The organism is Pseudomonas sp. 2 (assembly GCF_056627435.1).
Genome location: NZ_JBWXNG010000013.1, coordinates 1 through 56,661, shown reverse-complemented (window position 1 = coordinate 56,661; position 56,661 = coordinate 1). Strand labels below are relative to the sequence as shown.

Sequence of the window (56,661 nt, the reverse complement as noted above, 5' to 3'; positions counted from 1 at the left end):
AGCGACATACATGATCAAGCTGACAGCACGCCAATCCGAAATCCTGGACTTCATCAAACGCTGTCTCGAAGACAACGGCTATCCGCCCACCCGCGCGGAAATCGCTCAGGAACTGGGCTTCAAGTCCCCCAACGCGGCCGAAGAGCACCTCAAGGCGCTGGCTCGCAAGGGCGCCATCGAGATGACCCCGGGCGCCTCCCGCGGCATCCGCATTCCCGGCTTCGAAGCTAAGACCGAAGACAGCAGCGGCCTGCCAATCATCGGCCGGGTGGCTGCCGGTGCGCCGATCCTGGCCCAGCAGCACGTCGAGGAATCCCTGGCCATCAATCCGGCGTTCTTTCACCCCAGCGCCGACTACCTGCTGCGGGTCCACGGCATGAGCATGAAGGATGTCGGCATCCTCGATGGCGACCTGCTGGCCGTGCACACCACCCGCGAGGCCCGCAACGGCCAGATCGTCGTGGCGCGCATCGGCGACGAAGTCACCGTCAAGCGCTTCAAGCGTGAAGGCAGCAAGGTCTGGCTGATCGCCGAGAACCCTGAATTCGCCCCCATCGAAGTCAACCTGAAAGAACAGGACCTGATCATCGAAGGGCTGAGCGTCGGCGTGATTCGCCGCTAAGGAGAACGTTCATGCAGTTCCCACAGACACCGCAACAACATGCACAACTGCCCTTGTTCGAAGCGTTCATGGCGCCAGGCGGCGCCCTGCTCGACGCTCCGCTGCTTCAGATGCCGGTACTGGACGACGTGGTCCAGAAGCCCTGGAACAACGAAGCGGAAGTCTTCAGTGAATTGTCATTGCGCGGCGCTGCAGGAAACTGCCTGAACCTGCTGGCGCCCATCCTTCGGGATTTGAGCCAGGACTCCAACGATCGCTGGCTGACACTGATCGCCCCGCCTTCGAGCGTCACCCAGGCCTGGCTGCGTGACGCGGGCCTGAACCGGGAACGCATTATCCTGATGCACCCGCGCGGCAACCAGACCGCACTGGAGCTGACCCGCGAGGCCCTGCGCCTGGGTGTCAGCCATACGGTGGTCAGCTGGATCAGTCCATTGTCCGCCAGCGCACGCCAGCAACTGGTCAGCGCCGCCCGAATCGGGGACGCACAGAGCCTGAACATTCGCCTGGGCTAGAACGGATGGAAATGCAGAAAGGAATGCGGCCAGGCTTCCCTGTGGACGGGAAGCCTTGAAACAGGCATGAATCCCGGGCGGGATCAGTGCAGGACCCGAGGCCCCTCTTCTTCTTTGGTCAGCTCGCCTTCAGCCAGGCGACCTGCCATTTGCACGCCGACGCTGAGCATCGCCTTGGCGACTTCGACGTGTTGGCCTTGCAGAAATGCCTTGGCATCCTCGGAGAAGTTCAAGGTCACCAGCGACCCCTCATCCTCGGCGCGGCGCAGTTCGATGCGGCCGTCAGGCAGTTCGACAATTTCCAGAAAAGAGGTTGGCATCAGGGCAGTTCTCCACGAAAGACGACCATTGTAACAGCCTGATGACGCAGGCCCTAGTCCGTCGATCAATCGGACGTTCGGTTCAGCACTCGCTCAAGCCTTCGCGGAAGCGAATGGCCAGCCCTTTGAGCTGCTGGCGCCAGCTTTCCATTTCCTCACGGGTCAGCTCAGGCTCCGGCTCGTCCTCGGCACCCACCGAAATGATCAACGGCTGGGTCACGTCACCCTTGGGCTTGCTTGGCGCCTTGGGCGGCTGAAACAGCGCGTTGTAGGACGCCAGCAACTGCGCCAGCCAGGTTTCGCGCTGTTGCGCCAATTCCACCAGCTCGGCCATTTCCGGAATGGCGATCGATTCCAGCACCTGCGGCGTCAGCAGCGCCTCGGCACGGGGCGAATTGGCCTGGGGCAAGCGATAGAAACCGGCAATCTCGTGGCACAACCCCAGCAGCGCGCCATACAGGTGGAACACCGCCGATTCGCGCTCGGCCTGCTCCAGGCCCTGGGCATTCATCGCACCACTTGTCTTGGCCTTGGCCATCGCTTCCAGCGCCAGCCCGGCGAAGAAGATTTTCTGATTGGTGCGTGTATAGAGTTCGCGAGCCATGAACGTGGCCTCCACCCAAATAAATAGAAACAGGTCGCCCTGGCAAAAAAATCCCCCGAGACGCAAAGCGCACCGGGGGACTGTGTTTTAACGCAAAGCGGGTGCGCTGGCCAGTCGGCTCAAGCGCACGGGATCAGCGCTTGTCTTCGACCTTCCAGGTGCCGCCATCGTAGAACGCGCGCCAGCCGGTCGGCTTGCCGTCCACTTCGGTCTGCACATATTGCTCCTTGGACTTGCGGCTGTAACGGATCACCGCCGGACGGCCATCAGGGTCCTTCTGCGGCGCTTCGCACAGGAAGTGGTACTTCGGATCGATCTCGGCCTTGTGCGGCACGATCTCCAGCACCAGCGGCGCGCGGGTCTCGCGGTTTTTCGGGAACTGGCTGGCAGCCAGGAACAGCCCCGAAGCGCCGTCACGCAAGATGTAGGTGTCGTCGACCTTCTCGCACTTGAGTTCCGGCATCTTCACCGGGTCCATCTTCGGCGGTGCTGCTTCGCCGTTTTTCAGCAGCTTGCGGGTGTTCTTGCAGTTGGTGCAGCCGAAGAACTTGCCGAAACGGCCAGTCTTGAGCTGCATCTCGCCGCCGCACTTGTCGCATTCGACGCTCGGGCCTTCGTAACCCTTGATGCGGTAGCTGCCTTCTTCGATCTCGTAGCCTGCGCAATCCGGGTTGTTACCGCAGATGTGCAGCTTGCGCTTCTCGTCGAGCAGGTAGGCGTCCATCGCCGTGCTGCAGATCGGGCAGCGATGCTTGCCGCGCAGCACGCGGGATTCGGACTCGCCCTCGTCGTCTTCGGCGATTTCGTCGCCCGGCGTCAGGTTGACGGTGGCCTTGCAGCGCTCTTTCGGCGGCAGGCTGTAGCCCGAGCAGCCGAGGAACACGCCGGTGGACGCAGTACGAATCTGCATCGGACGGCCGCAGGTCTTGCACGGGATGTCGGTCATCACCGGCTCGTTGGCGCGCATGCCGTTGTCGCTGGCTTCGGCCACTTCGAGCTTCTTGCGGAAATCGCCGTAGAACTCGTCGAGCACGTTCTTCCAGTCACGTTCGCCCTGAGCCACGTCGTCGAGGTTTTCTTCCATGCCGGCGGTGAAGCCGTAGTCCATCAGGTTGGAGAAGCTCTCGGACAGGCGCTCGGTGACGATGTCGCCCATCTTCTCCGAGTAGAAGCGGCGGTTGTGCAACGCCACATAGCCGCGGTCCTGGATGGTCGAAATGATCGCCGCGTAAGTCGACGGGCGACCGATCCCGCGTTTTTCCATTTCCTTGACCAGGCTCGCTTCGGAGTAACGCGCCGGCGGCTTGGTGAAGTGCTGGCTCGGGTCGAGCTTGATCAGCTTCATACTGTCGCCCTGGGCCATGTCCGGCAGCACGTCGTCGTCGCCCGGCTTGCTCATCTGCGGCAGCACACGGGTGTAACCGTCGAACTTGAGGATGCGGCCCTTGGCGCGCAGCTCGAACTCGCCAGCCGTCACGCTGACGGTGGTCGACAGGTATTGCGCAGGCGGCATCTGGCAGGCCACGAACTGGCGCCAGATCAGGTCGTACAGGCGCTCGGCGTCACGTTCCATGCCCGACAGCTTGCTCGGGTGGGTGTTGACGTCGGACGGACGAATCGCTTCGTGGGCCTCTTGGGCGCCTTCCTTGCTGCTGTAGACGTTCGGCGCGTCCGGCAGGTACTTCTTGCCGAACTCGTTTTCGATGTAGGTGCGGGCCATGGCCACGGCGTCCGCCGACAGGTTGGTCGAGTCGGTACGCATATAGGTGATGTAACCCGCTTCGTACAGACGCTGGGCCATCATCATGGTTTTCTTCACACCGAAGCCCAGACGGTTGCTCGCCGCCTGCTGCAGGGTGGAGGTGATGAACGGGGCCGACGGCTTGCTGCTGGTCGGCTTGTCTTCACGCTTGGCGATGCTGTAGGCGGAGACCTTGAGCTTCTCCAGCGCGGCCATGGCCTGGGCTTCGTTCAGCGGCTTGAAGGCCTCGCCGTTCTCGCGGGCGACTTCGAAGCGCACCTTGGCGCCCTTGGCAGTGCCCAGGTCGGCGTGGACTTCCCAGTACTCTTCAGGGATGAACGCACGAATCTCGCGCTCGCGCTCCACCACCAGCTTGACCGCCACCGACTGCACACGGCCTGCGGACAGGCCACGGGCGATCTTCTGCCACAGCAGCGGCGAGACCATGTAACCCACGACGCGGTCGAGGAACCGACGCGCCTGCTGGGCATTGACGCGGTCGATGTCCAGTTCGCCCGGCTGGGAGAATGCCTCCTGGATGGCTTTCTTGGTGATCTCGTTGAACACCACGCGCTTGTAGCGATTGTCGTCACCGCCGATGGCTTCGCGCAGGTGCCAGGCAATGGCTTCCCCTTCGCGATCCAAGTCCGTTGCCAGATAGATGGTGTCGGCATCCTTGGCCAGGCGGCGCAGCTCGTCGATCACCTTCTCCTTGCCGGGAAGGATTTCGTACTTGGCTTTCCAGCCGTGCTCTGGATCGACACCCATGCGCGCGACCAGCTGGCGCTTGGCCTTTTCCTTGGGCGACAGCGCAGGCGCTTCAGAGGCGGTCTTGCCCTTCTTCGCGGCAGGCTCTTTGGCGGCGCTCGCCGAACCGCTGGTGGGCAGGTCTCGGATATGGCCGATACTCGACTTCACCACGTACTGGCTGCCCAGATACTTGTTGATGGTCTTGGCCTTAGCCGGGGATTCCACAATGACCAGCGATTTGCCCATGGATCGGAAAATTCCTAATGCAAGAAAAAAAGACGTTGGAGCTCAAGAGGCCCCGCTATATATAGTGGCTACAAGGTGAGGTCAAGCAGAGGCTACTGCAAGGTCTCGCCTCAGGACCTTGAAAAAAGGTCAGGTTCGGCCGTGACCAAAGCAAAGCGCGGCACTTGCTCGCCGTCAACCTCGACCGACTCCAGAAACATGCTCAAAGGGCGTACCCACAAGCCGTATTCGCCATACAGGGCCTGATAGAACACGACTTCCTCTTCTGTCTCCGAATGCTTCGCGACACCGAAAACACGGTACTCGGGGCCTTTGTAGTGACGGTAGAGACCTGGCTGTAGCTGCATGTCGCGGACCTCAGGGTTTGACCCGAAAAAAACTTTCAAAAAACGTTTCGCAAGAAATGCAAAAGCCGGGGCACCCGGCCCCGGCTCGCAACCTCGCAGCGCTTAGATGCGCTCGAAAACGGTCGAGATACCCTGACCCAGGCCAATACACATGGTGGCCACACCCAGGGTGCCGCCCTTCTGCTTCATGACGTTGAGCAAGGTGCCGGAAATCCGCGCGCCCGAGCAACCGAAAGGGTGACCCAGGGCGATGGCGCCGCCATGCAGGTTAACCTTCTCGTCCATCTTGTCGAGCACTTTCAGATCCTTCAGTACAGGCAAGGCCTGTGCGGCGAAGGCTTCGTTGAGCTCGAAGTAGTCGATGTCGGCGATGCTCAGACCCGCGCGCTTGAGCGCTTTCTGGGTCGCCGGAACCGGGCCGTAACCCATGATCGCCGGGTCAACACCGGCCACTGCCATGGAGCGAATCACTGCCATCGGCGTGATGCCCAGGTCCATCGCACGCTGGCCCGACATGACGATCATGCACGAAGCGCCGTCAGTGATCTGCGACGACGTACCCGCGGTCACGGTACCACCTTTGGGGTTGAACGCAGGCTTGAGGGCGGCCAGGCTCTCCAGGGTGGTCTCGGGACGAATGGTCTCGTCGAAGTCGTACATCTTCAGGAAGCCGTTCTCGTCATACCCGTGCATCGGGATGATCTCGTCCTTGAACTTGCCTTCCACGGTCGCCTGATGCGCCAGACGATGGGAACGCACGCCAAAGGCGTCCTGCGCCTCACGGGTGATGCCGTGCATCTTGCCGAGCATTTCGGCGGTCAGGCCCATCATGCCCGAGGCCTTGGCCGCGTACAGCGACATGTGCGGGTTCGGGTCGACACCGTGCATCATGCCCACATGGCCCATGTGCTCGACGCCGCCGATGACGAACACGTCGCCGTTGTTGCTCATGATCGCCTGGGCGGCGGTGTGCAACGCGCTCATCGACGAGCCGCACAGGCGGCTGACGGTCTGCGCCGCCGAAGTGTGGGGGATCTGGGTCATTAGCGACGCCATGCGCGCGATGTTCCAGCCCTGCTCCAGGGTCTGGTTGACGCAGCCCCAGATCACGTCCTCGACTTCCGCCGGGTTGACCTTGTCGTTGCGCTCCAGCAGTTTGCTGATCAGGTGCGCCGACATGTCTTCGGCGCGGGTATTGCGGTGCATGCCACCCTTGGAGCGGCCCATCGGGGTGCGACCGAAGTCGACAATCACCACGTCTCTAGGATTCAAGCTCATATTCTCACCTGTTCGTTGGGCACTTAGCCGAAGAAGCGCTGGCCGGTCTTGGCCATTTCACGCAGCTTCGCCGTGGGGTGGTACAAAGCGCCCAGATCAGCGTACTGGTCAGCCAGGGCAACGAATTGGGCCACACCGATCGAGTCGATGTAACGCAGCGCACCGCCACGGAACGGAGGGAAACCGATGCCGTAGATCAGGCCCATGTCGGCCTCGGCTGCGGTGTCGACGATGCCGTCTTCCAGGCAGCGTACGGTTTCCAGGCACAGCGGGATCATCATCCAGTTGATGATGTCCTCGTCGCTGACTTCGCGCTGTTCGTAGACGATCGGCTTGAGCACTTCGAGCACCGAAGCGTCGACCACTTTCTTCGGCTTGCCGTTCTTGTCGGTCTCATAGGCGTAGAAGCCCTTGCCGTTCTTCTGGCCCAGACGATTGGCCTCATACAGCGCATCGACGGCAGAACGACGGTCGTCCTTCATGCGGTCAGGGAAGCCTTCGGCCATGACGTCGCGGCCGTGGTGGCCGGTGTCGATGCCGACCACGTCCATCAGATAGGCCGGGCCCATCGGCCAGCCGAACTTCTCCATCACCTTGTCGATGCGTACGAAGTCGACGCCGGCGCTGACCAGCTTGGCGAAGCCGCCGAAGTACGGGAACAGGATGCGGTTGACCAAAAAGCCCGGGCAGTCGTTGACCACGATCGGGTTCTTGCCCATTTTCTTGGCGTAGGCCACGGTGGTCGCCACCGCGACTTCGCTGGACTTCTCGCCACGGATCACTTCCACCAGCGGCATCATGTGCACCGGGTTGAAGAAGTGCATGCCGACGAAGTTTTCCGGACGCTTGAGCGCCTTGGCCAGCAGGCTGATGGAAATGGTCGAGGTGTTGGACGCCAGGATCGCGTCCTCGCTCACCTGCCCTTCCACTTCAGCCAGTACCGCTTGCTTGACCTTCGGGTTCTCGACAACGGCTTCGACGACGAGGTCGACATGGCCGAAATCGCCGTAGGACAGGGTCGGACGAATCGCATTCAGCGCTTCGGCCATCTTCGCAGGCGTCAGGCGGCCCTTCTCCACGCGCTTGCCCAGCAGCTTGGACGCTTCGCCCAGGCCCAGCTGGATGGCTTCTTCGCGGATGTCCTTCATCAGGATCGGCGTGCCTTTTACCGCCGACTGATAGGCGATGCCGCCGCCCATGATACCGGCGCCCAGTACGGCAGCCTGGTTCACGTCCTTGGCGACTTCGTCGTAGATCTTGGCTTTCTTTTTCAGTTCCTGATCGTTCAGGAACAGGCCGATCAGGCTCTCGGCAGCCGAGGTCTTGGCCATCTTCACGAAACCGGCGGCTTCAACTTCCAGCGCCTTGTCACGACCGAAGTTGGCGGCTTTCTGGATGGTCTTGATCGCTTCGACCGGCGCCGGGTAGTTCGGGCCTGCCTGGCCGGCCACGAAGCCCTTGGCGGTTTCGAAGGCCATCATCTGCTCGATGGCGTTGAGCTTCAGCTTGTCCAGCTTCGGCTGACGCTTGGCCTTGAAGTCGAACTCGCCGGAAATGGCGCGCTTGATCAGGTCCAGCGCGGCGTCACGCAGTTTTTCCGGGGCGACGATGGCGTCGACCGCGCCCACTTTCAGGGCGTCTTCGGCACGGTTGTCCTTGCCGGAGGCGATCCACTCGACGGCGTTATCGACGCCGATCAGGCGTGGCAGGCGCACGGTGCCGCCAAAGCCCGGGTAGATGCCCAGCTTGACTTCCGGCAGGCCGATCTTGGCGCTGGTGGACATGACGCGGAAATCCGCTGCCAGGCACATTTCCAGGCCGCCACCCAGGGCGATGCCGTTGATGGCCGCCAGGGTCGGTACGTTCAGGTCTTCGAAGTCGCTGAAGATCTTGTTCGCTTCAAGGTTGCCGGCAACCAGTTCGGCCTCGGGCAGCTTGAAGTTGTCGACGAATTCGGTGATGTCGGCGCCGACGATGAACACGTCCTTGCCGCTGGTGACGATGACGCCCTTGATCGAGGCGTCGGCCTTGATGGCTTCCACGGCCTGACGCAGGTCGTTGAGCGTGAGGCGGTTGAACTTGTTGACGGACTCGCCCTTGAGGTCGAAATTCAATTCGACGATGCCACTTTCAAGAGCCTTAACCGTGATGGCTTTACCTTCGTAAATCATCAACTGATCTCCACGATATGGAAGCTGAACAATACGCGTCAGACGCTGAAATCCGGCAAAAAACACGACGTTTGCGTCGATGCAACCACCAAAAGCCAGGTACCCCGTCGACACGATTCGGGCGTCTGTAAGAGCGTTCCTACGGCAAACGCTCAATTCATACGGCCGTTTGATTTGGGTGCGCCTACCTTCTGCCATATTCCAGCAATTGTCAATTCGCCAGACAGCGGGCATAACCGGCAAATCACAGGTAAAAGACACATTTGATGAATGAGCATTCAGAAAAATGATTGCGTTCAATGCGCGGTGCAGCGGCTAAACGCTGGAAGCGACGACCGGCACGCATTTCTGGAAAAAACTGCAGGCGCGCAGCAGACAAATGCACCAATAAGGTCTACATTCTGCGCACCGCGCCTCAAGACGGGTCATTTTTCGTCAGGATCGCAAGTCGGTCTTGACCGAACACGCGGCATTGCACCGCTTCGATACCGCCCCTTGAGCACAAAAGCATTATCGGCCTGCCTGGCCAAACCCCAGCCCGATGTTGTTATCGGGCTTTTTAATGCCTGCGATTTGCCCCTCACCGCGTTCAGGCCAGGGTCTTGAGCACCGCAGCAATGCGCTGCAACACTTCTGTATCACCCTTCTCGGCCCAGTAAACAGCGATCAACTGCTTGCCTGCCTCGACCTTGTAGACATCACTGGGCAAGGTGCGCAAGTGGTCCAGCAATTGCGTGTCTGCACAGGGTTCGCGCCACTGATTGACCCACTCACCCGGCGCCATTTGCCAGTAGGCCCAGCTGTCAGGCTCGCGGCTTCGACGGGGACGATGGTATTGCGCACAGGGGCTTGGCGGCTCTGCGGGCAGCCAGTGCGGCCACTCCTGAGGGATCAACTGCATCGCCAGGCCCATGCGCCGCGCCTCCATGCGCATGGCCATGCGGCCGCTCTGGGAACGCGACGGGCGCAGCCACACCAGCGGACTTAAAACGACAGCAACGATTGACAGCACTATCCACAGCGTCATATGTCTATGCCCCTGTCGCGGGGAGCGACTTGAAAAAACGGCGTGCCATGAGGCGCGTGAAAAGAGCCATAATTAAAACCATCGCAGACCTCAGAAGGAACATCCCATGTCCTATGAACATATTCTGGTAGCCGTGGACCTCACTGAAGAGTGCGATCCTGTGATCAAGAAGGCCATCAAGCTGGCCGTGGCCAGCGGCGCCAAGCTGTCGCTGGTGCACATCGTCGAACCCATGGCCATGGCCTTTGGCGGCGATGTGCCGATGGACCTGTCGCAACTGCAACAGCAGCAGTTCGACCAGGCCAAGGAAAAACTCGAAGCCCTGAAACTCAAATACCCCGACGTGCACACCGGCGACAGCCACCTCACCTACGGCCAGCCGCGTCAGGAAATCCATCAATTGGCCAAGCAGCACCATGTCGACCTGATCGTGGTCGGCAGCCATGGCCGCCACGGCCTGTCGCTGCTGCTGGGCTCCACCGCCAATGACGTCCTGCATGGCGCGCCTTGCGACGTATTGGCCGTGCGCCTGGTCAAGCGCGCGGAATAATCCTCGCCCCGACGTTAAAAAGCCCGAACCCTGCAAAGGGCTCGGGCTTTTTTCATGTCGGCACTTCAGCCAGTCACTCGTCCAGCTCGGCCCAACGCTCGACCAGTGCGTCCAGCTCGGCATTCAGTGCTTCCAGAGACGCCAGTACCTTGGCGGTTTCCCCCGCCGGGCGCTGGTAGAAACCGGCCTCGGCGATCTCGGCCTCGACCGCAGCGATCTGCTGCTCCTTGGCGTCGATTACGCCCGGCAACGCTTCCAGCTCGCGCTGCAGCTTGTAGCTGAGTTTTTTCTTCGCCACCGGCGCTTCGGCTGCAACCGGCGCGGGCGCAGGCGCTACCGGCTCGACCACCGCCGAGTTGAGCTCGGCCTTGCCGGACTTGCCTTCAGTCACGCCCAGCAGGCGCGGCGAGCCGCCCTGACGGATCCAGTCCTGATAGCCGCCGACGAACTCGCGGACCTTGCCCTCGCCTTCGAACACCAGGGTACTGGTGACCACATTGTCGAGGAAGGCCCGGTCGTGGCTGACCATCAGCACGGTGCCCTTGAAGTTGGACAGCACTTCTTCCAGCAGCTCGAGGGTCTCGACGTCCAGGTCGTTGGTCGGTTCGTCGAGCACCAGCAGGTTGGCCGGCTTGCTGAACAGCTTGGCCAGCAGCAGGCGCGCGCGCTCGCCACCGGACAGCGCCTTGACTGGCGTGCGGGCACGTTGCGGGCTGAACAGGAAGTCGCCCAGGTAGCTCAGCACGTGACGGTTCTGGCCGTCGATCTCGATGAAATCGCGCCCTTCGGAAATGTTGTCGATGACGGTCTTTTCCAGATCCAGCTGATGACGCAGCTGGTCAAAGTACGCCACTTCCAGGTTCGTCCCGACTTCGACCTTGCCCGCAGTCGGCGTGAGGTTGTCGAGCATCAGCTTGAGCAATGTGGTCTTGCCGGTACCGTTGGCGCCCAACAGACCGATGCGGTCTTCGCGCTGCAGGACCATGGAAAAGTCCTTGATCAGCGTAGGGCCGCCCGGATGTGCGAAGCTGACGTTTTCCAGCACCATCACCTGCTTGCCGGATTTCTCGGCGGTGTCCAGTTGGATATTGGCCTTGCCGGTGCGCTCACGACGCTGGCTGCGCTCCACCCGCAGGGCCTTGAGCGCCCGCACGCGGCCTTCGTTACGGGTACGACGGGCCTTGATGCCCTGACGAATCCACACTTCCTCCTGGGCCAGGCGCTTGTCGAACAGCGCGTTGGCGGTTTCTTCGGCGGCCAGCGCCGCTTCCTTGTGTACCAGGAAGCTGGCGTAGTCGCCGTTCCAGTCGATCAGACCGCCACGGTCCAGTTCGAGGATGCGCGTGGCCAGGTTCTGCAGGAAGGAGCGGTCGTGGGTGATGAACAGCACCGCGCCCTGGAATTCCTTCAAGGCTTCTTCAAGCCAGGCAATGGCACCGATGTCCAGGTGGTTGGTCGGCTCGTCGAGCAGCAGAAGATCCGGCTCGGCCACCAGCGCCTGGGCCAGCAGCACGCGACGACGCCAGCCACCGGACAGCTCGGCCAGGGTCTTGTCCGCCGGCAGTTGCAGGCGGCTCAGGGTGCTGTCGACCAATTGCTGCAGACGCCAGCCGTCACGGGCTTCGAGGTCCGATTGCACGTGCATCAGCTTGTCGAGGTCTTCGGCGGTGACGATGTTCTGGCTCAGGTGGTGGTATTCAGCCAGCAGCGCGCCGACACCGTCCAGGCCTTCGGCCACGACATCGAACACGGTGCGGCCATCGGCCACGGGCAATTCCTGGGGCAGTTCACCGATCTTCAGCCCCGGCGCGCGCCAGACGCTGCCGTCGTCGGGCAGTTGCACGCCCTTGACCAGCTTGAGCATGCTGGATTTGCCGGTGCCGTTGCGACCGATGATGCAGACCCGCTCACCACGGGCGATCTGCCAGGACACCTTGTCCAACAACGGCATGGCGCCGAACGCAAGGGACACATCGCTTAATTTGAGCAGGGTCATGAGCTTCTCCAAAAACCGGGCGCGCATTCTACCTGAGATGGGGTTGGGTGGGGTTTTAAATAGTTATGTTGTTGCTATGTGCATGGCATTGGATCGTTACCCTGATGCCCTTCGGGCCTTTTCGCGAGCAAGCTCGCTCCCACATTTTTTGCAACGTGCCATGGCCTGATGGACCGAGTTGTTGGCCTTGGTGGCCGGCAAGAGATCCCTGGTCCGTCACAGAGGCTGCGCACTCGGTCCATCAGAATGCGGCACGTTGCAAAAAATGTGGGAGCGAGCTTGCTCGCGAATAGGCCCGCAGGGCACCAAAGTAAGAATCCTAAGCCAACCACCTCTACCGTTTGTTTCGATGTATGACCATCAACACACCAACCCTTCAACCCACGCTGGCAAAAGGCTAAGCTAGCGGCACTTTTCACGATTCATCTGCACGGAAGTCTCATGCGCAGTCGTTTGTTCAGCCTTTTGTCCTGCCTGCTTCTGTCGGCCACCGCGGCCCAGTCTGTCCACGCGGTGGATCTTGCGACCCAACGCCAATACTACGATCAAGCCAAGCGTGCGCTGGCCAAGGGCGATGCCGGTCCGTACCGCATGTACGGCGCAGCCCTGGCCGATTATCCGCTGGAGCCGTATCTGGCCTACGACGAACTCACGGCGCGCCTGAACACCGCGAGCAACGAGGAAGTCGAGCGCTTCCTGGCCGAACACGGTGACCTGCCCCAGGCCAACTTCATGAAGCTGCGCTGGCTGCGCCTGCTGGCGTCCCGCGGCGACTGGCAACCGTTCGTCAAGTACTACGACCCCAAGCTCAATTTCGTCGAGCTCGACTGCCTCAACGGCTCCTACCAGCTCAGCCACAATATGCGCTCGGAAGGTTACGCCAACGCCGAGCGCATCTGGATGACCGGCAAGCCCCTGCCGCCCGCCTGCGACGCCTTTTTCACCCAGTGGGCGGTGGAAGGCCAGCTGACCGAGCAGAAGCGCTGGCAACGCGCCAAGCTCGCGGCCCAGGCACGCAACTACGCGCTGGCCAACCAACTGGTCAACAGCATGACCACCCTCGCCCCTCAGGGCCGGCTGCTGATCGCGGTTGCGCAAAAGCCGGAAATGGTCAACAACCAGGGCCAGTTCATGCCGGCCGACGAGGCGATGTCCGACGTGGTCGGCCTGGGCCTGCGGCGCCTGGCCAAGCAGGATCCGCAACGGGCGATGGAGCTGCTCGACAGCTACTCGCCGGTGCTGCGCTTCTCCCATGAGGAACAGGTGCAGATCGCCAAGGAAATCGGCCTGACCCTGGCGCGCAGCTACGATGGCCGCGCCCTGGAGGTGATGACCAAATACGACCCGGACCTGCGCGACAATACCGTGACCGAATGGCGCCTGCGCCTGTTGCTGCGCCTGGGCCGCTGGAACGACGCCTATGAGCTGACCCGCCGCCTGCCGCAGGATCTGGCCACCACCAACCGCTGGCGCTACTGGCAGGCTCGCTCGCTGGAACTGGCGCAGCCCAACAACCCGCAATTGCCGGCGCTATATAAGGCGGTGTCGAAGGAGCGCGATTTCTACGGCTTCCTCGCCGCCGATCGCACCCAGACCCCCTACATGCTCAACAACAAGCCGTTGATGCTCAGCCAGGCCACCATCAACAAGGTGCGCAACACGCCGGGTGTGCGCCGGGCGCTGGAGTTCTACGAGCGTGGCGAAGTGGTCAACGGCCGCCGCGAGTGGTACCACGTGACCCGTCGCTTCAGCCGCGACGAAATGGTCGCCCAGGCCAAGCTGGCCTACGATATGCGCTGGTACTTCCCGGCCATTCGCACCATCAGCCAGGCGCAGTACTGGGACGACCTGGACATCCGCTTCCCCATGGCCCACCGCGACACACTGGTGCGCGAAGCACAGATCCGCGGCCTGCATTCGAGCTGGGTGTTCGCGATCACCCGCCAGGAGAGCGCGTTCATGGACGACGCCCGTTCAGGCGTCGGCGCCACTGGCCTGATGCAACTGATGCCGGCCACCGCCAAGGAAACCGCGCGCAAGTTCAGCATCCCGCTGGCCTCGCCCGCGCAAGTCCTGGACCCGGACAAGAACATCCAGCTGGGCGCGGCCTACCTGAGCCAGGTTCACGCGCAGTTCAACGGCAACCGCGTGCTCGCCTCCGCCGCCTACAACGCCGGACCCGGCCGCGTGCGGCAGTGGCTCAAGGGCGCGAACCATCTGGCGTTCGATGTCTGGGTGGAGAGCATTCCGTTCGACGAAACCCGGCAGTACGTGCAGAACGTGTTGTCGTACGCGGTGATCTACGGCCAGAAACTCAACGTGCCGCAGCCGCTGGTGGACTGGCATGAGCGTTTTTTTGATGATTTGTGAGTGACGCCGCTCCATCCTGTGGGAGCTGGCTTGCTGGCGAATGCGGTGGGTCATCCGACGGATGAAGTGAATGACTCTGCGCATTCGCCAGCAAGCCGGCTCCCACGGCCTTCGGCCAGAAACCCATTAAGTCACCTTACTCCAGCACCTCGACCGGCATCCCGACCTCCAGAATGCCGGGCCCGTCGTTGACCATGTTCTGGCCGAACCAGACCTCCCCTTCCTTTTCCCGATAGGTCTTGAGCGTGCTCAACGGCTCACGGTCGTCGCTGCGCACGCCGGTGGCCGGGTCGATGGTAGTGAGGATGCAGCGCGAGCAGCCCTTGAGCAGGCGGAACTCCATGTCGCCGATACGAATACGCTTCCAGCCGTCCTCGGCGAAGGCTTCGGCGCCCTCCACCACCAGATTCGGGCGGAAACGCAGCATTTCCTGAGGGCGGCCGATCTTGCCTGAAAGATCGTCCAGCGACGCCTGACCGATCAGCAGCAGCGGGAAACCGTCGGCAAAACCCACCTTGTCGTCCACCGTGCCGTAGCCCGAAGGCAACCAGCGCGCACGTTCCTTGGGAATGTGCACCATGCGCGTCGGCTTGCCGATGAATTCGCTGACCCATTGCGCGGCCTCATCGCCCGCATCCGGCACCCGCAAGGTGTCGCGCCAGACGGTAACACCGCGCAGGTTGGCTTCTTCGTTCGCAGGCAAGGCAACGTCGAGCGGCGCGATGCCAGGCGCTGACAGTGTGACGCCGCCCTTCTCGTTCCACAGTACCGAGAGTTGCGACATATGCGGCAAGGCGCGTTGGGTCAAGAACCTGCCACTGGGCTCGTCGACCAGCATCCAGCGTCGATCTCCGCTCAACCCCAGTTCGTCGAAACGGGCCTCCCGCAGCGGCTCGGCCTTGCAGGATTTGAGGGGGTACCGGTACAGCGCGCTGAGGTGCATGGACGCTTCCTTGAGATGGCGTAAGTGGCTGGTCATTTTATACGAGGTGGTGGTTTGACGAGCGGTACAGATCCGGTGTTTTTGGTGACGCTGCTGTTTTTGGTTCTGGACTGCTCAAGATCAAGAGCGCTCTTCCTAACGTCAGATCTGTTTCGACTTCGTCGAGTTACTTGAAAGGACCAAGTAACCAAGTCCTTCTGCTCCTGGTTTGGCCCGACTTCGTCGGGTCCCTTCATTCCGGTCCCGCTCCGTGGGCCCGGCGCGATTGGTGTCGTCTGAGCTATCGCGCACAAAAATCATAAGCAAACCTCGACCGTAGCAGCACGGCTTGCCGGCGGTCTGGCGCGCAGCGGCAGTAAAATCAGGCGACTTGGCCTTATCAGGTACACCGCGTGCGCAGGATTTGCTGCCGCTTCGCGCCAGACCGCCGGCAAGCCGGACTGCTACGGGACAGCGTTAGCCGGACGCTTTTGATTTTGATCTTTGTGCGCAACTGTCCAGACGCCACAAGACGCGACTTGGGTGCAGGCTGAATGGAAGTCTCGTGGAGTGGGCCAAGCGGCAGGATGCCGCGCGAGGCGCGGGGCCATGGATGGCCCATTCGCGCCGGGCCCACGGAACGAGACTGGAATGAAGGAAGTCCGACGCAGTCGGACCCAAACCAGGAGCAGGACACCTTGGTTACTTGGGTGTCTTTTCCAAGTAACTCGACGAAGTCGAAACAGGTCTGACGTTAGGAAGAACGCTCTTGATCTTGATCTTGATCAGGCATCCAGCATCAACCGCTCCCTGACCACATCCACCAGCTTGTCCGGCTGGAACTTGGACAGGAAATTATCGCACCCCACCTTCTTGACCATCGACTCGTTGAAACTCCCCGACAGCGACGTATGCAACACCACATACAGCCCCCGCAGCCGCGGATCATGACGAATCTCGGTGGTCAGGCGATAGCCGTCCATCTCCGGCATCTCCGCGTCGGTGAACACCATCAACAGCTTGTCCGTCACCACCTCACCGGCGTCCGCCCAGGCCTTGAGCATGTTCAGCGCCTTGAGCCCGTCGCTGGCCACGTGCATCTTCACGCCCAACTGCCCCAACGTATCGCGCAATTGCGCCAGCGCCACGTTGGAGTCATCCACCAACAGCACCTCGCGACCGCGAGCGCGCGCCAGCACCGGATCTTCCAGCTTGTCGCGGGAAACCTTGGCGCTGTAGGGCACGATCTCGGCCAGCACCTTCTCGACGTCGATGATCTCTACCAGTTGATCGTCGACCTTGCTGATCGCCGTCAGGTAATGCTGGCGCCCGGCACTGCCCGGCGGCGGCAGGATCGCCTCCCAGTTCATGTTGACGATGCGGTCCACGCCGCCCACCAGAAACGCCTGCACCGAACGGTTGTATTCCGTCACGATGATGGTGCTCGACGGCCCCGGCACCAGCGGACGCATGCCGATCGCCTGGGAGAGGTCGATCACCGGCAGGGTCTGGCCGCGCAGGTTGACCACGCCGCAGACAAACGGGTGGCGCTGCGGCATCAGGGTCAGCTTGGGCAGCTGCAGGACTTCCTGCACCTTGAACACGTTGATCGCGAACAATTGTCGACCTGCCAGGCGGAACATGAGAATTTCCAGGCGGTTCTCACCCACCAGCTGTGTACGTTGGTCTACTGTGTCGAGAATGCCAGCCATCTAATGCTCCTGGAGCAAGGTTCAAGTAAGTCCGCATAGCCAATATCGGCCGCTGGAGCGCAGACCTTAATCGCAATATCTGCCGCGTGCAGGGAGTTTGATATCACATTAACATCATGTTTTACTGACGAATATCCCGCGCGTCGAAATCATGCGCTATAGTGGCTCTTCGCCGCATCACTTCTGCACCTCAGCGCATCCCCTAGGGGAATTCCCCAACGACAATCAGGGCAAACCTGATATTCGCGGTATCTAATAGCCATTATTGTGACGGCATTCTCATTGAATGAATGGAGTCAGGTACGTGGTCGCGCTCGTGGAATCCCTCGATCCCCCCGTAAGAACAGTGATTACGGACTGCAAAGTCCGAGCTGCGACACGAGGTATTGCGCATGATCGCGTCTCGTTGGCGATGAAAACGCAATATTCGGAAATGCCCTACAGACTTTTAATTGCCTTCAACATTAACTTTGGGCCACTCGCCCCCGGCGCCCCTGGATCGCCAGCCATGAAGAGTGGAGATTTCACATGCTGAACGGCAATGAATGGCATCAACTGCACGGTGATTTCCTCAGCGACAGCCAGCATCTGCTGCACCGCGCAGACGAATGCCTGAGTCATCTGGAACTGATCAACGATGACAAGGACGCCATCGAAGCCCTGCTCGCCGCCCTGCAACGCATTGCCGGCCTGGCCGATGCCGCCAGCGTGGGCCCGGTGGCCGGATTCTCCCGTCAGTTGCGCTACCTGCTGTATTTCGCGGGCGCGACCGGGCGCCTGCAGCCCAAGGCACTGGTGCTGCTGCGTCAGTGCCTTTCGCTGTTGTCCTGGCAGGTCGAGCTGATCGATCCGGTCACGGGCCTTTTGCCGCTGGACGATCACGAACAGCACGAGTTGCTGGAACAGTTCGGTTGCTGCTGCGGCATCGGTACTGTCGAGAGTAGCCAGGCGATTCCCGTCGAATGGCCCGCCACCTTGAAGCGTGCTCTGGGTGAGGCTGCACCCGGCGAGCAATGGGATCGCTCCGGCGCCCTCTGATTTCCCCTCTTTTCAACACGCTGTCGTCATGCCGCGCGCCAGGGCGACATGCCTGAAAACGACAAATGCTTTTCATCATGACTCGATCATGACCAAACGCGACATGCGACCGGCGTGCGTGTTGCATCCAGAACCGGCAAGCGGCAGGCTGAAGTTCTGGTGCCGGCAGCGCTCCTACTGTCCTGCCTCGCCGAATCCAATAATTAGCACCATCGTCCCAGAAGTAAATCCTGACTAATCGGACAAACACTATCGATAGTCTTATTTACGTTTCAGGCGTATTAACGCGAGCATTTCAGGTAAGATCGGCGCCCGCGAACGAGCGCAGAAATCATTCATGCGCACTATCGTTGTTGAACGTCGATCCCAGGTTTTTGTACACATGTAACAGGTGGGTAGCCGCGCTCTGTCGCCTGCTAAAGTGGCCTGGCATTTAATGCTCAGGTATCCGCAACAATAATCCGATGGCTTCATCCGCTATGCATGGCAGCAACAACAATTCCAGGTTACGGGCCATCTGCTCGAACAAGGCACTTCGCTGGGCAGCATTTTCATGCCTGGTCGCAAGCGCATGTAATGTCGGCGTTTATCTGTTCGACGGCCTTGCGCTCGGGCTGTTGCTACTTAACCTGCTGGCTTTTCTGAGTATCTGGTACAGCATCAGCCGGCCCAGCCACACCATCGAATTCCAGCCTCAGGAACTGGCGCAACACATGCTCCAGGTGCAGGAAACCGAACGCCATCGCCTGAGCCGCGAATTGCACGATGACATCGGCCAGATGCTGACCGCAGCAAAGATGCAGAGCGACTGGCTGTTGCGCAAATCCCCGCAGGACCTGCATGCGCACTGCACGATGCTCAACAACATTCTCGATGAAACCCTGGCCAAGGTTCGCGATGTGTCGGCCATTCTCAATCCGCGTCAGCTGACCAGCCTGGGCCTTGAGGCCAGCCTGCGCGAGCATCTGCTGCGCACGCTGGCCGACACCTCGATTCTCTGGAGCCTGGAGTGTCATCAGCGCCTGGCAGGGATTCCCGAGGAAATGGCCGTTGCCGCCTTTCGCATCACCCAGGAAGCCGTCACCAACATCCTTCGCCACGCCAAGGCGCAAAACCTGGTGGTGCGCATCGCCCGCCGCCCCGAGGGGCTGGCACTGAGCATCTGCGACGACGGCTCGGGCTTCTCCCCGGCGAGCAACCCGGGCCAGCAAGGCCAACGCGGGATGGCCGGCATGATGGAGCGCGCCGCCCTGCTTGGAGGTCATCTGACCGTGGAAAGCCAGCCTGGCCACGGCACTCTTATCCAGGCCCTGTTCCCCTGGGCGCCCCGCGCCCGCGAACGCGCCGACACAAGTAAGTACTCATGATCTGCAATCTACTTCTGGTCGATGACCACGCCCTGATCCGCGCTGGCGTACGCGCGCTGGTCAGCGACATTCCCGGCTACCAGGTCATTGGCGAAGCCGCCGACGGCAAGCAATTGCTGGAAATGACCCTGGAACTGAAGCCGGACATCATCTTGCTCGACATTTCCATGCGCGACAGCAACGGCCTCGACGCCCTCGAACGCCTGCATCGAGCGCTGCCCGAGAGCAAGGTGCTGATTTTGTCGATGCACACCGATCCGCAGATGATCATGCGCGCGCTGGAAGGCGGCGCCCATGGCTACTTGCTCAAGGACGCCACGGCCACCGAGATCGAGCAGGCGCTCGAAGCGCTGCGCAATGATGAGCGTTACCTGAGCCCGGCCATCGCCCATACGGTGATCAACCAGGCGCTGGTCAGCGCCCAGGGCGCCAAAGCTGAACCGGTGGAGAACCACAACCTCACCGCGCGCCAGCTGGAGATCCTGCGCCTGATCGTGCGCGGCAAATCCACCCGCGAGATCGCAGCCGGGCTGGGCCTGAGCGTGAAGACCGTCGAGACCCATCGCTCGCAGATCATGAAACGCCTGCAGATCTACGACGTGGCCGGGCTGGTGCTGTTCTGCGTCAGGGAGCAGATCATCAGCCTGGACGATTGATCGCGCAAACGTTTGGATCAACAGTGGCTTACGGCCTTTCCCGCCGGCAAGCCGTACTGCTACGGATTCGGGAACACCGAAGATCCCGTAGCAGCCGGGCTTGCCCGCGGGCCGGGCGCAAGATCGCCCCCCCTGAGCGCCTTCAACCAATCCGCCGCCCCTGCCCGAGCAACGGCGAATGCGCCGGCAAATGAATACGCAACGCCCCAGGCCTGGCCTCGAAGCGCAACCGCTCTCCGCGCAATGGCTCGCCGTCGAGGTTGATGTCCAGCCCCTCTGCGGATTTGAGCTCCACCCACGGCAGGCGGGCGCGCACGAACATGTTGTCCAGCCCCAGCCCGCCTTCGAGCAGGCGCTTGAGGGTACCGACCACCTCCTGCGGCGCCGGCAGGATGCTGACGTCGAGCAGCCCGTCGTCGGCCACAGCCTCCGGGCACAACGGATGCCCGCCGCCGGCCTGGCGCCCGTTGCCGATACCTAATGCCAGCAACTCGCCCTTCCAGTGAAAATCCGGCCCGTGCAGCTCGCCGTAGGCCGACTTCAACTCGCTGAAGCGCGACAGCCCGGTAAACAGGTACGCCGCGCCACCGAGCACCTTTTTCAGGTCTTCCGAGGTATTGGCCGTGACCTGGCTGCCGAAGCCGCCGGTGGCCATGTTGAGGAACATGTGGCCGTCCACAGCGCCCATGTCCACCGTCCGCGCCGGGATATCCAGCAAGTCCAGCGCCGGGCCGATCTCCAGCGGCACCCCGGCCGAGCGGGCGAAGTCATTGGCGGTGCCCAGCGGCAGGATGACCAGGCTCGCATCTTCGTCGGCCTGGGCCAGCGCCTCGGCGATGTCCCGCAGCGAGCCATCACCGCCCCCTGCGATGATCTGCCGGTGCCCTGCCGCCAGGGCCTCGCGCACCAGGCGCTGGGCATCGCCGCCTTCCCAGGTCAGGCGCACTTCCAGCTGCCAGCCGTGCTTGCGCTTGCGCTCCACCGCCGCCCGAACCTCTTCGTTGAGCGCCTGTTTGCCATGAAGAATCAGTAAAGCCCTGCGCTCCGTCATCGTCCTTTCCTCTGCGGGTGCTGTTCATTGCGTCAGATGTTGACCTTCGCTCGTCAGGAAAAAGCCATGGCCGCGAGATTTTTTTTTCGCCCATGGCGGCCTCTGTCCCGGCCAGAAATGTCGGGGCCGTCACACTTATTGCAGATGCCGTGACCCGGATGAATTTCGTCGCACAGGCTCGGCAGCGCCATGACACAGCCTGTTTCATGAGCTTTACTGCCATTCACCCTCAATTGAGGGATTTGCCGGTCCGCATTCGAAGTAATTCGCTCGATCCGAGAACAAACAGGATTTTTTCTCATCGACGGGATTGTAAAGCGGGCGCAGAGAGCGCTTAATCGACAAATAATTGGCTAAATCTGCATCACCTGACGAATAAGTCATTAAATTGACTAAGACAGAGGAAACGTCGGGCAGACAGCCAGTCATGGATTCATGGATCGAAGAGGTGAGGACGTTTTATGCGACTGCAGCCGGTCGACAGTCTTTTGCTGACGCGCACGAGCCTGATCGAGTATTTCCTGTTCGCCGTCCGGCTGCTCCATGGAGTGACCGCCGTCCTGCCGGGTTATCTGATCCTCACCTACTGGAAAACCGACGCCCCCGACGCTTCCCAGAGCTACCTGATGATGCAGGTGCTGTTCGGGGTCGTCTGCGTGCTGATGTTCCAGGCCCTGGGCGTCTATTCGGAAAGCATTTTCACCAACCGCTCACGCTTCAAGATGATCATCTTCGTCTGGTCCTCGGCCTTCTGCGTGCTGCTGTTCATGCACAAGGCGATGGAGCTGTTCGAGTACGTCACTCAGGAGCAGCTGATGGTCTGGTTCCTCGCCAGCCTGATGATGTTCTTCGCCGACCGCATCCTGCTGCTGATGATCTACAAGCGCCTGATGGCCCGCGGGTTCTTTTTGCAGAACTCGGTCATCCTCGGCGCCACCGAAAACGGCCAGCGCCTGGCCGAGTACATGTTGCAGAACCAGGACATCCGCTCGGGCGTGCTGGGCTTCATCGACGACCGCATCGGGCGCATGCCCAAGACCATGGTCGGCCTGCCGCTCCTGGGCAATACCCGGGATCTGGAAACCCTGATCCGCGAGGAAAAGGTCACCCAGGTGCTGGTCGCCCTGCCCTGGTCGGCGGAAAACCGCATGGACTACATCATCCGCGAGCTGCGCAGGCTGCCGGTCAACGTGCTGCTGGTGCCCGACATGGTCGCGTTCCGCCACGCCCACAACCGCATCACCGAAGTGGCGAGCCTGCCGATGTTCAACGCCTCCGATGTGCCATTACGCGGCTGGTCGCCGATGTTCAAGCGCATCGAGGACATGCTGCTGTCGAGCCTGGCGATCGTGTTGCTGTCGCCGCTGATGCTGTGCATCGCGGTGGCGATCAAGCTCGACTCACCGGGCCCGGTGCTGTTCTGGCAGAAACGCTATGGCTACAACAACCGACTGATCACGGTGTGCAAGTTCCGCTCGATGCACACCCATCAGGCCGATGCCGACGCGCATCAGCAGACCGTCAGGGGCGACGCGCGCGTCACCCGGGTCGGGCGCTTCATCCGCAAGACCAGCCTGGATGAACTGCCACAACTGTTCAACGTGTTCGCGGGGAGTATGTCGATGGTGGGACCGCGCCCACATGCCACGGCCACCAAGGCCGCAGGCATTTTGTTCGAGCAAGCTGTCAAGGAGTACACCTCGCGTCATCGGGTCAAGCCGGGCATCACCGGCCTTGCCCAGATCAACGGCTTTCGTGGTGAGACAGACACCGTGGAGAAGATCGAGAAACGTGTCGAATTCGATCTTGAATACATCGAAAACTGGTCCGTCTGGTTCGATCTTTACATTCTTCTGCGCACTGTTCCTGCAGTGCTGTTCTCTCGCGAGGCTTACTGATGGGCACTCTTATTCCCTGCATTATCGCCGGCGGTGCCGGCACCCGGCTGTGGCCAGTCTCCCGTGAGGCGATGCCCAAACCCTTCATGCGGCTGCCGGATGGCGAAAGCCTGCTGCAAAAGACCTTCAACCGCGCCAGCAACCTTGAAGGCGTTGAAAGCCTGCTCACGGTCACCAACCGCGAAGTGTATTTCCGCACCGTGGACGACTATCGGCTGCTGAACAAGCGCAAGGTGCATCTGGATTTCATTCTCGAGCCGTTCGGGCGCAACACCGCCCCGGCCATCGCCGCTGCCGCGCTGCATGTGCAGGAACTGCACGGTGACGATGCGCAGTTGCTGATTCTGCCGGCCGACCAACTGATCCACGACGTCGAGGCCTTCGCCATTGCGGTCAAGGATGCGCAGAAGCTGGCTGACGAAGGCTGGCTGGTGACCTTCGGCCTGATCCCCACCCGCGCCGAAACCGGTTTTGGCTACATCGAGAAAGGCCAGGCGCTGAGCGACAAGGCCTATCAGGTGTCGCGCTTCGTCGAGAAGCCGGATGCCGCCACCGCCCACGAATACCTCACCGGCGGGCTGCATCTGTGGAACGCCGGGATGTTCTGCATGCGCGTCGACACCGTGCTGCGCGAGCTGGAAAGCCACGCCCCGGACGTGCTCGCGGCCGTGCGTCACTGCCTGTCGCAGTGCAACAGCAAACAGGGCAACCATGAACTGCAGATGGAGCTGGACGCCACCACCTTCGCCCTCGCCCCGGACATTTCCATCGACTACGCGCTCATGGAGCGCTCGCAGAAAGTCGCCGTGGTGCCGTGCGAGCTGGGCTGGAGCGATATCGGCTCGTGGCACGCCATTCGTGAACTGGCGCCGGCCGATGCCAACGGCAACCAGTGCAACGGCCAAGTGGTGCTGCACGACGTCACCAACTGCTACATCGACTCGAAGAAACGCTTGGTCGGCGCCGTCGGCCTGGACAACCTGGTGATCATCGACACCCCGGACGCGCTGCTGATCGCCGACGCCGAGCGCACTCAGGAAGTGAAACTCATCGCCCAGGAACTCAAGCGCCAGGGCCATCCGGCGTACTTGCTGCACAACACCGTGACCCGGCCCTGGGGCACCTACACGGTGCTGGAGGAAGGCAAGCGCTTCAAGATCAAGCGCATCGTGGTCAAGCCGCAGGGGTCGCTGTCGTTGCAGATGCACCACCATCGCAGCGAGCACTGGATCGTGGTCAGCGGCATGGCGCGGGTGACCAATGGCGACCGCGAATTCATGCTCGACACCAACGAATCGACCTTCATCAAACCCGGCCACACCCACCGGCTGGTCAACCCCGGGGTCATCGATCTGGTGATGATCGAGGTGCAGAGCGGCGAATACCTGGGCGAAGACGACATCGTGCGCTTCACTGATATCTACGGACGTGTGCCGGACGCACCGAAAGTCGTCTGAGCCGCAGGCCCGAACCGGCAGTCGCCTGGCGGCTGCCTTGCCCCTTGGCCATATTCACGGAGCGTTTTTCAGCACCCGCACAGTGCACCGCAGCTTGATCAGGGATTGATCCGCAGCACACAGGACTGGCCGTACCGCCGACATGATTGTTTTACCCGCAAGGGAGCCGTATTCATGCATGAAAGGAATTCCTGGCCCATTCGACACACACTCTTGGCAAGCTGCCTGGCGCTGCTGTGCGCGTGCAACACCCCGGCCCGCATCGGGCTGCCCGACTCGCCGGAAATCAAGGCAGCCCAGGACGCCGGGCGAGCGCTGGTGGGCAAGCCGCTGCCGCCTGAACGCATCCATGCCGGCGACACCCTGCGCATCGTGCGCAACACCGGCGAATCGCCTTCGATTTCTGCATTCACGGCCAACTCGATCTACGAGCTGACGCTGTTTCCGGTGCTCAACGACGGCACGTTTTCCTATCCCTACGTAGGCTCGGTGAAAGCCGCCGGGCTGACCGTCGCCCAGCTGACCCAGGTGCTGGAAGACAAGCTCGCGCCGATCTATCGCGAAACCGCACTGACCATCAACATCAACCAGGCGCCCAGCAATGTGGTGTTCGTCGGCGGCGCGGTGCGCAATCCGGCGAGCCTGCCGGTCGCAACCGTCACCAATCTGGAACAGGCGCTGGTGGGGGCCGGCGGGATCAACGGCGACGCCGACGCGCGCCTGGTGGCCCTGCTGCGCCAGGGCGACGACGGCCTCTACAAGACCTATTTCTTCGACTACAGCAAGTTGCTCTACGCAGGCAGCGGAGGCCCCGGCGCGCCGGTGCTGCTGCAACGCGGCGATGTCGTGTTCGTGCCCAAGTCCACGGTCGGCAACAAGGTCGACGGGGTGAACCTGTACCTGAACCAGTTGATTCCGTTCGCCAAATCCATCGGGTTCGGTGTGAATTACAACTTGCGCGACAACAACTGACCGGCAGGGAGCCCCATGATCAGCATTCGCTCGTTTCGAGACCTGCTACGCCTGTTCTTCATTTTCCGCCGCGAAGTGCAAATTACCGTCGTCGCCACGTTCGCGATCATCGTGCTGGGGGCATTCGTGTTGCCCAACCGCTACGAGTCCACCGCCCTGCTGCTGGTCAAGCCGGGCCGCGACACCAGCACCGTACCGATCGAACTGGCTGACCGCCAATCCATCGCCGTGCCCAGCGCCCTGCGCGACCCGCTGCTGGATGAAGAACGGATCCTGACCGGCAGACCGATCGTGCGCCAGGTTGCCGAGCAGTACCTGGAAAAAATCTCCGGAACACCCAAAGAGACCGGTTTCTTCGCCACCTTGAAAAACGCCCCCGGAGCAGCGATGCGTGCCGTGGTCGGGGTGATTCGCGACACCCTGCAACTGCTCGGGCTGGTCGAAGCGCGCGCGGCCGAAGAGCGGCTGGCGGAGGACCTGGAAAAGAACTTCAAGGTCAGCCACGAGCCTGGCTCATCGGTCATGGAGCTGACGTTTGTCTGGGACGACCCGCAAGTGGCCCAGGCCGTGCTGAAAAGCTGGGTCGAGCAATATGGCGTCGAACGTGCGCGGACCCTGGGCCGGGTCAATCTCTATGCTTTTTATGAACAGGAGGTCAAGGACACCCAGGCCAATATCCTGTCCCACAAACAGCAGATTCAAACCCTGCTGGATCAGTTGGGCGCGGTCAGCATCAACCAGCGCCTGGCCGACGTCTCCCAGGGGCTGAACGACCTGCGCACCGAGCGCAACAACACCGAGCGCTCGATTGCCTCGACCAAGGCCGGGATCGACAAGATCCAGGAACAGATCAACCGGCAGACCCGGCTGATCAGTTCCGGCAAGGAACTGGCGCTCAACCCCACTCGCCAGGATTTGCAGAACCGCATCAACGCCAAGGAAGTGGAGCGCCAGGAGCTACTGCGCTCGTTCAAGGATACTGCGCCGCCGGTCAAGGCGCTGGACAACGAGATCAAGAATCTCAAGGCCCTGTGGAACAGCGAGACGGCTACCGTGCAGCGCACCGAAAACATCGCGCCCAACCCGCTGTTCACCCGCCTGCAGAACATCCTCAACGACCAGCAGGCCAGCTACACCCGGCTGCTGGTGCAGAAACAGCAACTGGACGGGCAATTGGCGCAGTTCGAGAAGGACCGCACAGAGGCCCTGCGCCTGGAACCGACCCTGTCGCGCCTGCAGAACGAGCTCAATGCCGAAGAGAAGAACTTCATTCTCTACAGCGACAGCCTGGAAAAGGCCCGCATCGACCGCGAACTGGACAACAAGCAGATCAGCAACATCGCCGTGGTCGAGCAGGCCACCCTCAACCCCAGCCGGGTGTTTCCCAAAAGCCTCTTGATGTTGCTACTGGCCCTGCCGCTGAGCCTGGGCGTGGGCTTGCTGGCGCTGTACCTGTTCTATCTGATGGATCAGCGCATTCACGACGGCGACCGCATCGAAGCGCAGTTCGGCGTGCCGCTGTGGACCAGCCTGCAAGACCTGTCCACCGTCCAGCCCCATCACCACAGCGCGTTCATCGCCAGCCTCTATCGCCTGTATGGCGTGTTGCCGCTCAAGCAGGTGGCCAGCCAGGGCCTGAGCATCGGCCTGACCTCGGCCCATGCCGGCGAAGGCGTGAGCTTTGTCGCCGAACATCTGCGCAACCTGCTGGAAGAACACGGCCACCGTGTGCGCATGGGCGACGGCCGGCCGGCACAGCCCGGCGAGATCCAGCTGATCGACGCCTCGGATTTTCTGGTCAAGCAGGAAGCCTTCGTCCACCTGCGCGACGCCGACCTGATCGTCCTGGTGGTGCGCGCCGAAACGTCTACAGTGCCCATGTTGCAAAACGCCTTGAGCACCCTGAGCACCGCGTTCAAACATGTCGACGGCATCATCCTCAACCGTCGTCGCTTCGAAATCCCCGAGCAGGTTCTGACCTGGCTCAGCCGTTTGCGCAGGCACCCCTGATATGCAGATCGCCCTCCTCGCCCCCCTGCCGCCGGAACAGAACGGCATCGCCGATTACGCCGGGCACCTCAAGCAGGCGCTGGAGGAACTGGGCGTGCGCGTACGAACCCCGCTGCAAGGGGTCGGCAACGATCCGGCGGCCGCCTGCCAGCGCGTGGCCATGGCCGACTGGCAGGGCATCGACCTGGTCCATGGGGAAATCGGCGGTGGCCGGCTGGCCGAGTTCCATGCCTTGAAGGCCTTGCGTCAGCGTTTCCCTGCGCTGCCGCTGACCGCCACCGTGCACGACCCGGAACGCCTGGTCTGGCGCCGGCAAAGCCTGCCCTGGCCGCTGTCGATGGCCAAGTCCCTGCGCTCGCCGCTGCCGGAAATCGCCACGGTGCTGGCCGATCCACTGTGTCTGCATGAAGAGCGGCAACTGGCGCGCCAACTGACGCGCCTGATCACCCTGACCCAGGCCGGCAATCGCAGCCTGCAGGCGCGCATGGGCCTGGCGCAGGAGCAGATGGCGGTGATTCCCCATGGCAATCTACCGATCGCCCCATTGCCGCTGCCGCCGCTCAAACCGCTGAAGCTGCTGTACTTCGGCTTCATCTATCGCGGCAAGGGCATCGAAGATCTGCTGCAGGCGCTGGCCGATCTGTTCCTGGCAAGCCCGGCGCTGCGCAATCGGGTCCGCCTGACCCTGGCCGGTGGCAGCGAACCGGAAATGGCCTTCGGGCCTTCGGGCAGCTATCTGGAACAGTTACGCCAGCGCATCCGCGAACTGGGGCTGACGGACCTGATCGGCTGGCATCTGGATCTGCCCGCCGCCGAGATTCCCCAGCTCATCCAGGCGCATCACGTGGTGGTCCTGCCGTACCGCGAGTCGAGCAAACTGAAGATTCTCGGCAAGCTGCGCGGCACCAGCGGCGCGCTGTCGTGGGCCACCGCCTGCGGGCGCGGGGTGATCACCTCCGATGCCCGCTCGTTCGCCGAAGAGGTCTCCCATGGTAACGGCGAAATCTATCCTCAAGGTGATGTTGGCGCGCTGACCGACGCCCTGGCACGCCTCTGCGCGCAGCCGCAACTGGCCCAGGCCTGGGCCGAGCAAGCGGCGAAACTGGGCCGCGAGCGGGTCTGGAGCTTGACCGCCGAACGCTTCCAACAGGTATTCCAACAGGCTTGCGAGGTGCATGAATGAAGGGCAATGCGTCACGATTGATCCAGTGGCTGGGCCTCGGCCTGCTGCTGGTCGCAAGCGCCACCGTGCAGGCCGAAACCATCCTGCGCGGGCAGCGGGCGATCACCTGGAAGGACTTTCTGGGTGTGAACGTGCAGTTCCATTACTTCGCCCCCGACATCTACCAGAAACAGATGACCCATCTGGACGAGCTGGGGCTGGGCTGGATCCGCTGGACCCTGCACTGGCCGATCCTGGAACCGGCCCAAGGCCAATACAACCTCGCCGATCTGGACGCGGCGATGGCCGCCGCCCGCCCGCACAACTTCAACACCGTGGCCTATCTGGTGGGCTCGGCCACCTTCGACAGCACCGCGCCCCAGGGCGCCAGCAACACCGACCAGTACCCGCCCCGGGACAACAACCTCTTCGCCGAGCGCATGACCGCCCTGGCCCAGCATTACCCGCAGGTCAGCCACTGGCAGGTGTGGAACGAACCCAACATCATCTGGCTGCCCCAGGCCGATCCGGTGGCCTATTACAACTTGCTGACCACCACCGCCAACGCGATCCGCAGCGCCTTGCCGGGCAAGCCGATCGTCACTGCGGGCGTGGCCTATTACGGACAGATGCGCGGCTCCACCGGCTACATGCTGCAGTCGATGGTCGATCAGGGCCTGGCCAGCCAGAACATCATCGCCGCCTATCACCCGTACTCCGAGTACCCCGAGGGCGACTCGGTGGCCGACCGGGATTTCCTGGTGCGCGGCACCACCCTGAACAAGAGCCTGCACGATGCCGGCATCAAGGAGGTGTGGGCCACCGAATGGGGCTGGTCGAGCTACAACGGGCCAGTGGAAATGCAGAAAGTGATCGGCCTGCAGGGCCAGGCCGATTACACCCTGCGCCGGCTGGCGATGATGAGCACGATGGATTACCAGCGCATCTTCCTGTTCAACCTGAGTGACCTGGACCAGCGCGCCAGCCCAAGGGATCGCGGCTATGGCCTGCTCGATCTGAACGGCGAGCCCAAGCCGGTTTACACCGCGCTGAAGAATTTCCTGCAGATCACCGGCCCGACGCTGACCCCCGCCGACCCACCACCGGCACTGGCGGTGCCGGAGGATCTCTACGCCATTGCCTGGAATCGCCCGGACGGCTCGCACCTGCTCATGGCCTGGAGCGCCAGCGGCGCGCACCTGAACTTCCCCGGCATCAAGAGCGCCACGCTGTACGACCCGCTGACCGGCAACCACAGCGAGCTGGCCGATGCCAAGGGCGTCGACGTGGCGCTGACTCCCTCCCTGCAAATCCTCGCCTGGAGCCGCTAGCCATGCGCATTCTCTGGACGCTGCCCTACCTGCCCTGGCCCACCACCAGCGGCGGAAAGACCCGGCAGTTTCACCTGTTGCGCAACCTGGCGGCGCGCGGGCACCGCATCACCTTGCTGGTGCAATCCAAGACCGAGCTGGACGACGCCACCCGCGCCGCTCTGGAGCCCTGGCTTGAGCGCCTGATCGTGATCCCCCGGCGTCCGCTGCGCAGCCTGCGTTCGCTGCTGACCATGGCCTTCGCGCCGCCGCCGATGCTGGCCAGCGCCAACGGTTATTCGCCGCAGCTGGCCCGGCAATTCGAAGCCCTGCTCAAAGAGCCGTGGGACGTGATCCAGATCGAGCACAGCTACAGCTTCCAGCCGTTCGAGGGGCCGCTGCGGCGCTCCGGCAAGCCGTTCATCATGACCGAGCACAACATCGAGTCGGGGCTGGGCGCTGCCAGTTACCACCATTTCCCAGACTGGGCCGAGCCTTTCACCCGCTTCGATCAATGGCGCTACCGGCACTGGGAAAAACGCGTGTTCGCCCAGACCCAGGCCTTGATCGCGGTCACCGAAGACGACGCCAAGGGCCTGACCCGGCTGACCGCCAAGGCCACCAATCTGGTGGTCAACGGCGTGGACTGCGACTACTTCGCCAAGGTCAGCCCGGATCGCTACAGCCGCCGCCTGCTGTTCATCGGCAACTACGAGTACGGGCCCAATCTGGACGCCGTGCAATGGGCGCTGGACCACATCATGCCGCGGGTCTGGGCGATCGACCCGCTGGTGCGCCTGACCGTCGGCGGCTATGCGCTGCCCGAGGACTGGCCGCAGCGCTGGGGCGATCCGCGGATCGACTGGCTGGGTTTCGTCCCGGACCTGCGCACAGTACAACGGGAAGCGGCGATCTTCTTCGCACCGCTGCGTGAAGGCGGCGGCTCCAAACTCAAGGTGCTGGAAGCCATGGCCGCCGGGCTGACGGTGGTGACCACTGCCCAGGGCATCTCGGGCCTTAAGGTGGAAAACGGCACCCATTACCTGGGCTGCGAGGACGCCCATGGCCTGGCCCGGCTGCTGGTCGACGCCATCGAGCAGCCGTCGCGGCTGGCGAAGATCGGCGAGGCCGGGCGTGCTTATGTGCGCCAGTACCACGACTGGTCGGTGTCGGCGGCGCAGCTGGAAAGCATCTATGCCCGGGTTCACCAGAAGGAGGATTCCCCCGCATGCGCGTAGGCCTGGATTACCGCCCTGCCACGGGCTTTCCCAACAGCGGCATCGGCCGTCAGAACATCGCCCTGGAACAGGCATTTCGCGCCCATCCTGAAGCGCAACTGCAACTGTTCAGCGTCGCGCCGCTGGCGCATCCGATCCGCCGGATCGCCCATTGCCCGAGCTGGCCAACGCCCATGGACGGCATCCACCGGCTGCCGGAGCGCCTGCGTTTCGAGGCGCAGTTTCTGCCCGGGGCCCTGCGCGACGCCGAGGTGCAGCTGTATCTGGCGAACCTGAACATGGGCCTGCCCATCGGCCGCAAACCGGCGGGCATGCGCTACATCCTGCAACTGCATGACCTGTTCCAGCTGACCCTGAACAATGCCCACGGCTCGAAGCTCAAGGCGATGATCTACGGCCTGACCGACCGGCTGTCGATCGGCCATTCGGTGCGGGTCGCCGACCGGATCTGGACGCCCTCGCAATTCACCGCCGACGAGGCCGTGCGCCTGTTTCCGGCTGCGCGAGGCAAAGTGCGGGTGCTGCCCAATCTGGTCGAGGGTTTCACTGCCGAGCCGGTCGAGCCCGAGCCGCCACTGCCAGAGCGTTACTGGCTGTGCGTCGGCACCCGCGAGCCGCGCAAGAACATCCCCTGGTTCGTCGAGGCCTGGCAGGTGGCGCGCCGGCAGTTTCCACGCACCCCGGAGCTGCTGCTGATCGGCGGCCCCGACGGCTTGAGCAGCGCCCAGCGCGAACTGCCGGGCCTGCACATTCGCAGCGGCATCAGCGACGGCCAGTTGCATCAGGTCTATCGCAAGGCCGAGCGCCTGTGGCACCCGTCCTATGGCGAGGGCTTCGGCCTGCCGGTGGTCGAAGCGCTGGGCGTGGGCACACCGGTGGCGGTGGCCAGCGGCTCGTCGCTGGATGAAGTCACGCCCGAGCACAGCCCGCGCTTTTCGCCGGGCGATCAGGCCGCGCTGATTCGCCTGATGGGCGTGCTGTCCACCGCCGAGGCCGAGGCGCCCGAACCGCACATGGCCTGGGCCGAGGGCTTTGGGCTGGCGGCCTATCGCAAGCGCTTCAATGAACTGTTCGAGGAGCTGCTCTGATGCCGCTGGCCATGCCCGCCGGGGTGTTGGTCGCGCTGCTGTTCGGCGGGCTGGCCTGGCTGCTGCCGGCGCTCAAGGTCACGGCGGCGTTGATTGCCATCGCCGCGGTGCTGACCATCATCCGTCGGCCGTTGCGCGGGCTGTTGCTGTTTGGCGTGCTGGCGACCTTCCTGCCTTACGCCACGGTGCAGGTCGGCATTCGCACCACGGTATCCGAAGCGCTGCTGATGCTGGTCTGGGCCAGTATCCTCGCGCACCGGGTGTTCGCCCTCTACAACCCGCCGCTGGACCTGATGCGCACCGAACGCTGGCTGGTGGCGCTGATGATGTTCAGCGCGCTGCCCTTCGCGGTCGGCCAGTTGACCGTCAACGTCGACGGTAACGGGCCGATCAACTGGGTGCGCTGGCTGTTCAACCTGTCGCCGCTGTTTCTGGTGCCGCGCCTGCTGGGCGACGCGCGCTCGCGGGAACAGATGTCCATCGCGCTGCTGTTGGGCACGTTGTTTCTGTTGCTGCTGTCGATCCCGGTGTACCTGAAAAGCGGCGACTCCACGGCGATCATCTCGCTGATCGGCGGCCTGGGTTACAGCAACCTGGACACCCTCAACCAGGGCCTGTCAGGGCTGTCGACGCGCATGGGCACGCCCTGGACTCACCCCAATATCGCCGGCGGCGCGCTGGCCATGCTGCTGCCGCTGGCGTTCTGCATCGGCGTCACCCGCCAGGGAGCCGTGCGCACCCTGGGGCTGGCCGTGGCGCTGCTGGCAGCGGCCGGGCTGCTGTTCACTGGCTCGCGCGGTGCGCTGGTCAGCCTGCTGGTGGTGATGTGCTGGATGGCGCGCAAACGCATCCCGTATGTGGGCCGCATGCTCATGGCTGGGGTATTTCTCGGGGCGCTGATGCTGATGTTCTACCCGCCGCTGCAGGAGCGCATCCTCAGCCTGTTCACCAGCAACGACGCCAGCACCGCCGTGCGCTTTGAGGAATATTCACACTTTCCCGAAGCGATGAAGATGTTCCCGCTGGGCATCGGCTTCAAGGTCGATCCGCCGGTGCCCGGCACCGCGCTGTGGGGGATCTCCAACCTGTGGCTGAACTACATCTACAAACTGGGCGTGCCCGGCATGCTGCTGTTTGTCGCGGTCACCCTGAGCTGGTGGCGCGAGGCGCGCCTGCCCCACGACAGCGTGCGTCTGGAACGTGACACCGCGCTGTGGCTCGGCACCCGCGCCGGGGTCATGACCGCGCTGCTCAGCGGCCTGTTCGATCACTATTTCAGCTTTACCACGGTGCTGATTGCTCTTTTCTGGCTGCTGATGGGCCTGAATCTGCACGAAGCACGGCGCCTGCAACATCAGGCGCAACGTCTGGGGGATAGACCATGAAGCACCGCATGATGCACTCGCACGACTTGCGCGAGGCGTTGCCCGACTACGCGCTGAAAATGGGTGTCAGCCTGCAAGAACTGCAAGACGCCTACGACTGGATGCTGGCCAACGACGTGTGCTTCGAAACGCCGATGAAGGAAAAGACCCTGTGCTTCATCAGTTACCTGAACATCGAGCCGCGCATCGAACTGCCGCTGGCCCGGCGCTTCTATCGGCTGCTGGCCAGGGAAACGCCGGGGCCGCTGATTCCGCTGTACGGCATCAACTGGCCGACCTTGCGCGACCGCATGCTGCGCACCTGGGAACAGGCCTACAACATCCTCATCTGCAAAATCCCCAGCCACACCCTGCGGCTGTTCTGGCTGCGCATGGGCGGGGCGAAAATCGGCAAGGGTTCGTCGGTGTGGCGCAACACCGAGGTGCTCGGCGTCGACGGCCTGCGCATCGGCAACGACAGCACCGTGGGCTGGCACTGTCAGCTCGACGCCCGCGGTGGGCTGATCATTGGCGACCACGTGACCATCGCCTCCCATGTGCTGATCATCGCCGGTGGCCACGACCTCAAAGCCCCGGAATTCTGGGCGGTCGGCGGGCCGGTGTACATCCGCGACTACGCCTGGATCGCCAGCCGCGCCCTGCTTTCGTTCGGCGCCGACATCGGTGAGGGCGCGGTGGTGGGCGGCGGGTCGGTGGTGTCCAAGGCGATCCCGCCCTACGCCATCGTCAGCGGCCCCAATGCCGAAATCAAAGGCGAACGCGCCCGTGGCCTGAACTACAAAGTGGGCGGCAAAGGCCTGTTCACTTTGTTCCATTGAGGCGCCCGCCGTGTTCGGCTCAACGCTGTGGCTGACCCTGGCGACCCTCACCGGGCTGGTCGCTGGCTTCGCCCGCGAGTGGCTTCTGGTCGCGGCCTGGGGCGCCGGCGGGCGCAGCGATGCCTTCCTCGTTTCGCTGTTTCTGCCCGAAGCGCTGCGCATGGCCTTGGCTGCCGGCCTGCTCAGCGCCGCCGCATTGCCGCTCTACCAGCAACGCAGCCCCGGGGAACAGCATCACTGGCTCAGCGCGATGGCGCCGCGGGTCCTGCTGTGCGGGTTGGGCATCAGTGCGCTGCTGTCTTTTGCCGCGCCCTTGTGGGTGCGCCTGATCGGTCCGGGGCTGGACGAAACCGGCTTCGAGCTGGCGGACGAGTCGCTGCACTGGCTGGCCTGGGCAGCGCCGGGCTTCGTGCTGCATGCATTGCTCTGCGTACCGCTGCAGGCGCGCTCGCGCTTCGTGCTGGCGGGGCTCGGTTCGCTATTGTTCAACCTGCCGCCGGTCATCTATTTGCTGCTGATGCGCCACGACGCGACACCCACCGGGCTGGCCAGCGCCTGCGTGCTGGGCAGTGTGCTGATGCCCAGCGTGTTGATCGCCCGCCTGTGTCGCGACGGCTGGGTGCCGTGGCGCGTGGTGCGCTGCCCCAGCGCCGGTCGCGAACTGCTGCTGCAGATCGGCCCGCTGCTGACCAGCAACCTGGCCAGCCAGGGTCTTGCGCTGCTCGAGCGCATGGTTGCGTCGCTGCTGGGCGAAGGCGCGGTGACCTGGGTCAACCTGGCGCGCAAGCTGATCAACCTGCCGCTGATTGCCCTGATGAGCCTGAACCAGGTGCTGCTGGGCCTGATGAGCGGCACCCGTGGCGAACAGCGCATGGCCCTGCTGCGCAAGGGGCTGAGCAGCGCGACGCTGCTGACCTTGCCCGCGGTGGCTGGGCTGATCGGCGCCGCCGCTGCCCTGGTGACCCTGCTGCTGCCCAATCAGGCGGCGGGCGGCCCGTTGCCGGACTTGCTGGCCTGGTTCGCCGTGCCGCTGATGTTCGGCGCCTGGAACGCGTTGTTGGCGCGCTATGCCTACTCCCGAGGCGACACGCGCCTGCCGCTCAACTGCGAGCTGGCGGGCAGCCTGCTCAATGCGGTGTTGCTGGCGCTGCTGCCGTTCGTGTTCGGGCTGATCGGCATCGCGCTGGCGGCGGTGTGCGGCGCAGTCCTTACCGGATTGCTGCTGATGCGCCGCCAGGGCCTGTTGCAACGCCTGCCCTGGCGCCAGCAGTGGCTGCTGGGCGCAGGCGCAATGTTGCTGGCCGCCTTTATCCTGCACCCGCTGGACAGCGTCTGGCTGCAACTGGCCTTGAGCGTGCTCTACGGCGCGGCACTGCTGGCCGCACTGGCGCTATGGCTCAAGCCGTGGCGCTCGCTCGAAACCTGACAGCGGGTTGGCGTTGTGCCAGGCGTCATGGGTTGCGCAGACCTGCTTGAGGGTCTGACGCAGCCAGCGGTGGGCCGGGTCCTTGTCGAAGCGCGGGTGCCAGGCCTGAATCACGTTGACCTGCTCAAGCTCCAGCGGAATCACCAGCGGCTGCATGCGCAGGCCCAGCTCGCGCATGCCCCAGAGCACCGGTTCAGGCAGCGACAGGATCATGTCCGAGCCTGCGGTGGAGAAAATCGCCGAATGAAAATTCGGCGTGATGAACGCCACCCGCCGGGACAACCCCAACGCTTCAAGCGCATCGTCGATCGGCCCTCGCGCACGCCCCCGGCGCGAGACGCTGACATGGTCGAAGGCGGCAAAGCGTTCGGGGGTGATGGGCCCGTCGAAAATCGGATGTTGCTCGCGCACCAGCGCGACGAAGCGGGTGGTGAACAACTGCTGGATCTTGATCTCAGGGCCGAAGTTGCGCCGTGACGTCACGTGCAGATCGATCCGCCCTTCGCGCAGCGCATCGTCGTCACCCTCGCCCTCCGGCACGAAGCGCACCGTGGCCAGCGGCGCCTGCTGTCGGGTGCTTTCCACCAGATGGCCACCGAAGGCGCCGAAGAACACGTCATTGGAACGCACGTTGAAACAGCGCTGCGAGGTGCTCATGTCCACCTCGTCACGGGCCTGAAACAAGTCCGCCGCCTGATTGACCAGGCTGCGCACCTGGGCCTGCAAGGCCAGGGCCCGAGGCGTCGGCACCAACCCGCGCCCGGCCCGCACCAGCACCGGATCACCCAACGCCTCCCGCACCCGCGCCAACGTCCGGCTCATCGCCGCCGGGCTCAGGTGCATGCGCCGGGCAGCACCGACCACACTGCCCTCTTCGAGCAAAGCGTCGAGGGCGATCAGGAGGTTCATGTCGGGTAGAGGCATGGGTGTATTTCCAGTTGCGTTCAGGGGAGTGATTTTGCCCGAAGAGCGTGCCTGGCGCAGGCAGGGGATTGCGGATCTGCTTCTGCCCGGAGGGCGTAGGAGCGCAGCTTGCTCGCGATCTGGCGCGAAGCGGCAGTAAAACCAGGCACCTTGGCCGTGTCAGAAAGACCGCGTGGGCAGGGTTTACTGCCGCTGCGCGCCAGATCGCCGGCAAGCCAGGCTCCCACGGGCTCCGCCCAAAATCAAAAACCAAATCCGGCGAGCCTCACATCTGCCCTCAGATCAACCCGCGCGCCCGCCACTCGGCCCGTTGCTCGGCACCGATACCCAACCCTTCCAGCACCTCGTCGGTGTGTTGCCCCAGGGTCGGGGCCGGGCGGGCGATGCCGCCGGGGGTGGTGCCCAGTTTGGGGACGATGCCTGGCAGGGTGACGGGCGTGCCGTCGTGCAACTGGCTGTCCAGCAGCATGTCGCGGGCCTTGTAATGGGGGTCGCTGGCGATGTCGGCGGCGTCGTAGATCTTGCCGGCGGGAATCCTCGCGGCGGTCAGCCTGGCCAGTACGTCGTCCAGATCCAGACTGGCGGCCCAGGCAGAAATCGCGGCGTCGATCAGCTCGACCTGCTTCACCCGCCCGTCGTTATGGGCCAAGGCCGGATCGGCCGCCAGATCGGGACGTTCGATCAGGGTCATCAAGCGCTGGTAGATGCTGTCGCCGTTGCCCGCGATCAGTGCGTAACGGCCATCGCGGCAGCGGTAGGCGTTGGAGGGCGCGATGCCCGGCAGGCTGCTGCCCGCAGGTTCACGCACGGCGCCGAACACCGAATATTCGGGGATCAGGCTTTCCATCATGTTGAACACCGACTCGTACAGCGCGACGTCGATCTCCTGCCCCAAACCGCCATTCTGGTCGCGGTGGCGCAGCGCCAACAGTACGCCGATCACGCCATGCAGCGCCGACAGCGAATCGCCGATGGATACGCCGACCCGCACCGGTGTGCGCCCAGGCTCGCCGGACAAGTGCCGCAACCCGCCCATCGCCTCACCCACCACGCCAAACCCCGGGCGATCACGATAGGGCCCGGTCTGGCCATAGCCCGAGACGCGCAGCATCACCAGTTTCGGGTTCAACGCGTGCAGCTCTTTCCAGCCCAGCCCCCAGCCTTCGAGGGTGCCGGGGCGGAAGTTTTCCACCAGCACATCGGCCTCGGCGAGCAGTTTGCGCACCACGTCCTGGCCTTCGGGCTCGCGCAGGTCCAGGGTCACCGAGCGCTTGTTGCGCGACGACACCGCCCACCACACCGAGGTGCCGTCGTGCAGCAGGCGCCATTTGCGCAGCGGGTCGCCGGTGCCCGGTGGCTCGACCTTGATCACGTCGGCGCCGAACTCGCCGAGCATCTTCGCCGCGAAAGGCCCGGCAATGAGTTGCCCCAGCTCGACGACCCGAATCCCTTGCAGAGGCTTTTGCATGACATGCCCTTCGTTGTGCGTGAAAAGTGGGGCAATTGTCTGCTTTGCAGGGCGTGGTGAAAATGGCTAATTTCGCCGGGCCTCACTCAGCCGTTTGAAACCCGCCGCCCAGCGAGGTGTACAGGCCCACCAGCGCCAAGGTCTGCGCGGTGCCGGCGTCGACCCGCTGTTCCTGACTGCTGAGCAGCGCCCGTTGCACGGTCAGCACGTTGAGAAAATCCACGGCGCCGGCCTTGTACTGCTCGCGTGCGGTGGCCAGCGCAATGCGGTTCTGCTCCACGGCCTCCTGCAGCCGGGTCTGCTGCACCTGGCTTGCGTTGTACAGGCTCATGCTGTCGTCGATTTCCTGCCAGGCGCGCAGCACGGTTTTCTGATACGCCAGCGCCGCTTCCTGCTCTTGGGCCTCGCGCAAATGCAGCATGCCGCGCAGGCGCCCGCCCTCGAAAATCGGCACGCTCAATTGCGGACCGATGCCGAACTGGCGCGAACCCCAGCTGCCGAAATCCGACAGTTGCAGGGCCTGAAAACCGACGTTGCCCGACAGCAGGATACGCGGGTAGAAATCGCCCTCGGCCACGCCGACACTGGCCGCCGCCACGTGCATGCGCGCTTCGGCCTGGCGGATGTCCGGGCGCCGCTGCGCCAGTTCCGACGGCAAGCCAACCGGAATCACGGCGGGCAACGGTGCTCTGTCGACCGGCCGTTCAAGCTCCGATTGCAAGCTGCGCGGGGTCTGCGCCAGCACTAGGCTCAAGGCATTGATCAACTGCGCCTGACGCTGTTCGAGCAACGGAATGCGCGCTGCCACGGTGGCCACCTGAGCAGACGCCTGCGCCACATCCAGGTGGGTGGCCACGCCGCTGGCCAGCCGCACGTTGGACAGCTGCAGGCTGTTGCGCGACAACTCGAGATTCTCCCGGGTCACCGCCAGCGTGTCCTGGACGCCGCGCAGTTGCAGGTAGTCCCGCGCGGTTTCGGCCTGCACCGCCAGCAGCACGGCGCGCCGGTCGTTGTCGGCCACCGCGACGCTGGCATCGGCCGCTTCCACCTCGCGTTTAACGCGGCCAAACAGGTCGACTTCCCAAGAGGCATCGATGCCGCCATCCCACAGGTTGTAGGCCGCCTTGCCACTGTTGCCCGAAGGGTCGTTCAGGCCCTCGGCGCTTTTGCGCGCACGCTGGTAATCCATGCCGGCCGAGACCGACGGCAGTTGCTCGCCGGCCACTACCTGACGGGCAGCGCGGCTTTGCTCGAGCCTGGCAGCGGCGATCTTCAGATCGAGGTTGGCGGCGCTGGCCCGGTCGATCAGCGAGGACAGCAGAGGGTCGTTGAACACCTCCCACCAGCGCTCCCGAATCTGCACCGCCTGCGGTTTGCTTGTGCCCTGTTCGCCCTGAACCGGCAGCCAGTCAACTTGGGCCTGCGTTTTGGGCGGCTGAAAATCATGGCCCACCTGACAACCAGCGAGCATCATCACCGCCGCCGCTGCAAGCCACATAAAGCGCTTTGTGGGAGTGAGCTTGCTCGCGAAGAGGCCGGTACATCCAACACATTTCTGTTGTTCGTGACTGAGTATTCGCGAGCAAGCTCGCTCCCACAGGTTCGGTTTCTGGTCGTCCTTGCTCATCGTGCGCTGACCTCTTGCCCGGCCACGCCGTGGGTATCGATCGCCGCCTGCACCGACATCCCCACCCGCAACTTGCCGATCAGCGGCTGCCCCTGGTCGAGGACGATCTTGACCGGCAGGCGCTGCACCACCTTGGTGAAGTTGCCGGTGGCGTTGTCCGGCTTGATTGCGGCGAAGGTCACGCCGGTGGCCGGCGCGACGCTTTGCACATGGCCCTTGAGGGTTTCATTGGAGAAGGTGTCGACCCGCACCTCCACCGCTTGCCCGGGCGCGACGTGGGTCAGCTGGGTTTCCTGGAAGTGCCCGACCACGTACACCTGATCCAGCGGCACCACCGACAGCAGGCGCGTGCCCGGCGTCACGTAGTTGCCGATACGCACGCCGCGCTCACCGACCATCCCGTCCACCGGCGCGACAATGCGGGTGTACGACAGCTGCAGTTGCGCCTGATCGCGAGCGGCCTGGGCGCGTTTGAGCCCGGCCTCGGCGGCGTGCTGTTGCGCAGTGAAGACGTCGACCTGCTTGCGATCGGCGGCCAGCGAGGCGATGGCACTGTTCTGCCGCGCTCGGGCGGTGTCGATGCGGTTGCGCGCCTGTTGCGCGTTCTGCACGGTGCCCGCGCCCATGCCTGCCAAGTGGGCGTAACGCGCCTGTTCCTGTTCGGCAAAGGTCACTTCGGCCTTGCTCACCTCAACCGTGGCCTGGGCCTGGGCAATCACCGACGCCTGACGCTGCAGCACGGCGCTGGCCTGCTCGAACTGCGCCTGGGCGGCCAGCACTTCAGCCTCGGACGCCGCCAGGGCGGTCTGAAAATCCCGGTCATCGATCACCGCCAGCAATTGCCCGGCCTTGACCCGCTGGTTGTCCTCCACCAGCACCTGGCTGATGAAACCCGCAACCTTGGGCGCGACATTGGAGTAATCCGCCGCAACGTAGGCGTCATCGGTGCTCTGTTGCCCGCGTTCGCCGGTGAAGCCGTAGATGCCCAGCGCCGCCACCGCGATCACGGCGCCACACAGGGCCAGGGTCTGTTTCGAAGTCATGCTCATGAAAGGGTTCTCGAAGTTCTCAGAAGGTAGTCAGGCACCGGCACGCGGCGGGTACACGCGGCTCGGCATCAGGGGGATGAGCAGGATCAGCGCGGCAGCCACCCAGCCCATGCAGTAATAGAGATCGATGCTGGTCAGGGTCACGACCTGCTCATGGATGCGGTGGGCCAGGGACGCCGCCGAATCCTGGCCCGCGAGTTCCGGCGAGTTGCCCAGGCGGTCCACCAGCATGTTCGAATGAAAGTGCTGACGGGCGGTGGTCAAGGCGTCCAGTACGCCGGTGGCGACCACCGAGGCCAGGCCACGCACCGTATTGAACCAGGCCGAAGCAAAGGGGCCGTCCGGCGGTGCGATACCGCCCGTGGCCTGCATCAGCAACGGCATCACCGCCATCGGCTGCCCCAATACTTGCAGCAGTTGCAGGCTGTAGAAATTGTCGCGAATCCACTCGGGGCTCATCTGCGTTGCGGCAAAGCAGTACAGCGACAGCAACCCCAGGCCTGCGGTCAGCACCCAGCGGCAATCGACCCGGCGGATGTTGCACAACGCGGCCACCAACGGGAGCGCCAGCAGTTGCGGGATGGCCACCAGCAGCATCATCGGCGCGGTCTGCAACGCGCGATAACCATGAACCTGGGCCAGGTACGACGCCGGAATGGAACCGGTGGCGGTCAGCACCACCAGCACCCCGCCCAAAGTGATCAGGGCGTGGGACAGGTTGAGGTTGGAGAGCATCTGCAGCTTGAAGAACGGCACCGGGGTGAACCATTCGTTGAGCATGAACAAGGCCAGCAGCACAACGCCGCCGCTCAACAGGAAGGTAATGAGCCCCGATTCGAACCAGTCCAGACGATTGCCCTGCAACAGCCCCGTCACCAGCATGCAGATGGCCGGGGCGCCGAGCAGCACGCCGCGCCAGTTGAAGTCCTTGAAGCGCTCAAGGCGCAGCGGGTCCTGAGGGATGCCGTGGGCGATGGCGATCATCGCTACCAAACACGGCGTAATGACCTGCCAGAAGGTCCATTGCCAGTTGAAGTACTCCGTCCACAACGCCGCCAATGGCGTGCCCAAACTCGGCGCGAAAGTGGCGGTCAGCGCGTAGCCGGCCAGGCCGTAGAGCTTGATGTCCGGCGGCAGGAAACGCAGGGCCACGGTCATCAGCATCGGCGGCAGGCAGCCGGCCGCCAGGCCTTGCAAGGCGCGCAGCAACAGAAAACTCTGGTAGTCCGGCGCCAGTGGGCAGAGCAACGCCAGCAGCACGAATGCCGCAATGGCCCCAAGGGTAAAGCGGCGCAACGACAGCGTGACCGCGAACCATGGCGCAAAGGCCGTCGCTGTCAGTGAGGTGGCCGAATACAGCGAAGTGACCCAGGTGCCTTCATCGAAGCCGATGAACATCGCCCCGCGAATGTCCGACAGCGCGATGCGCGTCACGCCCTCGTTGATGCCCGCTACCAGCACGGCCAGCAGCACGCCCACCAGACCGATGATGGTTTGCAGGCCGAACGCGGCGGGTGCGGCGACCTTCGGCGGCGCGATGTGCGCGGCGGCGGTCACGGCAAGGCTCGCTGCGCTGCATCCGCGTAACGGATGAAGTGGTCAGAAGGCATGGAAAACTCCGGGAACAGGTCAATTCCCGGTAGTTTAAAAAGCCCCGACATGAAGAAAAATTTACATTTGGGCAGTGTATGAGTGCGTCAGACGCACGAATCATCCATGACTGCTGTTTGCAAACGCATCACCGGCGAGCGTGCTCGCTGTCCCAGAACCGCTTGTACATCCCCAGCTTGCGTTTCAGCGGTCGCGACAGCCGCGCCTCCTCCTTGCCCAGCTTGAACGCCAGCAGTTTCAGGCCATTGCGCAGCAGCGACGCGGGCCACAGGTAAAACCTGCGCAGGCCGAGAAAATCCAGCTCCGAGCGCACATAACGCAGCCCTTCGGCCCGGGCGCCGCCGAACCGGGCATGAATCCACGACTCGCGGGCCTGAAACACGCCGATGTCGAAGTAACGGCGAAACTCTTCGCGCAAGCTGTAGTTGTGGGAATGCCGGCACACCGCCGAGCCCTGATAGGCGACTTTCCAGTGCGACAGCAGCATCTTCGCCGCCACGTACATGTCTTCGGAGAGGATCACATGCCGTGGAAATCCACCCACCGCGCGCAGGGCGTTGCAGCGATAGGCGGCGAACGAGTTGGACATGAACGGCACCTTGATCCCCAGTTCCGGAACATCGGCCAGGCTCTTGACCCGTGACACCGGCGGGTAGTTGAACCAGCGCGCGTGCTGCGACAGCACCGTGGCCTCCAGATGCGGCACCTGGCGGCCGCAGACTGCGCCCACCAGCTGGTCCTCGAAAGGCTCGAGCAGCATCTCCACCGCGCGGGGGTCTTCCAGATAGGCGTCCTGGGTCAGGTAGACCAATACATCGTATTGAGGGTATCGGTCGGCCATCATCTGCCGGGTGGCGCCGTGATTGAACGCCTTGGGCTCGATCTGCACCACCTGGCTGCAGCGCGAGCGCGCCAGCTCCAGGGTGCCGTCCGTGGAGCTGGAATCGACGATCAGCGTATCGAATTCAGCGGTCTGGGCCCACAGGGACGTGAGCAATCGCTCAAGTTCCCGGCGTCCGTTATAGGTGGGAATAACGCAGGCGACGCGCAAAGACTGCATAACAATACTCCGGAGCAACGACATGATGCCCATTTGTCATGACACTCTTTTGAGGGTAGCGCAGGATCCAGATTTTGGATCCAACCGCTCGTCAGCCCATCACCTCGCTCAACGGAATGAAGTCCAGCAAGTCGCCTTCGGCCACCGTCGTGCCTTCGATCACCTCGATCAGGCCATCGGCCCAGGCCGCGCTGCGCAGCACACCCGAACTCTGGTTGCGGTAGGCGATCAGCCGGCCCTGCTCCAGGCGCCCGCGCAGGTACTCGCGGCGGTTGCCCGGCTTGGGCCAGACGAACCCGGCAGGCACCTTGAACTTGAGCGGCGTGACCTGCTGCACACCCAGTCTGCGCAGCAGATAAGGCCGCGCCAGCAGCGCGAAGGTCACCAGGGTCGAGGCCGGGTTGCCCGGCAGGCCGATCACCGGCACGCCACGGTAATGACCGAAGGTCAGCGGCTTGCCCGGCTTGATCGCCAGTTTCCACAGGGCGATCTCGCCTTCCTCGCGCAGGGCATGGCCGAGGAAATCCGCCTCGCCCACCGATACGCCGCCGGTGGACAGGATCAGGTCCACATCCCCCAGCGCGCCCAGTGCCGCGCGGGTCTGCTCAAGATTGTCCGGCAAGATGCCCGCATCCACCACCTCGCAGCCCAGGCGCTTGAGCCAGATGCACAGCAGCACGCGGTTGCTGTTGTAGATCTGCCCTGGCCCCAGCGCCTGGCCCGGCTCGATCAGCTCGTCACCGGTGGACAGCACCGCCACCCGCGCCCGCCGCTTGACCTGCAGATGGCCGAGGCCCAGCGTCGCCGCCAGCCCCAGTTCTACCGGGGTCATGACGGTGCCGGCATCCAGCACCTTGTCGCCGACCGTGGTTTCCTGGCCCTTGGGGCGGATGTTCAGGTCGACGCTCAGGGTTTCGAGGAAACGCACCCGCTCATCGGCCTGAACCTCGGCGTTTTCCTGCATCTCGACGCAATCGGCGCCTTCCGGCACCGGCGCGCCGGTGAAGATCCGCGCGCAGGTGCCCGGCTGCAATGGCAACGGCGCCTGCCCGGCGAAAATCCGCTGGCTCACCGGCAAGGGCTCGCCGGTCCAGTCGGCCACGCGCAGGGCGTAGCCGTCCATGGCGCTGTTGGGCCAAGGCGGCAGGTCCAAGGTGGAAATCAGGTCGTCGGCCAGCACCCTTCCTTGAGCATCGGCCAGGGCCACGGTTTCGCTCTCGAGAATCGGCGCCGCCTCGGCCAGGCTCATCAGCTGCGCCATGGCCTCTTCGACCGGCATCAGGCCGCGCACTTCAGGCTTGCTCATCGGCGCTCACCCACGGGTCGCGCAAGGTTCGGCCTTTTTCAGGTGCGGCACGAAGTTGCACGGGCGGAAACTGTTGTTCAGCTGATCGGCCAGAATGCCGTCCCAGCCGGTGCGCACCGCATTGGTCGAACCCGGCAGGCAGCACACCAGCGTACCGTTGGCCAGGCCCGCCAGAGCGCGGGACTGAATGGTGGAGGTGCCGATGTCGGCCACCGAGATCTGCCGGAACAACTCGCCGAAGCCTTCGACCTGTTTGTCCAGGAGGCAAGCCACCGCTTCCGGGGTGCTGTCGCGGCCAGTGAAACCGGTGCCGCCGGTGATCAGCACCACTTGCACTTCGTCGTCGGCGATCCAGGTCGCGACCTGGGCGCGGATCTTGTACAGGTCGTCCTTGAGCAGCACGCGCTCGATCAGGCCGTGCCCGGCGGCGGTCAGGCGGTCGACGAACATCTGCCCGGACGTATCGTTTTCAAAGGTGCGGGTGTCGCTGACGGTCAGCACGGCGATGTTGAGCGGCACAAAAGGAGTGTCAGCCTTGGCTTTCATGGGGCAGGTCCGGTTGTAGGGGAAACAGAGCGGTGTTATATCACAGCACCCCTTTTTTCTCTGCCCGACACCTGCACAAGGAGCCCGCATGACTGCCACCTGTGACCTCGCGCCCTGCTCGATCCTGCTGCTGGCCGGCGGTCGCGGCCAGCGCATGGGCGGACGCGACAAGGGCCTGCTGAGCTGGCGCGGCGAGCCCTTGATCGCCCATCTGCAGCGCCTGACCCGGCCCTTGACCGACGATCTGATCATCTCCTGCAACCGCAATCTCGATCAGTACGCCGCCTTCGCCGACCGCCTGGTGCACGACGACCAGAGCGACTTTCCCGGCCCCTATGCGGGCATTCGCGCGGGCCTGGCGGTGGCCCGGCATGAATACGTGTTGGTGATGCCTTGCGACTCGCCGCTGCTGGACCTGCAACTGCTGCAGGACCTGCGCTCCAGCGCCGCTGCGCATCCCGGCAAACCGGTGATGGTGCGCCAGGGCGAGCAATGGGAGCCGCTGCTGTGCTGCATCCCCACGGCCCACGCGCCCGTGTTCGAGCGCCACTGGCAGGAGGGCCAGCGCAGCCCGCGGCGGACCATGGCCGAGCTGGGCGCGGTGGCGTTGCAATGCCCGGCGGGTGATCCACGGCTGGCCAATCTGAACACGCCTGAACTTTTGATGCAGATCAGCCCCTGAACGCTCGTACCAACTTTCATGGAACTTTGCCGGTAACCCCTGCGTCAGAAACGTTACTACACAAAGAATCACCCTCGGAGACACAGTAATGAAACAACGGACTATCCCCGCCGCCCTCCTGCTCGCACTTGGCCTGGCCACCCTCGCCGGTTGCTCGTCGCCAACGGTGATCACGCTCAACGATGGCCGCGAAATCCAGGCCACGGACACGCCGAAGTACGATGACGAGTCCGGTTTCTATGAGTTCAAACAACTCGACGGCAAGGAAACCCGCATCAACAAGGATCAGGTTCGTACCGTCAAAGAGCTGTGATGCCAGGCTGAACCCCAAAAAGACCCGCCTTGATGGCGGGTCTTTTTTTGCCTGGAAATTTTCATAATCCCGATCCGGCCCCCATCTGTAGGAGCGAATTCATTCGCGAATGCTCCAGCATCCAACGCATATGTGTCGATCGGACCCTTTTCGCGAATGAATTCGCTCCTACAGGATTTGCGCACGACTAAGGGTTCGTGTCCGACTCTGGATTGATTTTCCCCGGCAACCTCTCAATAATCCCTCCCCGTTGAAAATCATTCTCTTTTGATACTCCTTCGCAGGTAAGCGGCTTCCCATGTCCAATCCTCCTTGCACCTTCGTCGAGCAGCTGTACGGCGAGCATCACGTCTGGCTGCGGCAGTGGCTGGGGTGGCGGCTGGGGTCCAGGGCGGATGCCGCCGACCTGGCCCAGGACACCTTCGTGCGCCTGCTGCTCAAGCCGGTACAACCGGTGTTCGAAAATGCGCTGGCAGCAAGAGGTTATCTGCGCAAGATCGCCAATGGCATGTGCATCAACCTCTGGCAGCGCCGGGAGATCGAACAGGCCTGGCTCGACACGCTGGCCGCGCAGCCGCAGGGCTGCATGCCCTCGGCCGAGCACAGTGCGGCGGTGCTCCAGGCGTTGCAGGAAGTCGGCCAGATGCTCATCGAATTGCCGGCCAAGGCCGCCCAGGCCTTCGTGCTGGCGGTGGTGTGTCAGATGACCGACCGCGAAGTAGCCGCCGAGCTGGGCGTTTCCGACCGCATGGTGCGCAAGTATGTGGCGCGGGCGATGCTCGGCTGCCTGCAGTTGCAGGCCGCGAGCGAAGCCGAGGCGCTGTACGCCGAGCCGCTGTGCTGATGGCTGCGCAACCGGCGTTCAAGGTGATGGAACAGGCTGCCGAGTGGTACGCCGAGCTGCGCTGTGGCGAGGCCGATGCGGCGCAACATGCAGCGTGGCGCCACTGGCTCGAAGCCGACCCTGCCCACCGCACCGCCTGGGACGCGGTGCAATCGATCAGCCGCCGCTTCGATCCCTTGCAGCACGCCCCGGATCGACGCCACGCGGCGGACAACCTGCTGCTGGCCAACCAGCGCGTTCGCCGCCGCGCGGTGCTGCGCAGCATCGCCCTGCTCGCCGGGGCCGGTGCGATGTGGTCGAGCTGGCGCCTGACGCCGCTGCCGATCTGGGGCGCCAGCCTGGTAGCCGACTACCGCAGCGGCATCGGCGATCTGAAAAAGGTGCAGTTGCCCGATGGCACTCGGGTCTGGCTGAACACCACCACCGCCTTCGACATCGACTTCTCAGGTGCAACCCGCTCACTGCGCCTGCTGATGGGCGAGGTGCTGATCGACACCGCCCACGATGCCCGGCGCCCGTTTATCGTCAGCACCGCCCAAGGCCGCTTCCGCGCGCTGGGCACCGAATTCAGCGTGCGCTTGCACGATCGGCAGACGGAGCTGACGGTGTTCGCCGGCGCCGTCGAGGTGAGCCGCCTGGACAGCAGCGAAACCCGGATCATTCCCGCTGGCAGACAACAGCGTGTCGGCGCCGGTGCACTGGCCGACCCGACAGCGGCGGACCTGGCCCGCCAGGCCTGGTCACGGGGCATGCTGCTGGCCCAGGACGTCCCGCTGGGCGAGGTGCTGGACGAACTGTCGCGTTATTGGCTCGGCCACATTTCGGTGGACCCGGCAGTCGCGCAGCTGAAGGTGTTCGGCAACCTGCCCCTGCGCGATGTCGACGCCGCGCTGTCGTTCCTCGCTTCCTCGTTGCCGATTGAAGTAGACCGCCGCCTGTCGTGGTGGACCACGGTGCGCGGAAAAAACAGCAACGCCTGAAATAATCTTGCCGATGCGGTTCCGCTTTTGTGCGCCTCGCCGGGTTAAGGGGATGAATCCCTACTCATCTCATCGTCTCGAGGACAAGGAACCGATGTTGTATCGCCCCAAACGCGCGCCCTTCACCGCCCCCGTAGGCCTGTGCGCCGCCCTGCTGAGCGTCGCCGCTGTTTCGCTTCCAGCCACGCCTGCGCTGGCCGCAGAAACCGCCACCCGCCAATACGACATTCCTGCCGGCGGCTTGAGCAACGTGCTGTCGCGTTTCGCCAGCGAATCGGGCATTTACCTGGTGGGCCTGAGCGAGATGGCCCAGGGGCGCAGCAGCCAAGGCCTGCACGGCCGCTATGAAGTGGACGCGGGCCTGACCATGCTGCTGGCCGGCACCGGCCTGGCCGCACAACGGACCGGCGACAATCAGTACCGACTGCAGGCGGCCAGCACCTCGGCCATGGAACTGAGCGCGATCAACGTCAATAGCCGCCTGGGCACGACCACCGAAGGCACGGGCTCCTACACCACCGGCTTGATCACCCTCGGCAAGGGCGAACACAGCATCAAGGAAACGCCGCAGTCGGTAACCGTCATCACCCGCAAGCGCATGGACGACCAGAACCTCAACACCATCGAGCAGGTGCTGGGGCAAACGCCCGGGGTGACCGTCGCAGGCTCGCCCATGGGTGGCAGTTATTTCTTCTCCCGCGGTTTCAGGATGGACGCGCCGTTCCAGTACGACGGCGTGCCCCTGGACGTCGGCGCCAACTACGTACAGGCCAACAGTTTCAGCAGCGACATGGCCTTCTACGACCACGTGGAATTCCTGCGTGGCGCGGCGGGCATGATGCAGGGCGCGGGCACCCCGGCTGGCGCAGTGAACCTGGTGCGCAAACGCGGCCAGAGCACACCGACCACCACCCTCACGTTGTCGGGCGGCACCTGGGACAACTACCGCACGCAAATCGACGTCGGCGGTCCGCTTAACGAAACCGGCACCCTGCGCGGCCGGGCGATCGTCGGCGAACAGAGTCGCCACTATTTCTACGACTACGGCAAGCGCGAAGACCAGGTCGCCTACGGCGCGCTGGACTATGACTTCAACGACGACACCACCGCCGGCATCGGCCTAGCCTACGAAAAGCTGCAGGCCACGCCCTGCTTCGGCGGCTTGCCCAGCTACAGCGACGGCTCGGACATCAAGCTCAAGCGCTCCACCTGCCTGGGCGCCAGCTGGAACCACTGGGACAGCGAGCGCACGACTGTTTTCGCCGACGTCAAACACCGGCTGAACGAGGACTGGAATGCACGCCTGGCTGGGACTTGGACCCACAACCAGCAGAACATGAAATACGTGCAAGGCGCAGGTTCGGGCACGGTTGCACCAGGCGCGACCTCATCATCGCTACAGGCCTTGGGTGCGTTGTTCGACTATGACTCGGTTGACTACGGCTTCGACGGTTATCTGGATGGCAAATTCCGCGCCTTTGGCCTTGAGCACCAACTGACCGTCGGCGCCAACACCAGCTATTCCCATAGTCACGACGTCTGGGCGCTGTCATTCCTGCAAGAACGTGAGGACATCTTCAATCCCACCCATTTCACCCAGCCCAGCGACAGCGATATCGTCGACAACAGCTATCGGGGCGGCGCGCCGTACCCGAGCAAGACCACGGTCAAGCAACAGGGCGCCTACGCCAACCTGCGCCTGAAACTGGCTGAGCCCTTGACGTTGGTGCTGGGAGGGCGAGTCAGCGACTGGCACTACACCAACGACAGCCATGCCTTTGGCGTCGCGCCCACCGACGAGCGCCGGGAAACCGGTCAGGTCACGCCCTTCGCAGGCATCTTGCTGGACATCACGCAAAACCTGACGCTGTACGCCAGCTACGCCGACGTGTTCCAGCCCCAGTCCGACATCGATGCCAACGGCAAAGTGCTCGATCCCAAGACGGGCAAGAACTACGAGCTGGGAATCAAAGGCGAGTGGTTCGATGGTGCACTCAATGGCTCGGCGAACCTGTTCCGCACGTACCAGGAGCACGCTGCGGTCGCCATCGACGACGCTACAATCTGCGCCTCCTGCTCGGCCGACAGCGGCAAGATCCGAGCCCAGGGCGTAGAGCTGGAACTCAACGGGTCGCCTCTCGACCGCTTGCAGGTCAGCGCGGGTTACACCTACACCACCACCGAAACCCTGAGCCCGGTGGACAGCCTGAACGTGGCAGTGAGCAACGGCAACACTTACAACACTCTGATCCCGCGCCATTCGCTGCGGCTGTGGACCGACTATCAGCTCGCCGATGACCTGAGCCGCTGGACCGTGGGTGGTGGCGTCACAGCCCAGAGCGAAATCTCGCGCCTGAACGGGGTCAAGACTGAACAGCCAGGCTACGCGCTGTGGAATGCACGCGTTCAATACCGCATCGATGACCATTGGAGCGTGGCGCTCAACGGCAACAACCTGTTCGACAGGACCTACTACGCGACCGTCGGTAATCGCACTGGCGGCAACTACTACGGTGACCCGCGCAATTACATGGTCACGCTCAAAGGCAGTTTCTGAGCCAGCTTCCAGATCTGGCTCTCAAGTCGCCAGCCGATAATCCGTCGGCAGCGGCCCGAAGGCTTCGGCGTAGATCTCGCACAACCAGTCGATGAACACCCGCACCCGCGGCGACAGATGCCGATGGTGCGGGTACATCGCCGACAGCGACAGGCCGGGGCTGGGCCAGTCGCTCAAGACCTCGACCAGGCGCCCGTCCTGCAAATACTCCTCCAGATGAAAGCGCGGCACCTGAATCAGGCCGCAGCCCTGTAGCGCGCACACCACGTAACTCTCCGCCTCGTTCACGGCCATCCAGCCGTCCAGATGAAATTCGCGGATCTGGCCGTCCACCAGCAACTCCAGCGGGTAATCCACTGCGCCGTTGCTGGCGAAGAAGCGCACGGCCTGATGGGCCGCCAGGTCGTCCGGTGTTTTTGGCATGCCGAAGCGGGCCAGGTATTCGGGGCTGGCGCAGATCACCTGCGGCATCACTGCCAGCGGCCGCGCAACCAGTGTCGAGTCCTTCGGCGTGCCGGCACGGATCACGCAATCGACGCCCTCGCGCACCAGGTCCACCAGGCGGTCGCCGCCACTGACGGTCAGGTCTATACCGGGATAGCGGCTGCGAAATTCATTGACTCTGGGCAACACCACGCGGGTGGCGTGGGTGCCGTGCATGTCCACCCGCAGCACGCCGCGAGGGCTTGCCGCGACATGGCGCAGGGACGACTCGGCGTCGTCCAGCTCGCTGAGCACGAACACGCAGCGCTCATAGAACGCCTGCCCGTCGACCGTGGGCCGCACGTGCCGCGTGGTGCGTTCCAGCAGGCGGATGCCCAGCCTGGCTTCCAGCTCCTTGATCGCGTGGGTAGCCGTGGCCCGGGGAATGCCCAGCACCGCCGCCGCGCGGCTGAAGGAGCTGAGTTCGACGATGCGGGTGAACAGCTGAAGCGACTCGAAGCGGTCCATGAATTGTTGTCTGCAGTTGAATTGATTTGGCAATTTAGCGGGATTTATCCGGTACACGCAAACAAGCAGAATCGTTTCCAAGGGCAGACAAGCCCACTTTGAATCAGGAGAACCCCATGAACGAGCAAACGCAAAAGACCGCCATCGTCACCGGTGGCTCCCGTGGCATCGGCAAAGCCATCGCCCTGCGCCTGGCCGCCGACGGTTTCGCGGTGGCAATCAACTACAGCAGCAATGCCGGCAAGGCCGAAGAAACGGTGAAAGCCATTGAAGCCGCAGGCGGCAAGGCCATCGCCATCCAGGGCGACGTCGGCAACCCGCAGGACGTCGTGGCGCTGTTCGACGGCGCAAAACAGGCGTTCGGCCGCATCGACGTGGTGGTCAACAGCGCCGGCGTGATGAGCATGGCGCCGATCAATGAAAACAGCCTGGCGGACTTCGACCGGATGATCGCCACCAACCTGCGTGGCGCGTTTCTGGTCTTGGGCCAAGCGGCGGCCCAGGTGGAAAGTGGCGGGCGCATCATCGCCCTGACCACCAGCGTGATCGCCAAGTCGTTCCCGTCCTACGGCCCTTACATTGCCTCCAAGGCCGGCGTCGAAGGCCTGGTGCATGTACTGGCCAACGAACTGCGCGGCCGGCAGATCACGGTCAATGCCGTGGCACCGGGGCCGGTGGGCACCGAGCTGTTTTTCGAAGGCAAAAGCGCTGAGCAGATCAAACACATCACCAGCCTCGCCCCGCTTGAACGCCTGGGCACGCCCGAAGACATCGCCGCTGCGGTGGCCTTCCTCGCCGGGCCCGATGGCGGCTGGATCAACTCCCAGGTACTGCGCGCCAACGGCGGCTTTGCCTGAGTCATCTTTTTACTTCCCTTACCGACCCACGAGGACACTGACATGCCATTTGCCAACTTCAAATTCCCTGAAGGGATGATCTCCGCCGAACGCAAGGAAGAAATCATTCACCGCACCACCGCCATGTTCGTCGAATACTTCGGCGAAGGCGCCCGCCCCTATTCCATGGTGCTGGTGGAAGAAGTGGCGGACGGCGGCTGGGGACGCGCAGACGAAACCCTGACCCTGGAAAAGGTCGGTTTGCGCCGCCCCCAGGAGTAACCGCCATGAACCGGCTCTGGGCGTTGTACCGCAACGGCACGCTGCTTGAACCGGGCCTGTACGCCATGCTGCGGGTGGCCTTTGCGGCCATCCTCTTCACCCATGGCCTGCCCAAGGCCGTGGGTGACGCCCACGGTTCGATGGCCAATCCCATGGCCTCGTCAATCAACCTGATCGAAAACGTCATGGGCCTGCCCTTCGCCCCGCAACTGGCGCTGCTGGTGATGATGCTGGAAACCGTCGGCGCGGTGATGCTCGCCTTCGGCTTCGCCACCCGCATCGTCGCCCTGCTGCTCGCCCTGGAGATGGTCGCGATCAGCTACGCCATGGGCCCGACCTGGGCGTGGATCGACCGCGGCATCGAGTACCCGGTGCTGATGGGCTTTCTGGCGAGCTATATGTTCGCCCGGGGCAGCGGTGCGTTCGGGCTGGATGCGTATCTTGGGCGGCGTTTTGCGTGATGCATTTAAAACCCGAGGGTTACTTAATACGCACTTAATAAACTCAGCGCGCCAGCCATCGTCTCACAACACTATCCAGTGCAAAGGGCCCGGCTCCGCTTATCATCAGCGACACAATACCGGCCACATACAATAGGTCCGTTTCATAACCCGGCTGCCCGAAATGAGCGCCACTGGCGTCATACGACAAAATCTTGATCGAGCTGAATCCGTAAGGCAGATGCACAGTAAATATCGCCACCAGCAACACGATAATCATTGGAATACTGGCCAGCGTAATAAAAGCGCCGAGCAATATGGCAAGTCCACCGAGAATTTCCACCGCCACCGTTGCCCACGACAACAATGAAGCAAAGGGCAGGCCCATGGCCTGGAGTACGACAGTGAAGGTCTCAGGTCCTCTCAATAATTTGGCAAACCCATGGGCCATGAAGCCATAGCCGACGATCAGCCGAATGGCGACAGGCGCCCAACGGCGCAGAGTTTGCGGGTTGGAGAAGCCCATCAGGGCGTTGATCAGGGCGCGATGGCGACGGGCGAACGCAGAGAATGAACTCATGCTGACGGTCCTCTTCTGGCAGGTCATCAATCGGTAATTGGGGAGAACTTACTGCTGTTGGTTGCAGTTATAGTTCCAGGTTTTATAGGAATAGGTTTGCTGTTGACCCTGGGAATCCTTGTAGGTCATGACGGCATCAGTGATACCGCAAGGCACTGGATCGACAGACACACTGAGCACTTCCTGAATATCCGGTATCTGCGAGGCATTCACCGTTTGAATCCCAAGAAAAAGCACAGCAAACAGCATCATGATTTTCATGCGCATGGTGATATCTCGACTGAACTAATGAGATAGTCACTCTGGGATCAGGGCGTTAAGTCATCGTTAACGCCCTTGAACGGGAAAGATATTCAAAAATGAAGAATTATTTAGTCGCCGATACCTTATTGCGCGACGGAAGAAGTGCAACCGCGATCCCGCCCAGCACCACCGCAGAAGCAATGACCAGACGCAGGGTCATCGGCTCGCTGAGCAGCAACACCCCACCCGCCGAAGCGATGATCGGCACGCACAGCTGCAGGGTCGCGGCCTGTTGCCCGGCCAGGTGCCTGACCACCGAGTACCACGCCGCATAACCGGCACCCGACGCCACGACGCCCGACCCCAGCGCATACAACACACCCGCCACGCTCAGGTGAGGCAGGCCGTTGAGGGCGATGATCAGCAATAGAAGCGGCAGGAACACCAGGCTTCTGAGGAAATTGCCTGCGGTGTCGACCAGCGGTGTCGACGACGCTTTGCCAAGCAACGAATACGCGCCCCACGCCGCGCCCGACACCACCATCACCAGCGTACTGCCCAAAGGCGGCGCGCTCGCTCCCGGCAACAGCAACATCACAAGCCCGGCAAAGGCGATGGGCATCCCGAGCATTACCCTGGGCCTGAGCTTCTCGCCGCCCGCCCAGCTGCACAGGAACATGGTGATCTGCACCGAACCGAACAGCACCAGCGCACCGGGCCCCGTCTCCAGGTGCACATAGGCCACCGAAAACAGATACGCGTACAGATACAGTGCCAGCCCGCCCTTCCAGCTACCGCCGACCCTGGCAGCCGGCAGTTTGCGCCGCAGCAACCAGAGCAACGCCAGGCAGCCGCTGGCCAGGCGAATGGCGGTGAACACCTCGGGCGCAATCCCCTCCTGCTTGAGAGCCAAGCGGCACAGAATCGAGTTGGCGCCGAAGGCGACAAGGCTGAACACCGCCAGCCAGATCCATGATTTCCCCGCCCATGGGGCGGCTGTTCTTATTGTTCTTTCGTTCATTCTCAGGGTGGTCCCGTTTAGAAATGACGTGTTGGGGTGAAGCCGCTGCTCAGTCCTCGACCTCTTGTGAAGGTACGAAGCGCAACACGCCGACGAATTCGCTGCCCTTCCCGGCCTCGCGATCCGAGGGATGCTGCACGCCGTCACAGACCATGACTTCGGCGAAATCGAACGGGCTGACGCCGTCCAGGCAGGCGGCGTTGATGCCGAATTGCTCGGGGTTGGAGCGGCGCTGGTGATGGGTGTAGATGCCGCAGCGGGAGCAGAAGTAGTGCTTCGCGGTGTTGGTGTGGAACTGGTAGAGCGTCAGTGCCTCGGCGCCTGCGGTGATCTGAAAGTCCTTGAGCTGCGCACTGACCGCCACCGCGCCACGCATGCGGCAGTAGGTGCAGTTGCAGCGGCGGGCGGTGTTCAGGCCGTCGGTCAGGCGTACATGGAAACGTACGGTGCCGCAGTGGCAGCGGCCTTGGTATTGGTTTTGATCGGCTTGCATGGGCTTACGTCTCATGTGGGATGAGTGGGCCGATGATAGTGCATTCTTCAGGCTTCGTTACTTCGTTGCGGCGAAGATCAAAGGCGCTCTTCCTAACGTCAGACCTGTTTCGACTTCGTCGAGTTACTTGGAAAAGCCCCAAGTAACCAAGGGCTTTTGCTCCTGGTTTGGCCTGCACCCAAGTCGCGATTTGTGGTGTCTGAACTTTTTGTGCACGAAGATCAAAAGCAACGGCAACGGCAACGGCAACGGCAACGGCAACGGCTTCGCGAGCAAGCTCACTCCTACAGGGTCGGGTTGAGCCACGATTCGGCAGACGACAACAACCCCGTAGCAGCACGGCTTGCCGGCGGTCTGGCGCGTAGCGGCAGCAAATCCGGTACACGCGGTCTGCCTGACAAGGCCAAGTCGCCTGATTTTACTGCCGCTGCGCGCCAGAACGCCGGCAAGCCGGACTGCTACGGGGACGGCGTTAGCCGGTCGATGGCGTTAGCCATTTGCTTTTGATTTTGATCTTCGTGCGCGCAGGTTCAGACACCACAAATCGCGACTTGGGTGCAGGCTGAATGGAGCTCTCGTGGAGTGGGACGAGCGACAGGATGTCGCGAGAGGCGCGTGGGCCATGGATGGCCCTTTCGCGCCGTGCCCACGGAACGAGAGCGGAATGAAGGAAGTCCGACGCAGTCGGACCCAAACCAGGAGCAAGACCCCTTGGTTACTTGGGGGTCTTTTCCAAGTAACTCGACGAAGTCGAAACAGATCTGACGTTAGGAAGAGCGCTCTTGATCTACCGGGCCGAGA

General features: G+C 63.1%; 51 protein-coding genes. 27 read left to right on the top strand and 24 right to left on the bottom strand.

Translation table 11 applies throughout. The features are described 5' to 3' along the window. Positions 1 to 10 precede the first annotated feature (10 nt). Both lexA and sulA read left to right on the top strand, forming a co-directional pair. The gene (gene lexA, locus AC1MEK_RS20775) at positions 11 to 622 is read left to right on the top strand and encodes a transcriptional repressor LexA (protein WP_480398150.1); all 612 of its coding nucleotides are present in this window, start codon (positions 11 to 13) and stop codon (positions 620 to 622) included. A gap of 11 nt (positions 623 to 633) precedes the next feature. Then, positions 634 to 1,137, top strand: coding sequence for an SOS-induced cell division inhibitor SulA (gene sulA, locus AC1MEK_RS20770; protein WP_480398149.1), 504 nt, complete (start codon positions 634 to 636; stop codon positions 1,135 to 1,137). Positions 1,138 to 1,220: 83 nt separating this feature from the next. On the opposite strand, the gene AC1MEK_RS20765 is transcribed toward sulA, so the two are convergent. The 7 genes from AC1MEK_RS20765 to AC1MEK_RS20735 form a co-directional block, all read right to left on the bottom strand. Then, on the bottom strand, positions 1,221 to 1,457 hold the full coding sequence (locus AC1MEK_RS20765) for a hypothetical protein (RefSeq protein WP_093467610.1): 237 nt from the start codon (positions 1,455 to 1,457) through the stop codon (positions 1,221 to 1,223). Between the two features lie 82 nt (positions 1,458 to 1,539). Then, the gene (locus tag AC1MEK_RS20760) at positions 1,540 to 2,061 is read right to left on the bottom strand and encodes a DUF6586 family protein (RefSeq protein ID WP_480398148.1); all 522 of its coding nucleotides are present in this window, start codon (positions 2,059 to 2,061) and stop codon (positions 1,540 to 1,542) included. A 133-nt stretch (positions 2,062 to 2,194) separates the two neighbouring features. Next, positions 2,195 to 4,798, bottom strand: a complete 2,604-nt coding sequence (topA, locus tag AC1MEK_RS20755; protein ID WP_480398147.1) for a type I DNA topoisomerase — start codon at positions 4,796 to 4,798, stop codon at positions 2,195 to 2,197. A gap of 110 nt (positions 4,799 to 4,908) precedes the next feature. Further along, positions 4,909 to 5,145 carry a DUF1653 domain-containing protein gene (locus AC1MEK_RS20750; protein WP_480398146.1) on the bottom strand — a complete coding sequence of 79 codons (237 nt, stop codon included), beginning with the start codon at positions 5,143 to 5,145 and terminating at the stop codon, positions 4,909 to 4,911. A 102-nt stretch (positions 5,146 to 5,247) separates the two neighbouring features. Beyond that, positions 5,248 to 6,423, bottom strand: a complete 1,176-nt coding sequence (gene fadA / locus AC1MEK_RS20745; protein WP_480398145.1) for an acetyl-CoA C-acyltransferase FadA — start codon at positions 6,421 to 6,423, stop codon at positions 5,248 to 5,250. A gap of 23 nt (positions 6,424 to 6,446) precedes the next feature. Continuing rightward, complete coding sequence (gene fadB, locus AC1MEK_RS20740; protein ID WP_480398144.1) at positions 6,447 to 8,594, bottom strand: fatty acid oxidation complex subunit alpha FadB; 2,148 nt, start codon at positions 8,592 to 8,594, stop codon at positions 6,447 to 6,449. A gap of 589 nt (positions 8,595 to 9,183) precedes the next feature. Beyond that, entirely contained in the window at positions 9,184 to 9,621 is a 438-nt protein-coding gene (locus tag AC1MEK_RS20735; protein WP_480398143.1) for a hypothetical protein, read from the bottom strand. A 106-nt stretch (positions 9,622 to 9,727) separates the two neighbouring features. On the opposite strand from AC1MEK_RS20735, the gene AC1MEK_RS20730 reads away from it, so the two are divergent. After that, positions 9,728 to 10,171, top strand: a complete 444-nt coding sequence (locus tag AC1MEK_RS20730; RefSeq protein ID WP_480398142.1) for a universal stress protein — start codon at positions 9,728 to 9,730, stop codon at positions 10,169 to 10,171. 73 nt (positions 10,172 to 10,244) lie between these two features. Here AC1MEK_RS20730 and AC1MEK_RS20725 read toward each other — a convergent pair whose 3' ends face one another. Next, positions 10,245 to 12,167, bottom strand: a complete 1,923-nt coding sequence (locus tag AC1MEK_RS20725) for an ATP-binding cassette domain-containing protein (protein WP_480398141.1) — start codon at positions 12,165 to 12,167, stop codon at positions 10,245 to 10,247. A 441-nt stretch (positions 12,168 to 12,608) separates the two neighbouring features. Here AC1MEK_RS20725 and AC1MEK_RS20720 point away from each other — a divergent pair, with 441 nt between their 5' ends. Further along, the gene (locus tag AC1MEK_RS20720) at positions 12,609 to 14,537 is read left to right on the top strand and encodes a transglycosylase SLT domain-containing protein (RefSeq protein ID WP_480398140.1); all 1,929 of its coding nucleotides are present in this window, start codon (positions 12,609 to 12,611) and stop codon (positions 14,535 to 14,537) included. A gap of 136 nt (positions 14,538 to 14,673) precedes the next feature. Here the strand turns inward: AC1MEK_RS20720 and AC1MEK_RS20715 are convergent, their stop codons facing one another. Both AC1MEK_RS20715 and AC1MEK_RS20710 read right to left on the bottom strand, forming a co-directional pair. Beyond that, positions 14,674 to 15,480 (bottom strand): MOSC domain-containing protein, encoded by an 807-nt coding sequence (locus AC1MEK_RS20715; RefSeq protein WP_480398139.1) that lies wholly within the window; start codon positions 15,478 to 15,480, stop codon positions 14,674 to 14,676. Positions 15,481 to 16,244: 764 nt separating this feature from the next. Beyond that, entirely contained in the window at positions 16,245 to 17,171 is a 927-nt protein-coding gene (locus AC1MEK_RS20710; protein WP_480398138.1) for a chemotaxis protein CheV, read from the bottom strand. Between the two features lie 528 nt (positions 17,172 to 17,699). Here AC1MEK_RS20710 and AC1MEK_RS20705 point away from each other — a divergent pair. From AC1MEK_RS20705 to AC1MEK_RS20695, 3 genes are all read left to right on the top strand, one after another. Then, positions 17,700 to 18,209 (top strand): hypothetical protein, encoded by a 510-nt coding sequence (locus tag AC1MEK_RS20705; RefSeq protein WP_480398137.1) that lies wholly within the window; start codon positions 17,700 to 17,702, stop codon positions 18,207 to 18,209. A 479-nt stretch (positions 18,210 to 18,688) separates the two neighbouring features. Then, positions 18,689 to 19,576, top strand: a complete 888-nt coding sequence (locus AC1MEK_RS20700) for a sensor histidine kinase (RefSeq protein ID WP_480398263.1) — start codon at positions 18,689 to 18,691, stop codon at positions 19,574 to 19,576. After that, positions 19,573 to 20,232, top strand: coding sequence for a response regulator transcription factor (locus AC1MEK_RS20695; protein ID WP_480398136.1), 660 nt, complete (start codon positions 19,573 to 19,575; stop codon positions 20,230 to 20,232). The genes AC1MEK_RS20700 and AC1MEK_RS20695 overlap by 4 nt, the downstream gene beginning before the upstream one ends. A gap of 142 nt (positions 20,233 to 20,374) precedes the next feature. Here the strand turns inward: AC1MEK_RS20695 and yegS are convergent, their stop codons facing one another. Next, entirely contained in the window at positions 20,375 to 21,283 is a 909-nt protein-coding gene (yegS, locus tag AC1MEK_RS20690) for a lipid kinase YegS (protein ID WP_480398135.1), read from the bottom strand. A gap of 461 nt (positions 21,284 to 21,744) precedes the next feature. Between yegS and AC1MEK_RS20685 the strand changes: the two genes are divergently transcribed. The 11 genes from AC1MEK_RS20685 (at position 21,745) to AC1MEK_RS20635 (ending at position 36,047) form a co-directional block, all read left to right on the top strand. Continuing rightward, positions 21,745 to 23,181 (top strand): undecaprenyl-phosphate glucose phosphotransferase, encoded by a 1,437-nt coding sequence (locus AC1MEK_RS20685; protein ID WP_480398134.1) that lies wholly within the window; start codon positions 21,745 to 21,747, stop codon positions 23,179 to 23,181. Further along, a complete protein-coding gene (locus AC1MEK_RS20680; protein ID WP_480398133.1) occupies positions 23,181 to 24,638 on the top strand; it encodes a mannose-1-phosphate guanylyltransferase/mannose-6-phosphate isomerase in 1,458 nt (485 codons plus the stop codon). Before AC1MEK_RS20685 ends, AC1MEK_RS20680 begins: the two co-directional genes overlap by 1 nt. A 174-nt stretch (positions 24,639 to 24,812) precedes the next feature. Further along, positions 24,813 to 25,610 (top strand): polysaccharide biosynthesis/export family protein, encoded by a 798-nt coding sequence (locus AC1MEK_RS20675; RefSeq protein ID WP_480398132.1) that lies wholly within the window; start codon positions 24,813 to 24,815, stop codon positions 25,608 to 25,610. Between the two features lie 15 nt (positions 25,611 to 25,625). After that, positions 25,626 to 27,620, top strand: a complete 1,995-nt coding sequence (locus AC1MEK_RS20670) for a GumC family protein (RefSeq protein WP_480398131.1) — start codon at positions 25,626 to 25,628, stop codon at positions 27,618 to 27,620. A gap of 1 nt (position 27,621) precedes the next feature. After that, a complete protein-coding gene (locus AC1MEK_RS20665; RefSeq protein ID WP_480398130.1) occupies positions 27,622 to 28,803 on the top strand; it encodes a glycosyltransferase in 1,182 nt (393 codons plus the stop codon). Next, complete coding sequence (locus AC1MEK_RS20660) at positions 28,800 to 30,113, top strand: beta-xylosidase (protein ID WP_480398129.1); 1,314 nt, start codon at positions 28,800 to 28,802, stop codon at positions 30,111 to 30,113. The genes AC1MEK_RS20665 and AC1MEK_RS20660 overlap by 4 nt, the downstream gene beginning before the upstream one ends. Before the next feature lie 2 nt (positions 30,114 to 30,115). Then, complete coding sequence (locus AC1MEK_RS20655) at positions 30,116 to 31,330, top strand: glycosyltransferase family 4 protein (protein ID WP_480398128.1); 1,215 nt, start codon at positions 30,116 to 30,118, stop codon at positions 31,328 to 31,330. After that, positions 31,321 to 32,418: a glycosyltransferase family 4 protein gene (locus AC1MEK_RS20650; RefSeq protein WP_480398127.1), complete on the top strand. Its 1,098-nt coding sequence runs from the start codon at positions 31,321 to 31,323 to the stop codon at positions 32,416 to 32,418. The genes AC1MEK_RS20655 and AC1MEK_RS20650 overlap by 10 nt, the downstream gene beginning before the upstream one ends. Next, positions 32,418 to 33,803, top strand: a complete 1,386-nt coding sequence (locus AC1MEK_RS20645) for an O-antigen ligase family protein (protein ID WP_480398126.1) — start codon at positions 32,418 to 32,420, stop codon at positions 33,801 to 33,803. Before AC1MEK_RS20650 ends, AC1MEK_RS20645 begins: the two co-directional genes overlap by 1 nt. Next, on the top strand, positions 33,800 to 34,621 hold the full coding sequence (locus AC1MEK_RS20640; RefSeq protein WP_480398125.1) for an acyltransferase: 822 nt from the start codon (positions 33,800 to 33,802) through the stop codon (positions 34,619 to 34,621). The genes AC1MEK_RS20645 and AC1MEK_RS20640 overlap by 4 nt, the downstream gene beginning before the upstream one ends. Positions 34,622 to 34,631: 10 nt before the next feature. Further along, positions 34,632 to 36,047: a lipid II flippase MurJ gene (locus AC1MEK_RS20635; RefSeq protein WP_480398124.1), complete on the top strand. Its 1,416-nt coding sequence runs from the start codon at positions 34,632 to 34,634 to the stop codon at positions 36,045 to 36,047. On the opposite strand, the gene AC1MEK_RS20630 is transcribed toward AC1MEK_RS20635, so the two are convergent. The 8 genes from AC1MEK_RS20630 to moaB all read right to left on the bottom strand — a co-directional run bounded on the left by AC1MEK_RS20630 (position 36,012) and on the right by moaB (position 45,638). Then, positions 36,012 to 36,971: a LysR family transcriptional regulator gene (locus AC1MEK_RS20630; protein WP_480398123.1), complete on the bottom strand. Its 960-nt coding sequence runs from the start codon at positions 36,969 to 36,971 to the stop codon at positions 36,012 to 36,014. The genes AC1MEK_RS20635 and AC1MEK_RS20630 overlap by 36 nt on opposite strands. A 277-nt stretch (positions 36,972 to 37,248) precedes the next feature. Further along, the gene (locus AC1MEK_RS20625) at positions 37,249 to 38,439 is read right to left on the bottom strand and encodes a CaiB/BaiF CoA transferase family protein (RefSeq protein ID WP_480398122.1); all 1,191 of its coding nucleotides are present in this window, start codon (positions 38,437 to 38,439) and stop codon (positions 37,249 to 37,251) included. Between the two features lie 82 nt (positions 38,440 to 38,521). Further along, positions 38,522 to 39,937 carry an efflux transporter outer membrane subunit gene (locus AC1MEK_RS20620; protein WP_480398121.1) on the bottom strand — a complete coding sequence of 472 codons (1,416 nt, stop codon included), beginning with the start codon at positions 39,935 to 39,937 and terminating at the stop codon, positions 38,522 to 38,524. Between the two features lie 125 nt (positions 39,938 to 40,062). Then, complete coding sequence (locus AC1MEK_RS20615; protein ID WP_480398262.1) at positions 40,063 to 41,109, bottom strand: HlyD family secretion protein; 1,047 nt, start codon at positions 41,107 to 41,109, stop codon at positions 40,063 to 40,065. Positions 41,110 to 41,145: 36 nt separating this feature from the next. Then, positions 41,146 to 42,672, bottom strand: a complete 1,527-nt coding sequence (locus tag AC1MEK_RS20610) for an MFS transporter (RefSeq protein WP_480398120.1) — start codon at positions 42,670 to 42,672, stop codon at positions 41,146 to 41,148. Between the two features lie 181 nt (positions 42,673 to 42,853). Continuing rightward, positions 42,854 to 43,786: a glycosyltransferase family 2 protein gene (locus AC1MEK_RS20605; RefSeq protein ID WP_480398119.1), complete on the bottom strand. Its 933-nt coding sequence runs from the start codon at positions 43,784 to 43,786 to the stop codon at positions 42,854 to 42,856. A 91-nt stretch (positions 43,787 to 43,877) separates the two neighbouring features. Then, positions 43,878 to 45,092 carry a molybdopterin molybdotransferase MoeA gene (locus tag AC1MEK_RS20600; RefSeq protein ID WP_480398118.1) on the bottom strand — a complete coding sequence of 405 codons (1,215 nt, stop codon included), beginning with the start codon at positions 45,090 to 45,092 and terminating at the stop codon, positions 43,878 to 43,880. A 6-nt stretch (positions 45,093 to 45,098) separates the two neighbouring features. Next, a complete protein-coding gene (moaB, locus tag AC1MEK_RS20595) occupies positions 45,099 to 45,638 on the bottom strand; it encodes a molybdenum cofactor biosynthesis protein B (protein WP_480398117.1) in 540 nt (179 codons plus the stop codon). A gap of 88 nt (positions 45,639 to 45,726) precedes the next feature. Here moaB and mobA point away from each other — a divergent pair, with 88 nt between their 5' ends. The 5 genes from mobA (at position 45,727) to AC1MEK_RS20570 (ending at position 51,014) form a co-directional block, all read left to right on the top strand. Further along, the gene (gene mobA / locus AC1MEK_RS20590; RefSeq protein ID WP_480398116.1) at positions 45,727 to 46,320 is read left to right on the top strand and encodes a molybdenum cofactor guanylyltransferase MobA; all 594 of its coding nucleotides are present in this window, start codon (positions 45,727 to 45,729) and stop codon (positions 46,318 to 46,320) included. 88 nt (positions 46,321 to 46,408) lie between these two features. Then, on the top strand, positions 46,409 to 46,633 hold the full coding sequence (locus AC1MEK_RS20585; protein ID WP_480398115.1) for a YgdI/YgdR family lipoprotein: 225 nt from the start codon (positions 46,409 to 46,411) through the stop codon (positions 46,631 to 46,633). Between the two features lie 298 nt (positions 46,634 to 46,931). Continuing rightward, on the top strand, positions 46,932 to 47,477 hold the full coding sequence (locus tag AC1MEK_RS20580; protein ID WP_480398114.1) for a sigma-70 family RNA polymerase sigma factor: 546 nt from the start codon (positions 46,932 to 46,934) through the stop codon (positions 47,475 to 47,477). Continuing rightward, positions 47,477 to 48,457, top strand: a complete 981-nt coding sequence (locus AC1MEK_RS20575; RefSeq protein WP_480398113.1) for a FecR domain-containing protein — start codon at positions 47,477 to 47,479, stop codon at positions 48,455 to 48,457. The genes AC1MEK_RS20580 and AC1MEK_RS20575 overlap by 1 nt, the downstream gene beginning before the upstream one ends. A 94-nt stretch (positions 48,458 to 48,551) precedes the next feature. Then, the gene (locus tag AC1MEK_RS20570) at positions 48,552 to 51,014 is read left to right on the top strand and encodes a TonB-dependent siderophore receptor (RefSeq protein WP_480398112.1); all 2,463 of its coding nucleotides are present in this window, start codon (positions 48,552 to 48,554) and stop codon (positions 51,012 to 51,014) included. Between the two features lie 21 nt (positions 51,015 to 51,035). Here the strand turns inward: AC1MEK_RS20570 and AC1MEK_RS20565 are convergent, their stop codons facing one another. Then, complete coding sequence (locus tag AC1MEK_RS20565) at positions 51,036 to 51,965, bottom strand: LysR family transcriptional regulator (protein ID WP_480398111.1); 930 nt, start codon at positions 51,963 to 51,965, stop codon at positions 51,036 to 51,038. A gap of 116 nt (positions 51,966 to 52,081) precedes the next feature. Here AC1MEK_RS20565 and AC1MEK_RS20560 point away from each other — a divergent pair, with 116 nt between their 5' ends. From AC1MEK_RS20560 to AC1MEK_RS20550, 3 genes are read left to right on the top strand one after another with little or no spacing between them, the layout of a single operon-like run. Continuing rightward, positions 52,082 to 52,822: an SDR family oxidoreductase gene (locus AC1MEK_RS20560; protein ID WP_480398110.1), complete on the top strand. Its 741-nt coding sequence runs from the start codon at positions 52,082 to 52,084 to the stop codon at positions 52,820 to 52,822. 42 nt (positions 52,823 to 52,864) lie between these two features. Next, positions 52,865 to 53,083 (top strand): tautomerase family protein, encoded by a 219-nt coding sequence (locus tag AC1MEK_RS20555; RefSeq protein ID WP_480398109.1) that lies wholly within the window; start codon positions 52,865 to 52,867, stop codon positions 53,081 to 53,083. A 5-nt stretch (positions 53,084 to 53,088) separates the two neighbouring features. After that, positions 53,089 to 53,544, top strand: a complete 456-nt coding sequence (locus AC1MEK_RS20550; protein WP_480398108.1) for a DoxX family protein — start codon at positions 53,089 to 53,091, stop codon at positions 53,542 to 53,544. Between the two features lie 43 nt (positions 53,545 to 53,587). On the opposite strand, the gene AC1MEK_RS20545 is transcribed toward AC1MEK_RS20550, so the two are convergent. The 4 genes from AC1MEK_RS20545 to AC1MEK_RS20530 form a co-directional block, all read right to left on the bottom strand. Then, positions 53,588 to 54,103, bottom strand: a complete 516-nt coding sequence (locus tag AC1MEK_RS20545) for a DoxX family protein (protein ID WP_480398107.1) — start codon at positions 54,101 to 54,103, stop codon at positions 53,588 to 53,590. A gap of 48 nt (positions 54,104 to 54,151) precedes the next feature. Beyond that, positions 54,152 to 54,370 carry a DUF2790 domain-containing protein gene (locus AC1MEK_RS20540; protein ID WP_480398106.1) on the bottom strand — a complete coding sequence of 73 codons (219 nt, stop codon included), beginning with the start codon at positions 54,368 to 54,370 and terminating at the stop codon, positions 54,152 to 54,154. A 100-nt stretch (positions 54,371 to 54,470) separates the two neighbouring features. After that, positions 54,471 to 55,367, bottom strand: coding sequence for a DMT family transporter (locus AC1MEK_RS20535; protein ID WP_480398105.1), 897 nt, complete (start codon positions 55,365 to 55,367; stop codon positions 54,471 to 54,473). A 49-nt stretch (positions 55,368 to 55,416) separates the two neighbouring features. Further along, a complete protein-coding gene (locus tag AC1MEK_RS20530; protein ID WP_480398104.1) occupies positions 55,417 to 55,860 on the bottom strand; it encodes a GFA family protein in 444 nt (147 codons plus the stop codon). Between AC1MEK_RS20530 and AC1MEK_RS20525 the strand changes: the two genes are divergently transcribed. Beyond that, entirely contained in the window at positions 55,859 to 56,161 is a 303-nt protein-coding gene (locus tag AC1MEK_RS20525; protein WP_480398103.1) for a hypothetical protein, read from the top strand. The two genes, AC1MEK_RS20530 and AC1MEK_RS20525, sit on opposite strands and share 2 nt — an antisense overlap. Positions 56,162 to 56,661 lie beyond the last annotated feature (500 nt).

Bases quoted from the DNA above. Each gene is read 5' to 3' on its own strand.
- lexA (WP_480398150.1), top strand. From the start codon at position 11: ATGATCAAGCTGACAGCACGCCAATCCGAAATCCTGGACTTCATCAAA.
- sulA (WP_480398149.1), top strand. From the start codon at position 634: ATGCAGTTCCCACAGACACCGCAACAACATGCACAACTGCCCTTGTTC.
- AC1MEK_RS20765 (WP_093467610.1), bottom strand. From the start codon at position 1,457: ATGCCAACCTCTTTTCTGGAAATTGTCGAACTGCCTGACGGCCGCATC.
- AC1MEK_RS20760 (WP_480398148.1), bottom strand. From the start codon at position 2,061: ATGGCTCGCGAACTCTATACACGCACCAATCAGAAAATCTTCTTCGCC.
- topA (WP_480398147.1), bottom strand. From the start codon at position 4,798: ATGGGCAAATCGCTGGTCATTGTGGAATCCCCGGCTAAGGCCAAGACC.
- AC1MEK_RS20750 (WP_480398146.1), bottom strand. From the start codon at position 5,145: ATGCAGCTACAGCCAGGTCTCTACCGTCACTACAAAGGCCCCGAGTAC.
- fadA (WP_480398145.1), bottom strand. From the start codon at position 6,423: ATGAGCTTGAATCCTAGAGACGTGGTGATTGTCGACTTCGGTCGCACC.
- fadB (WP_480398144.1), bottom strand. From the start codon at position 8,594: ATGATTTACGAAGGTAAAGCCATCACGGTTAAGGCTCTTGAAAGTGGC.
- AC1MEK_RS20735 (WP_480398143.1), bottom strand. From the start codon at position 9,621: ATGACGCTGTGGATAGTGCTGTCAATCGTTGCTGTCGTTTTAAGTCCG.
- AC1MEK_RS20730 (WP_480398142.1), top strand. From the start codon at position 9,728: ATGTCCTATGAACATATTCTGGTAGCCGTGGACCTCACTGAAGAGTGC.
- AC1MEK_RS20725 (WP_480398141.1), bottom strand. From the start codon at position 12,167: ATGACCCTGCTCAAATTAAGCGATGTGTCCCTTGCGTTCGGCGCCATG.
- AC1MEK_RS20720 (WP_480398140.1), top strand. From the start codon at position 12,609: ATGCGCAGTCGTTTGTTCAGCCTTTTGTCCTGCCTGCTTCTGTCGGCC.
- AC1MEK_RS20715 (WP_480398139.1), bottom strand. From the start codon at position 15,480: ATGCACCTCAGCGCGCTGTACCGGTACCCCCTCAAATCCTGCAAGGCC.
- AC1MEK_RS20710 (WP_480398138.1), bottom strand. From the start codon at position 17,171: ATGGCTGGCATTCTCGACACAGTAGACCAACGTACACAGCTGGTGGGT.
- AC1MEK_RS20705 (WP_480398137.1), top strand. From the start codon at position 17,700: ATGCTGAACGGCAATGAATGGCATCAACTGCACGGTGATTTCCTCAGC.
- AC1MEK_RS20700 (WP_480398263.1), top strand. From the start codon at position 18,689: ATGCATGGCAGCAACAACAATTCCAGGTTACGGGCCATCTGCTCGAAC.
- AC1MEK_RS20695 (WP_480398136.1), top strand. From the start codon at position 19,573: ATGATCTGCAATCTACTTCTGGTCGATGACCACGCCCTGATCCGCGCT.
- yegS (WP_480398135.1), bottom strand. From the start codon at position 21,283: ATGACGGAGCGCAGGGCTTTACTGATTCTTCATGGCAAACAGGCGCTC.
- AC1MEK_RS20685 (WP_480398134.1), top strand. From the start codon at position 21,745: ATGCGACTGCAGCCGGTCGACAGTCTTTTGCTGACGCGCACGAGCCTG.
- AC1MEK_RS20680 (WP_480398133.1), top strand. From the start codon at position 23,181: ATGGGCACTCTTATTCCCTGCATTATCGCCGGCGGTGCCGGCACCCGG.
- AC1MEK_RS20675 (WP_480398132.1), top strand. From the start codon at position 24,813: ATGCATGAAAGGAATTCCTGGCCCATTCGACACACACTCTTGGCAAGC.
- AC1MEK_RS20670 (WP_480398131.1), top strand. From the start codon at position 25,626: ATGATCAGCATTCGCTCGTTTCGAGACCTGCTACGCCTGTTCTTCATT.
- AC1MEK_RS20665 (WP_480398130.1), top strand. From the start codon at position 27,622: ATGCAGATCGCCCTCCTCGCCCCCCTGCCGCCGGAACAGAACGGCATC.
- AC1MEK_RS20660 (WP_480398129.1), top strand. From the start codon at position 28,800: ATGAAGGGCAATGCGTCACGATTGATCCAGTGGCTGGGCCTCGGCCTG.
- AC1MEK_RS20655 (WP_480398128.1), top strand. From the start codon at position 30,116: ATGCGCATTCTCTGGACGCTGCCCTACCTGCCCTGGCCCACCACCAGC.
- AC1MEK_RS20650 (WP_480398127.1), top strand. From the start codon at position 31,321: ATGCGCGTAGGCCTGGATTACCGCCCTGCCACGGGCTTTCCCAACAGC.
- AC1MEK_RS20645 (WP_480398126.1), top strand. From the start codon at position 32,418: ATGCCGCTGGCCATGCCCGCCGGGGTGTTGGTCGCGCTGCTGTTCGGC.
- AC1MEK_RS20640 (WP_480398125.1), top strand. From the start codon at position 33,800: ATGAAGCACCGCATGATGCACTCGCACGACTTGCGCGAGGCGTTGCCC.
- AC1MEK_RS20630 (WP_480398123.1), bottom strand. From the start codon at position 36,971: ATGCCTCTACCCGACATGAACCTCCTGATCGCCCTCGACGCTTTGCTC.
- AC1MEK_RS20625 (WP_480398122.1), bottom strand. From the start codon at position 38,439: ATGCAAAAGCCTCTGCAAGGGATTCGGGTCGTCGAGCTGGGGCAACTC.
- AC1MEK_RS20620 (WP_480398121.1), bottom strand. From the start codon at position 39,937: ATGTGGCTTGCAGCGGCGGCGGTGATGATGCTCGCTGGTTGTCAGGTG.
- AC1MEK_RS20615 (WP_480398262.1), bottom strand. From the start codon at position 41,109: ATGACTTCGAAACAGACCCTGGCCCTGTGTGGCGCCGTGATCGCGGTG.
- AC1MEK_RS20605 (WP_480398119.1), bottom strand. From the start codon at position 43,786: ATGCAGTCTTTGCGCGTCGCCTGCGTTATTCCCACCTATAACGGACGC.
- AC1MEK_RS20600 (WP_480398118.1), bottom strand. From the start codon at position 45,092: ATGAGCAAGCCTGAAGTGCGCGGCCTGATGCCGGTCGAAGAGGCCATG.
- moaB (WP_480398117.1), bottom strand. From the start codon at position 45,638: ATGAAAGCCAAGGCTGACACTCCTTTTGTGCCGCTCAACATCGCCGTG.
- mobA (WP_480398116.1), top strand. From the start codon at position 45,727: ATGACTGCCACCTGTGACCTCGCGCCCTGCTCGATCCTGCTGCTGGCC.
- AC1MEK_RS20585 (WP_480398115.1), top strand. From the start codon at position 46,409: ATGAAACAACGGACTATCCCCGCCGCCCTCCTGCTCGCACTTGGCCTG.
- AC1MEK_RS20580 (WP_480398114.1), top strand. From the start codon at position 46,932: ATGTCCAATCCTCCTTGCACCTTCGTCGAGCAGCTGTACGGCGAGCAT.
- AC1MEK_RS20575 (WP_480398113.1), top strand. From the start codon at position 47,477: ATGGCTGCGCAACCGGCGTTCAAGGTGATGGAACAGGCTGCCGAGTGG.
- AC1MEK_RS20570 (WP_480398112.1), top strand. From the start codon at position 48,552: ATGTTGTATCGCCCCAAACGCGCGCCCTTCACCGCCCCCGTAGGCCTG.
- AC1MEK_RS20565 (WP_480398111.1), bottom strand. From the start codon at position 51,965: ATGGACCGCTTCGAGTCGCTTCAGCTGTTCACCCGCATCGTCGAACTC.
- AC1MEK_RS20560 (WP_480398110.1), top strand. From the start codon at position 52,082: ATGAACGAGCAAACGCAAAAGACCGCCATCGTCACCGGTGGCTCCCGT.
- AC1MEK_RS20555 (WP_480398109.1), top strand. From the start codon at position 52,865: ATGCCATTTGCCAACTTCAAATTCCCTGAAGGGATGATCTCCGCCGAA.
- AC1MEK_RS20550 (WP_480398108.1), top strand. From the start codon at position 53,089: ATGAACCGGCTCTGGGCGTTGTACCGCAACGGCACGCTGCTTGAACCG.
- AC1MEK_RS20545 (WP_480398107.1), bottom strand. From the start codon at position 54,103: ATGAGTTCATTCTCTGCGTTCGCCCGTCGCCATCGCGCCCTGATCAAC.
- AC1MEK_RS20540 (WP_480398106.1), bottom strand. From the start codon at position 54,370: ATGCGCATGAAAATCATGATGCTGTTTGCTGTGCTTTTTCTTGGGATT.
- AC1MEK_RS20535 (WP_480398105.1), bottom strand. From the start codon at position 55,367: ATGAACGAAAGAACAATAAGAACAGCCGCCCCATGGGCGGGGAAATCA.
- AC1MEK_RS20525 (WP_480398103.1), top strand. From the start codon at position 55,859: ATGGGCTTACGTCTCATGTGGGATGAGTGGGCCGATGATAGTGCATTC.
- AC1MEK_RS20530 (WP_480398104.1), bottom strand. From the start codon at position 55,860: ATGCAAGCCGATCAAAACCAATACCAAGGCCGCTGCCACTGCGGCACC.